Source organism: Pyramidobacter sp. CG50-2, from assembly GCF_003612005.1.
Classification (GTDB): Bacteria; Synergistota; Synergistia; order Synergistales; family Dethiosulfovibrionaceae; genus Pyramidobacter.
Window position 1 is genome coordinate 1 of record NZ_RAWT01000010.1, and the last position, 57,671, is coordinate 57,671.

50 protein-coding genes and 1 tRNA gene (1 of these 51 running past the window's edge) are annotated in these 57,671 nt (G+C 57.5%); 5 read left to right on the forward strand and 46 right to left on the reverse strand.

What is annotated here, in order from left to right; translation table 11 throughout:
* Window positions 1-191: 191 nt before the first annotated feature.
* Window positions 192-503 carry a YerC/YecD family TrpR-related protein gene (locus D7D26_RS03395; protein ID WP_078016545.1) on the reverse strand — a complete coding sequence of 104 codons (312 nt, stop codon included), beginning with the start codon at window positions 501-503 and terminating at the stop codon, window positions 192-194.
* Between the two features lie 232 nt (window positions 504-735).
* On the opposite strand from D7D26_RS03395, the gene D7D26_RS03400 reads away from it, so the two are divergent.
* Window positions 736-821 (forward strand) — tRNA-Leu (locus tag D7D26_RS03400).
* Between the two features lie 72 nt (window positions 822-893).
* Here D7D26_RS03400 and D7D26_RS03405 read toward each other — a convergent pair.
* The 4 genes from D7D26_RS03405 to D7D26_RS03420 all read right to left on the reverse strand — a co-directional run bounded on the left by D7D26_RS03405 (window position 894) and on the right by D7D26_RS03420 (window position 6,564).
* Window positions 894-2,213: a replication-associated recombination protein A gene (locus D7D26_RS03405; RefSeq protein WP_120372031.1), complete on the reverse strand. Its 1,320-nt coding sequence runs from the start codon at window positions 2,211-2,213 to the stop codon at window positions 894-896.
* A gap of 156 nt (window positions 2,214-2,369) precedes the next feature.
* The gene (locus D7D26_RS03410; protein WP_120372032.1) at window positions 2,370-3,074 is read right to left on the reverse strand and encodes an endonuclease III domain-containing protein; all 705 of its coding nucleotides are present in this window, start codon (window positions 3,072-3,074) and stop codon (window positions 2,370-2,372) included.
* Entirely contained in the window at window positions 3,071-5,512 is a 2,442-nt protein-coding gene (locus D7D26_RS03415) for a Lon protease family protein (protein WP_120372033.1), read from the reverse strand. Before D7D26_RS03415 ends, D7D26_RS03410 begins: the two co-directional genes overlap by 4 nt.
* Window positions 5,513-5,526: 14 nt before the next feature.
* On the reverse strand, window positions 5,527-6,564 hold the full coding sequence (locus D7D26_RS03420; protein ID WP_078016549.1) for a tRNA-specific 2-thiouridylase: 1,038 nt from the start codon (window positions 6,562-6,564) through the stop codon (window positions 5,527-5,529).
* A 78-nt stretch (window positions 6,565-6,642) separates the two neighbouring features.
* Between D7D26_RS03420 and hypF the strand changes: the two genes are divergently transcribed.
* Complete coding sequence (hypF, locus tag D7D26_RS03425; RefSeq protein WP_120372034.1) at window positions 6,643-8,904, forward strand: carbamoyltransferase HypF; 2,262 nt, start codon at window positions 6,643-6,645, stop codon at window positions 8,902-8,904.
* On the opposite strand, the gene pfkA is transcribed toward hypF, so the two are convergent.
* The 38 genes from pfkA to nifJ all read right to left on the reverse strand — a co-directional run bounded on the left by pfkA (window position 8,901) and on the right by nifJ (window position 51,007).
* Window positions 8,901-9,863 carry a 6-phosphofructokinase gene (gene pfkA / locus D7D26_RS03430; protein WP_120372035.1) on the reverse strand — a complete coding sequence of 321 codons (963 nt, stop codon included), beginning with the start codon at window positions 9,861-9,863 and terminating at the stop codon, window positions 8,901-8,903. The two genes, hypF and pfkA, sit on opposite strands and share 4 nt — an antisense overlap.
* 120 nt (window positions 9,864-9,983) lie before the next feature.
* Window positions 9,984-10,706 carry a hypothetical protein gene (locus tag D7D26_RS03435; protein WP_233543450.1) on the reverse strand — a complete coding sequence of 241 codons (723 nt, stop codon included), beginning with the start codon at window positions 10,704-10,706 and terminating at the stop codon, window positions 9,984-9,986.
* A gap of 50 nt (window positions 10,707-10,756) precedes the next feature.
* Window positions 10,757-12,199 carry an O-antigen ligase family protein gene (locus D7D26_RS03440; protein ID WP_147413040.1) on the reverse strand — a complete coding sequence of 481 codons (1,443 nt, stop codon included), beginning with the start codon at window positions 12,197-12,199 and terminating at the stop codon, window positions 10,757-10,759.
* A complete protein-coding gene (locus D7D26_RS03445) occupies window positions 12,168-12,941 on the reverse strand; it encodes a glycosyltransferase family 2 protein (protein WP_120372038.1) in 774 nt (257 codons plus the stop codon). The genes D7D26_RS03440 and D7D26_RS03445 overlap by 32 nt, the downstream gene beginning before the upstream one ends.
* Before the next feature lie 65 nt (window positions 12,942-13,006).
* Window positions 13,007-14,074, reverse strand: coding sequence for a glycosyltransferase family 4 protein (locus D7D26_RS03450; protein ID WP_120372039.1), 1,068 nt, complete (start codon window positions 14,072-14,074; stop codon window positions 13,007-13,009).
* Window positions 14,071-15,126, reverse strand: a complete 1,056-nt coding sequence (locus tag D7D26_RS03455; protein WP_120372040.1) for a glycosyltransferase family 4 protein — start codon at window positions 15,124-15,126, stop codon at window positions 14,071-14,073. Before D7D26_RS03455 ends, D7D26_RS03450 begins: the two co-directional genes overlap by 4 nt.
* Entirely contained in the window at window positions 15,123-16,271 is a 1,149-nt protein-coding gene (locus D7D26_RS03460; RefSeq protein WP_120372041.1) for a mitochondrial fission ELM1 family protein, read from the reverse strand. Before D7D26_RS03460 ends, D7D26_RS03455 begins: the two co-directional genes overlap by 4 nt.
* A gap of 2 nt (window positions 16,272-16,273) precedes the next feature.
* Complete coding sequence (locus tag D7D26_RS03465; RefSeq protein WP_120372042.1) at window positions 16,274-17,431, reverse strand: LarC family nickel insertion protein; 1,158 nt, start codon at window positions 17,429-17,431, stop codon at window positions 16,274-16,276.
* Between the two features lie 93 nt (window positions 17,432-17,524).
* Complete coding sequence (kdsB, locus tag D7D26_RS03470; protein ID WP_120372043.1) at window positions 17,525-18,253, reverse strand: 3-deoxy-manno-octulosonate cytidylyltransferase; 729 nt, start codon at window positions 18,251-18,253, stop codon at window positions 17,525-17,527.
* A 1-nt stretch (window position 18,254) separates the two neighbouring features.
* Window positions 18,255-19,454 carry a hypothetical protein gene (locus D7D26_RS03475; RefSeq protein ID WP_078016564.1) on the reverse strand — a complete coding sequence of 400 codons (1,200 nt, stop codon included), beginning with the start codon at window positions 19,452-19,454 and terminating at the stop codon, window positions 18,255-18,257.
* A gap of 22 nt (window positions 19,455-19,476) precedes the next feature.
* Complete coding sequence (locus D7D26_RS03480; protein WP_120372044.1) at window positions 19,477-20,727, reverse strand: 3-deoxy-D-manno-octulosonic acid transferase; 1,251 nt, start codon at window positions 20,725-20,727, stop codon at window positions 19,477-19,479.
* A 2-nt stretch (window positions 20,728-20,729) separates the two neighbouring features.
* Window positions 20,730-21,749: a KpsF/GutQ family sugar-phosphate isomerase gene (locus tag D7D26_RS03485; RefSeq protein ID WP_120372045.1), complete on the reverse strand. Its 1,020-nt coding sequence runs from the start codon at window positions 21,747-21,749 to the stop codon at window positions 20,730-20,732.
* Window positions 21,746-22,597 carry a 3-deoxy-8-phosphooctulonate synthase gene (kdsA, locus tag D7D26_RS03490; protein ID WP_078016567.1) on the reverse strand — a complete coding sequence of 284 codons (852 nt, stop codon included), beginning with the start codon at window positions 22,595-22,597 and terminating at the stop codon, window positions 21,746-21,748. The genes D7D26_RS03485 and kdsA overlap by 4 nt, the downstream gene beginning before the upstream one ends.
* A gap of 30 nt (window positions 22,598-22,627) precedes the next feature.
* A complete protein-coding gene (gene lpxK, locus D7D26_RS03495) occupies window positions 22,628-24,865 on the reverse strand; it encodes a tetraacyldisaccharide 4'-kinase (protein WP_120372046.1) in 2,238 nt (745 codons plus the stop codon).
* Window positions 24,862-26,607: an ABC transporter ATP-binding protein gene (locus tag D7D26_RS03500; RefSeq protein WP_233543451.1), complete on the reverse strand. Its 1,746-nt coding sequence runs from the start codon at window positions 26,605-26,607 to the stop codon at window positions 24,862-24,864. Before D7D26_RS03500 ends, lpxK begins: the two co-directional genes overlap by 4 nt.
* Window positions 26,588-27,697, reverse strand: a complete 1,110-nt coding sequence (locus tag D7D26_RS12570; RefSeq protein ID WP_120372048.1) for a lipid-A-disaccharide synthase — start codon at window positions 27,695-27,697, stop codon at window positions 26,588-26,590. The genes D7D26_RS03500 and D7D26_RS12570 overlap by 20 nt, the downstream gene beginning before the upstream one ends.
* Entirely contained in the window at window positions 27,694-28,800 is a 1,107-nt protein-coding gene (locus D7D26_RS03510) for a lipid-A-disaccharide synthase (RefSeq protein WP_120372049.1), read from the reverse strand. The genes D7D26_RS12570 and D7D26_RS03510 overlap by 4 nt, the downstream gene beginning before the upstream one ends.
* Window positions 28,785-29,609 (reverse strand): LpxI family protein, encoded by an 825-nt coding sequence (locus D7D26_RS03515; RefSeq protein ID WP_078016571.1) that lies wholly within the window; start codon window positions 29,607-29,609, stop codon window positions 28,785-28,787. Before D7D26_RS03515 ends, D7D26_RS03510 begins: the two co-directional genes overlap by 16 nt.
* A complete protein-coding gene (gene lptG, locus D7D26_RS03520) occupies window positions 29,606-30,712 on the reverse strand; it encodes an LPS export ABC transporter permease LptG (protein ID WP_120372050.1) in 1,107 nt (368 codons plus the stop codon). The genes D7D26_RS03515 and lptG overlap by 4 nt, the downstream gene beginning before the upstream one ends.
* Before the next feature lie 3 nt (window positions 30,713-30,715).
* The gene (locus D7D26_RS03525; protein ID WP_342447421.1) at window positions 30,716-31,192 is read right to left on the reverse strand and encodes a KdsC family phosphatase; all 477 of its coding nucleotides are present in this window, start codon (window positions 31,190-31,192) and stop codon (window positions 30,716-30,718) included.
* Window positions 31,189-32,007 (reverse strand): acyl-ACP--UDP-N-acetylglucosamine O-acyltransferase, encoded by an 819-nt coding sequence (lpxA, locus tag D7D26_RS03530; RefSeq protein WP_120372051.1) that lies wholly within the window; start codon window positions 32,005-32,007, stop codon window positions 31,189-31,191. Before lpxA ends, D7D26_RS03525 begins: the two co-directional genes overlap by 4 nt.
* Before the next feature lies 1 nt (window position 32,008).
* Window positions 32,009-32,452, reverse strand: a complete 444-nt coding sequence (gene fabZ, locus D7D26_RS03535; protein ID WP_120372052.1) for a 3-hydroxyacyl-ACP dehydratase FabZ — start codon at window positions 32,450-32,452, stop codon at window positions 32,009-32,011.
* Between the two features lie 97 nt (window positions 32,453-32,549).
* Window positions 32,550-33,380 carry a UDP-3-O-acyl-N-acetylglucosamine deacetylase gene (gene lpxC / locus D7D26_RS03540; protein ID WP_078016576.1) on the reverse strand — a complete coding sequence of 277 codons (831 nt, stop codon included), beginning with the start codon at window positions 33,378-33,380 and terminating at the stop codon, window positions 32,550-32,552.
* Window positions 33,349-34,392: a UDP-3-O-(3-hydroxymyristoyl)glucosamine N-acyltransferase gene (gene lpxD / locus D7D26_RS03545; RefSeq protein WP_120372053.1), complete on the reverse strand. Its 1,044-nt coding sequence runs from the start codon at window positions 34,390-34,392 to the stop codon at window positions 33,349-33,351. The genes lpxC and lpxD overlap by 32 nt, the downstream gene beginning before the upstream one ends.
* 25 nt (window positions 34,393-34,417) lie before the next feature.
* Entirely contained in the window at window positions 34,418-35,695 is a 1,278-nt protein-coding gene (locus D7D26_RS03550) for a hypothetical protein (protein WP_120372054.1), read from the reverse strand.
* A 59-nt stretch (window positions 35,696-35,754) separates the two neighbouring features.
* Window positions 35,755-37,509: a BamA/OMP85 family outer membrane protein gene (locus D7D26_RS03555; protein WP_233543452.1), complete on the reverse strand. Its 1,755-nt coding sequence runs from the start codon at window positions 37,507-37,509 to the stop codon at window positions 35,755-35,757.
* Window positions 37,510-37,564: 55 nt separating this feature from the next.
* Window positions 37,565-38,185 carry a hypothetical protein gene (locus tag D7D26_RS03560; protein WP_078016580.1) on the reverse strand — a complete coding sequence of 207 codons (621 nt, stop codon included), beginning with the start codon at window positions 38,183-38,185 and terminating at the stop codon, window positions 37,565-37,567.
* A gap of 25 nt (window positions 38,186-38,210) precedes the next feature.
* Window positions 38,211-38,801: a sigma-70 family RNA polymerase sigma factor gene (locus D7D26_RS03565; RefSeq protein WP_078016581.1), complete on the reverse strand. Its 591-nt coding sequence runs from the start codon at window positions 38,799-38,801 to the stop codon at window positions 38,211-38,213.
* A gap of 136 nt (window positions 38,802-38,937) precedes the next feature.
* Window positions 38,938-39,591 carry a histidine phosphatase family protein gene (locus D7D26_RS03570; RefSeq protein ID WP_120372056.1) on the reverse strand — a complete coding sequence of 218 codons (654 nt, stop codon included), beginning with the start codon at window positions 39,589-39,591 and terminating at the stop codon, window positions 38,938-38,940.
* A 369-nt stretch (window positions 39,592-39,960) separates the two neighbouring features.
* Window positions 39,961-40,512 carry a 2-oxoacid:acceptor oxidoreductase family protein gene (locus tag D7D26_RS03575; protein ID WP_009164320.1) on the reverse strand — a complete coding sequence of 184 codons (552 nt, stop codon included), beginning with the start codon at window positions 40,510-40,512 and terminating at the stop codon, window positions 39,961-39,963.
* An 11-nt stretch (window positions 40,513-40,523) separates the two neighbouring features.
* Window positions 40,524-41,267 carry a thiamine pyrophosphate-dependent enzyme gene (locus tag D7D26_RS03580; protein WP_009164321.1) on the reverse strand — a complete coding sequence of 248 codons (744 nt, stop codon included), beginning with the start codon at window positions 41,265-41,267 and terminating at the stop codon, window positions 40,524-40,526.
* A gap of 12 nt (window positions 41,268-41,279) precedes the next feature.
* Window positions 41,280-42,332, reverse strand: a complete 1,053-nt coding sequence (gene vorB / locus D7D26_RS03585) for a 3-methyl-2-oxobutanoate dehydrogenase subunit VorB (RefSeq protein ID WP_120372057.1) — start codon at window positions 42,330-42,332, stop codon at window positions 41,280-41,282.
* A gap of 16 nt (window positions 42,333-42,348) precedes the next feature.
* A complete protein-coding gene (locus tag D7D26_RS03590; protein ID WP_040550366.1) occupies window positions 42,349-42,564 on the reverse strand; it encodes a 4Fe-4S dicluster domain-containing protein in 216 nt (71 codons plus the stop codon).
* A gap of 240 nt (window positions 42,565-42,804) precedes the next feature.
* Window positions 42,805-43,638 carry a hypothetical protein gene (locus D7D26_RS03595; RefSeq protein ID WP_120372058.1) on the reverse strand — a complete coding sequence of 278 codons (834 nt, stop codon included), beginning with the start codon at window positions 43,636-43,638 and terminating at the stop codon, window positions 42,805-42,807.
* A 638-nt stretch (window positions 43,639-44,276) separates the two neighbouring features.
* On the reverse strand, window positions 44,277-45,533 hold the full coding sequence (locus D7D26_RS03600) for a 3-isopropylmalate dehydratase large subunit (RefSeq protein ID WP_120372059.1): 1,257 nt from the start codon (window positions 45,531-45,533) through the stop codon (window positions 44,277-44,279).
* A 12-nt stretch (window positions 45,534-45,545) separates the two neighbouring features.
* A complete protein-coding gene (locus D7D26_RS03605) occupies window positions 45,546-46,040 on the reverse strand; it encodes a LeuD/DmdB family oxidoreductase small subunit (protein ID WP_199674678.1) in 495 nt (164 codons plus the stop codon).
* Window positions 46,037-47,179 (reverse strand): aconitase family protein, encoded by a 1,143-nt coding sequence (locus tag D7D26_RS03610; RefSeq protein ID WP_120372060.1) that lies wholly within the window; start codon window positions 47,177-47,179, stop codon window positions 46,037-46,039. Before D7D26_RS03610 ends, D7D26_RS03605 begins: the two co-directional genes overlap by 4 nt.
* A 270-nt stretch (window positions 47,180-47,449) precedes the next feature.
* Window positions 47,450-51,007 carry a pyruvate:ferredoxin (flavodoxin) oxidoreductase gene (gene nifJ, locus D7D26_RS03615; protein WP_120372061.1) on the reverse strand — a complete coding sequence of 1,186 codons (3,558 nt, stop codon included), beginning with the start codon at window positions 51,005-51,007 and terminating at the stop codon, window positions 47,450-47,452.
* Between the two features lie 427 nt (window positions 51,008-51,434).
* Here nifJ and D7D26_RS03620 point away from each other — a divergent pair, with 427 nt between their 5' ends.
* Window positions 51,435-52,442: a LacI family DNA-binding transcriptional regulator gene (locus D7D26_RS03620; RefSeq protein WP_120372062.1), complete on the forward strand. Its 1,008-nt coding sequence runs from the start codon at window positions 51,435-51,437 to the stop codon at window positions 52,440-52,442.
* A gap of 42 nt (window positions 52,443-52,484) precedes the next feature.
* Here D7D26_RS03620 and D7D26_RS03625 read toward each other — a convergent pair whose 3' ends face one another.
* Genes D7D26_RS03625 through D7D26_RS03635 form a run of 3 tightly spaced genes read right to left on the reverse strand, consistent with a single transcriptional unit; the run spans window position 52,485 to window position 55,623 of the window.
* Window positions 52,485-52,880 carry a carboxymuconolactone decarboxylase family protein gene (locus tag D7D26_RS03625; protein WP_120372063.1) on the reverse strand — a complete coding sequence of 132 codons (396 nt, stop codon included), beginning with the start codon at window positions 52,878-52,880 and terminating at the stop codon, window positions 52,485-52,487.
* 14 nt (window positions 52,881-52,894) lie between these two features.
* Window positions 52,895-54,274 carry a pyruvate carboxylase subunit B gene (locus D7D26_RS03630; protein ID WP_120372064.1) on the reverse strand — a complete coding sequence of 460 codons (1,380 nt, stop codon included), beginning with the start codon at window positions 54,272-54,274 and terminating at the stop codon, window positions 52,895-52,897.
* A 29-nt stretch (window positions 54,275-54,303) separates the two neighbouring features.
* Window positions 54,304-55,623: a 2-hydroxycarboxylate transporter family protein gene (locus tag D7D26_RS03635; RefSeq protein ID WP_158606255.1), complete on the reverse strand. Its 1,320-nt coding sequence runs from the start codon at window positions 55,621-55,623 to the stop codon at window positions 54,304-54,306.
* 593 nt (window positions 55,624-56,216) lie between these two features.
* On the opposite strand from D7D26_RS03635, the gene D7D26_RS03640 reads away from it, so the two are divergent.
* Window positions 56,217-57,413, forward strand: coding sequence for a CaiB/BaiF CoA transferase family protein (locus D7D26_RS03640; protein ID WP_120372066.1), 1,197 nt, complete (start codon window positions 56,217-56,219; stop codon window positions 57,411-57,413).
* A gap of 53 nt (window positions 57,414-57,466) precedes the next feature.
* Window positions 57,467-57,671, forward strand: the 5' end (the start) of a protein-coding gene (locus D7D26_RS03645) for a hydroxymethylglutaryl-CoA lyase (RefSeq protein WP_120372067.1). Its footprint extends 731 nt past the window's final position; only the first 205 of its 936 coding nucleotides appear in the window; it begins with the start codon at window positions 57,467-57,469; the stop codon falls past the right edge of the window.

A 57,671-nucleotide genomic window follows, 5' to 3' on the forward strand; every position in this document is an offset into this window, starting at 1 on the left:
AAATCTCACCGCTCAGACCATAAGGAGTATTACCGCAAGACAATGGATTGTTAGGTGCTTTAATTGAGAAATAGTATGAGCGACTGAACTCCCTCGCAGCGCCAAAAAACTATGTTAACGCTTTTTATCAAGAAACAGTATGAACATGCGCCAGGGCCGTCTGGATTACCGACGGCCCTGGCGCATGAAGGTTATTTCTTGTTCGTGACGTTTTTCCCGTTCTCTTCAAGCCTGTTCAGCACCACGCCATAACCGTCGGCGCCATAGTCGAGAAATTTGCGTACGCGGCTGATCGTCGCCGTGCTGGCGCCGGTCAGCTGCGCTATCTGCGGATACGTGTGATTCCGGCGCAGCAGGCGCGCCACTTCCAATCGCTGAGAAAGCGCCTTGATCTCGCCGATGGTCGCCACATCTTCGAGGAAATTATACACTTCTTCCACTGTGTTCAAAGAAAGAAACGCAGAAGCAAGCTGTTCTGTCAGTTCATCCTTCCATTTTTCCATATGGCCGCGCCTCCCGACTGAATATTATTGCAGAGATAACTTTTAAGGCTCCATTTCGGTCCCACTTTAGCACACAAAAGCACAATGCACAATCCAAACCGGGGCCCTCAGACAAACCGTATCGGTCTCCGTACCCCCCGGCGGGATTCGCGCGCGGAAATACGCGGCGCGGGAGCAAAAATATCTTGAGACGTCACTCAACCTATGGTATGATTCGTGAGTAATTGAAAGGGCTCAGATGGTGGAATCGGTAGACACTGGGGACTTAAAATCCCCTGGCATTGCGCCGTGCGGGTTCGAGTCCCGCTCTGAGCACCACCGCCGAGATATCGATCCCGTCGTGCGACGTGTCGAGCGCCGCACGACGGGATTTTCTTTTTTATAAACGCGTCAGCTGCCATGCTTGGCCTTCCAGTCTTTGATGAACTCGAGGCGCGCCTTGTATTTCGCTTCGAGCCCCTGCTCCGTCGGTTCGTAGTAGACCTTTCCCAGCAGCGAATCCGGTAGGCACTGCATGCCCGTCAGTTTTTCCGCGGCGTCGTGGGCGTACTGATAGCCCTTGCCGTAGTCCAGTTCTTTCATCAGTCTGGTCGGGGCGTTGCGGATCACGAGCGGGACGGGCTCGGCCAGTTGAGAGATCGCGTCGCGCCGGGCTGCCTCATAGGCGCGGTAAAGGGCGTTCGACTTGGGCGCCAGCGAGAGGTAGACGGCCGCCTGCGTCAGGTGGACGGAACACTCGGGCATGCCGATGAAATGGCAGGCCTGATACGCCGCCACCGCCAGTTCCAGCGCTCTCGGATCGGCCAGCCCGACGTCCTCACTGGCGAAGCGCACGATCCGGCGCGCCACGTAGAGCGGATCCTCGCCAGCCTCGAGCATCCGCGCCAGCCAGTAAACCGCGGCGTCGGGGTCCGAGTTGCGCATCGATTTGTGCAGCGCCGAGATAAGGTTGTAATGTTCTTCGCCTTTCTTGTCGTAGAGCAGCGATTTCTTGGAGATGCACTGCTCCAGCACTTCCGGCGTGACGACGACCTCGCCGCCGGCGCGATTGCCGTTCAGCACGACCATTTCCAGCGTCGAAAGGGCCGAACGGGCGTCGCCGTTGGCGAAGTTGGCGATCGCTTCCAGCAGTTCGGGGGCGATGCGGATGTTTTGTCCGCCGAAGCCGCGCAGGTCGGCAAGCGCCCGCTGCAGCAAAGAAACCAGCTCCTCCGTTGTGAGCGCCTGTAATACGAAGACCTTGCAGCGCGACAGAAGCGCGCCGTTGACCTCAAAAGAAGGATTTTCCGTCGTCGCGCCGATGAGGATGATGCTCCCCTTCTCGACGAACGGCAGGAAGGCGTCCTGCTGGGCCTTGTTGAAGCGGTGGATCTCGTCGACGAAGACGATGGTCTTGCCGCCGAAGGTGCGGTTGCTCTCGGCCTGCTGCATGACCGTGCGGATCTCTTTGATGCCGCTGGTCACCGCCGAAAAGTTGATGAACTCCGCCTTGGTCTGGTTGGCGATGATGCGGGCCAGCGTGGTCTTGCCGACGCCCGGCGGCCCCCAGAAGATCATCGAGGAAATCGTGTCGTTGACGATCAGGCGGCGCAGGATTTTATCCGGCCCCAGCAGATGCGTCTGCCCGACAAACTCGTCCAGGTTCTGCGGCCTGAGGCGGGCGGCAAGAGGCTGCGTCTGCCCGCTTTCAAACAAGTTGAGTTCTTCCATGATCGTTCCTCCTTTGCGTGAACGATTCCCCGCCGTTCAGTGTCGAGGCGGGAAATATCGACAACTGACTGAAAATATTCTATCACGCCTCAAAGCTTACGCACAGACAGAAAAAAGGAGTTCCCCCCAAAATACCGGGGAACTCCTTTTTTTCCGTCAGGCTTCGCTGGAAGGACAGATGCCCCTGAGGGGACACTCGCCGCACTTCGGCGCTCGGGCCTTGCAGATGTTTTTTCCGTGCTGGATCACGTTCAGGTGCCCGGCGCACTTCATCTCGTCGGGCACAAGCTGTTCGAGGCGGCCCTGGATCTCCGCAGGCGTTTCTTTGGCGTCGGCCCAGCCGAGACGCTTCGAGATGCGCGCCACATGCGTGTCTACGGGAAAGGCCGGAAACCCGAGATCGAAAGCGAGCACGCAGGCGGCCGTTTTCGGGCCGACGCCCTGGATGTGCGTCATAAAATCCCAGGCCGCGGCGGGCGTGCCGCTTTTCAGGCGTTTGAGCGAATATTCGCCGAAGCGCTCTTTCACGGTTTTCAGCACGCGCAGGATCGTCGCCGCCTTGTTGTTGCAGATTCCCGCCGGCTTGATCGCCTCGGCGATCCGCTCCTGCGGCAGCGCGGCGACGCGCTCCCAGCTGCCGTACTGAGATTTCAGGCGTTCGAAGGCCATGTCGCGGTTGCGGTCGTTGGTGTTTTGCGACAGCACCGTCTCGATCAGCCCGTCGAGCGGCTCTTCATAGACGATTTTGGCCGAGTCCGTCCCCTGTTTCCAGAGTTGTTCCAGGATTTCCAGCACGGTCGTGATCGACGGCGGAGCGACCGGGGCGGGCGTCACCGTTTTGCCGACGTCGGCCCGGCTCATTGTTTTCGCTCCCGGGAAACGGCGGAAGGCGCGTTCCCCTTTTGGCCTCTGCTCAGGGCGGCGCTTTTTTCGATCCATCGTTTCAGCTTCGCCATCGCCCGGCCGTGGATCGAATCTTCCGGATACGTCCCGTCGGCCCGGCGCTTTCCGGCCGGGCAGCCGGTCAGGAGCTCAATGCCTTCGTCGATCGTCTTCACGGACCAGATGTGGAACTGCTTGCGGCGGATCGCTTCGACCACGTCGTGGTTCAGCATCAGATGCCGCTCGTTCTGCCAGGGGATCAGCACGCCCTGCGAGCCGGTCAGGCCGCGCGCAAGACAATAGCTGAAAAAGCCCTCGATCTTCTCGTTGACGCCGCCGATCGGCTGGATGTTGCCGAACTGATCGACCGAGCCGGTCACGGCGATGTTCTGCGCGATCGGCACGTCGGCCAGAGAGGAAAGCAGGCAGTACAGTTCGGTGGACGAGGCGCTGTCGCCGTCGATACCGCCGTAATTCTGCTCGAACGACAAACGGGCGGAAAGCGTCAGCGGCATGTCCTGGGCGTAAACGCGCCCGAGGTAGCTGCTCAAAGTCAGCAGGCCCTTGTTGTGGATCGGACCCGCCATTAAAATCTCGCGCTCGATGTTGATAACGCCTTCCTGCCCCATGAACGTATTGGCGGTGATGCGCGCGGGATGCCCGAAGGAGACTTCGGCAAAGCTGACGACGGCCAGCCCGTTGATCTGCCCGACGACGGCGCCGTCCGTGTCGATGCGGATGATGTCTTCGGCGAAGGCGGCGCGGATCTTTTCTTCCGTCTGGCTCGAGCGGTAGCGCTTCTCCTGGATCGCCCGCAGCACGTGCTTGCGGTCCACCGATTTGGCGCCTTCGGACAGAGCCCAGGCGGACGATTCGACGACGTATTCTTTCAGCCTGTTGAACTGGGTCGAGAGTTTGTTCTGATCGTCGGCGAGGCGCGAAGCCCATTCGATCAGTTCGGCCAGCGCTTTTTTGTTGAACGGCAGGCAGCCGTCCTGTTCGGCCGTCGTTTTGACGAAGCGCGCCATATCCCACTCGTTTTCCGGCGTGCGCGGCATTTCGTAGTCGAATTCCGCGACGGTCTTGAAGAATTTGGGGAAATCGGGGTCGTATTCGCGCAGCAGATAATAAATGTAATAACTGCCGACGAGGATCACTTTGGTCTTGATGGGGATCGCTTCCGGGCGCGGCGTCGTGATCGGCATGACGCTGTACTGGTCGCTGAGGTTCTCGACCGTGAGCAGGCCGGAGCGCAGCACGCGTTTCAACAGATCGTAGGACATGAAATTGCGCAGCAGCTCTTCCGCGTCGAGGATCAGATAACCGCCGTTGGCCCGATGCAGCGCGCCGCTCACGATCCTTGTGAAGTCGGTATAATAATATCCCTGACGGCTCTCGTACTCCATCTTGCCGGCGATGTTGTAAAAAGTCGGATTGGTCTCCCACACGGCCGGCGCGCCGCCCTTGGGATCGTTGCCGACGAAGACGTTGATCTTGTACGGCGTGAAATCCACTTCGCCGCTCTCGTCGCGGGCGGCGGCAATGAACAGGGTGTGATTGGCGACGATCTGGCGCTCCAGCGAATCGATCCACTGGGCGAATTTCTTCGTTTGTCCGTATTTCTCCCGGATCTCGTCCAGGTAAGGGCCGATCGCCGTGCGGCAGATCTCGGCTTCCATATCCGAAAGCTTGGCCTTGAGCGCGCGCTCCTTCTCCCGGATCTGCCGCAGGACTTCCAGAGTTTTCGAGGTCAAGGCGTCGGATACGCTCTTGAGGCGCTTCTGCTCTTTCCGCGGCAGGGCTTCGAATTCGTCGGTCTGAAGCTCCTTGAACTCCTTTTTGCCTTTGCCGTTCTTGACGATTTTGAGGGGAATGTTGACAAAACCCTGCGGCGTGCGCTTGACGAGGAAACCGTCCTTCTCGGCCTCTTCGCGGACGTGATTCATCATCTTCGAGATCTGATCCTGAAACGAACTGATCTCCTGCGCCTTGGCGTCTTCGTAGCTGCTTTTCTCGAAAGCGCCGCTGATCACGGACTTCAACTCTTCGATCAGCTTGGTGAAGTCTTCCTCGGCCTTTTTCGCCTGCCCGGCCGGCAGGTCGATGGCCAGAGGCTTTGCCGGCTCGTCGAAATTGTTGACGTAGATCCAGTCGCTGGGCGCCGGCATGCGCGCCGCTTTTTCACGCACGCTTTTGAGCGCGTAGCTTGTGCGCCCGCTGCCCTGCGCCCCGACGATAAAGACGTTGTAGCCGGTGCTCTTGACGGCGAGACCGAAATCGATCGATTTGACAGCCCGTTCCTGTCCTATAAAATGAGTCAGTCCTTCCAGCTCAGCGGAAGAAGAACAGCGCAGCACCTTGGGATCCGTCTTTCTTCGCGCCTGCGCCGCCGTTAATTTTCGGGCCCGTATTTTCATGGCCTTTCCCCCAGTCATTCCATGTATTTTATAAATCCGCCGCCGAGGAGGATGTACTCCGTCCCGTCGTAAAGGGCAAGCGCCTGTCCGATCGAAACGCTCCCGGCGGGTTTCCGCAGTTTGACCGCGCCGCAGCCGTCATGGCAGTCCGTCAGCCGGCCGGGAACCGGCCGGGCGCGATAGCAGTACTGCACGAGACATTCCTGCCCGGCGCGGACTTCCTGCTGCCAGACGGCGTTTTCAAAAGAGATCGTCCCGACCGTGGCTTCCGTCCCATGAGACAGCAGCAGGCGATCGTTCGTAAAATCCCGGCGTTCGACGAACCACGGCCCGCGCGACAGGCCCAGCCCGCGGCGCTGCCCTTCGGTATAGAAGATCAAGCCCCGATGCGGGCCCAAATCTTTGCCGTCATGGTCGACCATGCGTCCGATGTGGCGTTCCTCCGACGCGATGTGATCTTCGAGAAAACGTTCCAGCGAGCCGCCCTCAAGAAAACAGATGCCCTGGCTGTCGCCCTGCGCCAGCCGTCCGCCCAGCCTGGATGCGAGCTCGTTTTTCACGCCCGTTTTATCTCGTTCTGCCGAAAGCGGAAAGCAAAGCCGCGGCAGCCATTCGTACGGCAGCCGGCACAGCATGTAGGTCTGATCTTTCGGCGAGGGCGTCCGGGCGATGGCCCAGCGGTTTCCGCGCTTGAGAACGCGCGCGTAATGTCCCGTGGCGACCTTTTCGATGCCCAGCCGGTCGGCCAGCTCGAGCAACACCCTGAATTTCAGGCTGGCGTTGCAGATCACGCAGGGATTGGGCGTGAGGCCTTTTCTGTATGCGTCGAGAAAAGGCTGCACGACGCGGTCGCCAAATTGTTTTCGACAGTCCAGGCGATGCATCGGCACATGCTGCGCCAGTCGTTCCAGCCGCAGGCGGTCGGTCGGGTCTTCGCCGTCTTTCAGGAGCAGATGCGCCGCCGTCACGTCGTAGCCAAGGTCTCTGAGCCGCAGGGCGGATAAGGCGCTGTCAACGCCGCCGCTGACTCCGACAAGGATTTTTTCGCTCATGCTCTCTCCGCGCCGCTTGTGGGCAGGTCTTCGACCGATTAAAATAATCGGAGCGTTTTCATATTCGAGGTGGAATTCATGCTGATTGAAAAAACATACAGCGTCAGCGGCATCGTCCAGGGCGTCGGCTTCCGCCCGCTGTGCGTAAGGATCGCGCGTCGCACCGGGATCCGCGGCTCCGTGGCGAACACTTCCGACGGCGTCCTGCTCCGTTTGCAGGGGACGGAGGACGCCATCGCCCGATACGTGGCGGAACTGAAACGCGACTGCCCCGACGTGGCGCTGATCGTGGATATCAAGCTGCTCGAACGAAAGGACGTCGAACAGGCCGATGATGATTTTACCATACTCAAAAGCGTGCGTTCGCTTCGGCAGAGAGTCCTGCTTCCGCCCGACATGGCGACGTGCCGGAACTGCCTGGCCGACATCAGGGATCCCGCCGACAGGCGTTACCGTTACGCCTTCACGAACTGCACGAACTGCGGCCCGCGCTTTTCGATCGTCAGAGAACTCCCCTACGACCGGCCCAAGACGACCATGTCGGCCTTTCCGATGTGCCCCGCGTGCCGGCAGGAATACGCCGACGAAACAAACCGCCGCTTTCACGCTCAGCCGAACGCCTGCCCCGTTTGCGGGCCTCGCTTGGCGTATTGCGACGCTCAAGGGCAAGAGATAGCGCGGGATGAAAAAGCCTTCGGGCTGACGATCGCCGCACTTGCGAACGGCCAAATCATCGCCGTCAAGGGGCTGGGGGGCTTCCATCTGGCCTGCGACGCGACCCGGGAAGAGCCAGTCTCCCTGCTGCGCCGCCGCAAGCGCCGTCCGCGCCGTCCCTTTGCGGTCATGGTCAAAAACGTCGCCGTCGCCGAAAAGATCGTGAAGCTGAGCGCCGCCGACACAAAGCTGCTGACGGGCGCACGAGCTCCTATTATACTGCTGGAACGGAACGATTCCAACTTTCTCGCTCCGTCGGTCGCGCCCGGCTTGAATCGTCTGGGCGTGATGCTCCCCTATACCCCGCTTCATCATATGATCATGGAAGAATTCGACGCCCTCGTGATGACGAGCGCCAATCTGAGCGGCGAGCCGCTCGTCTCCGAAAACGAGGAAGCGTATCGGCGCCTCGCCGGGATCTGCGACGGGTTCCTTGTCCACAACCGCCCGATCCACATGAAGATCGACGACTCCGTCCTGCTCCATCACGACAGCGGCCCCGTCCTGATCCGACGGGCGCGCGGCTACGTTCCCAATCCCATTATCGCCGCACGCGAGCTGGCGCCGGTGCTCGCCGCCGGCGCGGAGATGAAAGGGACTTTCGCGTTCAGCCAGGACGCCATGATCTTTTCCAGCCAATACCTGGGCGACATGAAGGAGATGGGAACCGCGCAGTTCTACGAAAAAGCCCTGCGGCACTTTCTCGGCCTCTACAACTTCGCTCCCGAGCGGCTCGTCACCGATCTGCATCCGCTTTACCTCTCCACCGCCGTGGCGAAGAGAATTTTCTCCCGGCTGCCGGCGCTTGCCGTGCAGCATCACTATGCCCACATGATGGCCTGTCTCGCGGAAAACCGCATCGATTCCCCCGCCCTTGGCATCATCATGGATGGCACGGGATATGGCGGCGACGGCTCGATCTGGGGCGGAGAGATCCTCTGCGGCGACGCGGAAAGCTTCGAACGCTGCGGTCATCTCAAGGAATTCCGTCTGCCCGGAGGCGACCGCGCCGTCATGGAACCCTGGCGCTGCGGCCTGAGCCTGTTGGTGGAAAGCTGCGGCGCTCACGAGGCGCTTGAACTGTGCCAGGGCCTCTGGCCCGGACGAACCGCCGCCGCCCGGCAGCTTCTGAATGCCTGGGAGGCGTTTCCGCTCACAAGTTCCTGTGGACGCCTTTTCGACGGTCTGGCCGCGATCGTTCTGAAAAAAGAAACCGTCAGCTATGACGGCGAAGCGGCCATGGAACTGCAGGCTTTTGCGGAGACACATCCCACGCTCGGTACCGGTTTGCCCTTTGACGTTGAAAACAGCGTCATCGACTGGCGCCCTTTCGTCGCCGCTCTGGCGCGGCCCCCGCACAACGTCCTTTTTGCGGCCGGGGCTTTTCACACGCGGCTGGCGCAGGCGCTGGCCCAGTGCGCAGCGAACGTTGCCGGTCAAACGGGTATCCGTCTGGTCGCCCTTTCCGGCGGCTGCTGGCAGAACGGCCTGCTCTTGAAAGAGACGCTGCCTCTGCTCCGCGCTCGGGGGCTGACGCCGCTCACTCACAAACTGCTTTCCCCGAACGACGAGTGCCTCTCCGTCGGTCAGGCCTATATCGGCGGCCTGCGGCGGAACGAAGGTTAGATGCTGAGTTCTTTCACCAGCTCGAGCAGCTCGGGGTTCAGTCGCTTTTTTACCTCCCACGTGTTCGGCAGAGGAACCGGCGTCATGTGCCCGTTGACCAGTCCGGTCATGACGCCGTGCTTTCCCTCCAGCAGACAGTTGACCGCGTAGGCCCCCATGCGGGTGGCGATCGTCGCGTCGTAACTGGATGGCGCGCCGCCGCGCTGGATATGGCCGAGCACCGTTACCGTCGCTTTGTAACCGGGAGCCTGTTCGGCAAGCTTTTTCTGCAGTTCGTAGCCGGACATGACGCCTTCCGCAAGAATGATGAGAGAATAATTTTTCCCGCTGAGGCGTGACGCTTTGAGCTTTTTGCACAGAGCGCCGATGTCGAAGGGGATCTCGGGCAGTACCGCAAATTCCGCGCCGCCGGCCACGGCGGTTTGCAGCGCGATAAAGCCGCAGTGACGCCCCATCACCTCGACGATGAAAAGCTTGTCGTGACTGTGGGCCGTATCGCGCAGCCGCCGCACGGCGTCCAGAGCCGTATTGAGCGCCGTATCGAAGCCGATCGTCATGTCGGTGCCGTTGACGTCGTTGTCGATCGTCGCGGGGATCCCCACAACGGGCAGCCCCATTTTCTGCAGTTCCCAGGCGCCGCGGAACGAACCGTCGCCGCCGATGACGATCAGGCCGTCGATGTTGCGGTCGTCGCACTGCTGGCGCGCTTTTTTTCTGCCTTCCTCCGTCAGGAAACGTTCGCTGCGCGAGGTTCGCAGCACCGTTCCGCCGCGCTGGATGATCGACCCCACGTCCCGCACTTCGATCTTGCGGAAGATGCCGTCGATAAGGCCTTCATATCCCTGCGCCACGCCCAGACATTTTATATCGTGATAGGCCGCGCACCTGACGACGGCCCGGATGGCCGCGTTCATCCCCGGCGCGTCGCCGCCGCTGGTCAACACTGCAATACGTTTCATTTTTTATCCTCCTTGCGCGCTGTTTTTCCAATTATACACTTTTCTCTTCGACCGGAACCACCGAGACAAATAAAGGGGCCCAACTCCGCGCGAGTTGAGTCCCTTTTCGTTTTCCGCCAATTAAATTTCTTTTTGCAGTTCCATCATGCGTTTGTTGAGCTTGCTCAGTTCCTCCTGGATTTCGTTCAGGCGGTCCTGAAGCTCCTTGCCTTCCTTTGTCAGGTTGCCGACGCGTTTGTTCAGACGATCCATTTCCATGCGGGCGCCCGATTTGCCTTGCAGCAGCTTGTTGGGGTCGTCGTCTTTGACGTCCCAGAAGAAATCGATGGTCTTGCCGAGCGTCACGGGCGTGATGGCGCCGTCGATGGTGAACTTGACCGTTTTGACTTTCGGCGTCAGATAGGGCTTTCCCTTGGAATCGTAACGGGGAAAGTAGACGAAGCCTTCACGTTCATCGGTGATTTTGAAGTTGAAGCGTTTGTCGTAATCGACAGGGGAAAGACGATGTTTGCCCACGGTCAGGGTAACCTGACTCTCGAAAGGAGCCATGCGGATCGCCGGCCCGCGGTTCGTGAATCTGATAAACACGGGGATCGTATCATCAAGTTTCAGCTGCTGCAGCAAATTGTAACGGTAATCCTCCGCCTCGTCGGCCGTCCACAGATTTTTCTGCGCCTGATCCTGAGTCGAGCGTTCCACGTATTCCGCCGCATAGTACGTCGCCTGAATCTCGACGCTGGCGCCGAAATCGTCGCGATATTCCTTCTTTTGGCGCCACTCCGCGGAATAAGCGGTCGGAACGAACAGGGCGCACGTCAGCAATGGTAGCAACAGAAATCTCACTTTTGAATTCATTTTTCCTCCTGATTTTATGACGCCGATTCAACAAGGTCCTATTTTTCTCCGTCGCCATTGAAACGCCGCGCATCCCGCGTGTCTTCAGGGTCGGGGAGAACGACCATAATGCCGATAAAACACCATACCATGACCGCAATGTCGCGACGGCCCTGAAAAATGTCCCCGTTCGTACCGTACGTCAATATTTCCACCAGCAGCATGACCGCAGTCACGCCCCATGGGAAGAAAACGTTTTTCTCCGCGCGGGCATATTTTAGCATTTTCTTCATGCATAATCCAATGGGCGCGAGCCACAAAAGCAACGCGGGGATGCCGCCGATACAGCAGAGATAAAAATATGTCGAATGGGGATGATCCATGGATCTTTTTACCGTCAGCCCCAGTTCCTGAGCTTTCGCGCGCACAATAGCCTCGTGGACGTTATAGAACGAGTCTCCCCCGTAACCGAGGAAAGGACGTTTTTTTATCGCATGAAGAGCGACTTTCCAGATCTCGTTTCTTTGGGTCGTCAGTTCGTTCATATCGTGAAGAGATGAAATCTGCTTGCATTCGCCCAAGAGACAACGCCGGAAGTCTCCGGAAACGCCATATAACAATACGGCGGCCGCCAAAAAGCAAGCGACGTATGTCATGAGCGTCCGGCAGGAAATTTTGTGAAAGCGAAACGCATAATACAGAAAGACGAGCCCCCCCAGAAAAGCAGACAGCCACGCTCCGGAAGAAAATGAAAAAAATATGACGCTCAACACGGGGAACAACAAGATTATTTGCTTGAGCTTCCCTCCGTTCACAGACCAAAAAGCAAAGCAGGCAACCGGCGGGAAAAGCAATAGGCCGAGAGCGCCAAGGGTGTTGCCGTTGTTTAGGGCGCGGTTGGGGAAATATTCCAAGAGGCCGGCTATCCGCAGCAAATTTCCCAACAGGATCAGAACGCTGGCGGCAACAAAAACCTTGATGAACGTTTTTCTCGCGCTTTCCGTCCCCAAAAAGATAACCGACATCAAAATGCCAAGCAGCATTTCAAGAGGCACAGTCACGTTCCGTCCATAGGATTTCAGCTCGCGATAGCTAAACAAGCCGGAAATGACCACCCAAAGCAAAAAAAGGGAAAACAGCGCCAAAACAACTCGCGAACGGTGGGAAAGCTCCACTCTATGAATGATATCCTCTTTGTTCACCGCGCAGCAATAAACGAGAGAAATCAAAGTCGCTCCCCATAGGATATAATGAAACACTGGCCCCAAAGGCGACAAAGCTATGGAGAGAGTATAACAATACAAAAAGAATTTCTTGCTTCCGTCTCTCTTTTCTTGGGCATCCGCAACTTGGCGTCGATACAGTCTGTCCATCTTTTTCCCTTCTTTTTGCACTGTAACATCGCAATTTGCCACGTTTGGAGCGCAGTCCATAACATTGCTCTCAGCCCTGCGCCAGGAAGGCGGCGCTTCATTGACTGGAGAGTTTTTCCAGCTGCTCACGCTCGTACCACTTGGCAAATTTCACAAAACGGAAGAAAGCAAGCGTACTGGCGTTGATGAATCCCCAATACCCGTACAGAAAATGACGGTTCAAGAAGTAGGTCCTCAAAAAAGTCAGCGTCGCGGTTCCCAGCATCCGCAACGGGGAATAACGTTTCTGCCCCTTGACAAGCATCTGGATCTGTGTATCGGTCGCTCTGTTTTGCTTGTTGATAACATGCGACAATGTCAAATACGAATGATGACACACAAAGCCGCGCAGCGTGCGGACTCGGACGTCGGGCGCCAGCGGATCGACCGCATCATGATCCAAAATCCCCAGCATCCTCATTTTCTTCCTGTTGTAGAGACGGATCAATTTGTAGTGTTTCGCCCAGCGAATAGGGCGGGGAACGCCGGGATACACATCGCCTATGCGCAGCCTGTACCCGTCGCAGTCTGGATCCTGCTTTATCATCTCTATTTCTTTCGACAGCTCTTCGCTCAGGACCTCGTCGGCGTCGAGACGCAGCACCCAATCGTTCGCGCAATATTCTTCAGCGACGCGAACCTGATCGCCAAAAGAAACCCATTCGTTGTAGTAGAACCTGGCTCCGTATCTCAAGGCGATTTCCCGCGTCTTGTCAGTGCTCCCCGAATCAACGACGATAATCTCGTCAGCGAGCCTGTGCGCCGCTTCCAAAGTTTGCGGAAGCCTTTTTTCTTCGTTATAGGTAATGATGTACAAAGATAAATTTATCATGGTGTCCTCGCAAACGTGAACGCAAATCGGTCCCTCAGATCAGCGGACGGAACTTTCGCACAAATTCAGCGTTTTAATTGCAGCGTCTTGTTGTAGATATCGACGGTTTCTTCGGAGATCCGTCCAACGTTGATATCCGCCGCGCTGCGCTGCGCGTTCAGCGCCATGGACGCGCGAGCTTCCTCGTGATTTGCTCTCAGAATGGCCGCGCTCAAGGTTCGTATATCGGAGGGACTGAACAGTAAACCGTTTACGCCGTCCTTTACGATATCCAAAGTGCCTCCAATATTCGTGGCGATCGGCACGGCCCCCGCCGCCATCGCTTCTATAAGCATCAGGCTGAAACCTTCGGGTTCTTTGGAGCTTTGCACGAAAAGATCGGCCGCCCAAAGCCATGGCCTGACGTCCGCGGCGAAGGGGAAGAAGCGGATGCGGTTCTGGATGCCGAGCTTCGCCGATAAGTTTTTTAATTTCTTTTCTTCATTGCCGCTACCGACAAGCCAAAAATGATATCCGCCTCTTTCTGGAATAAGAGCGATAGCCCGCAGAAAATCATCCCACGCCTTCCAGCCGACCAAGCGCCCCATCCCCAATACCACACATTCGCCGGGCTTTACTCCAAGCGACTGGCGACATTTTTGCCGCGCTGACCAATCCCTCGTATAGTATTTTGAAAGAACCGGGTTGAGGATCGTCGCGATCAATCGGGCGCGCGGCAGTTTCAATTTTTTTATATGAGCCGTCACGGCCGACGAACAGCCGATCAGCACATCGGAATTTTCGTAGTATTTCGCCTTGGGATATTTGTCGAACGTCGAGATGACGGGGATATTCTTTTTCCGCCCCCAATAACCGCCAAGATACGCGGCGGAAGAAAGGCGCGTGTGGATCAGATCCGGCTTCGCCCGATCGACGATTTTCCCAATGCCGGATGTGAAAACGGGCAGCCATTGTGCCGGGGGCGTGTAAGTGAAGACGTCGATTCCCGACTTTGCAAGTTCCTGTGACAGGGTCCCCCCTTCGCGGCACAAAACCGAGTTCTGAACGCCGCGCTTTTCCAATTCCTTCAGAAGCTGGATCCAGGGAGCCATCCACGCCAGCCTGTTTTCATCCACATAATGCAATATTTTCATTCGACGTTCCCCTGATAACTTTCGGAAGAATTTTTGCCTGGAGTTTTCAGAACAGACGCATAGACGTCCGCAACCTGGTCGACCATATGTTCAAGGGTCGGAACGCAATCCCGCGGGAAACGTTCCGGTTCTTTGCGGTGCGCGAGACAATCTTCCAGAACCTGTCGCCAAAAAGTCAGGTCGCCGGGAGGGATCAAACCGGTTCGATTTCCTTTCATTTCGAATACCGGCCGTATGTCGGAGGCCAGAACGGGAATTCCCACTTGTGCAGCCTGAGCCAAGGTCAGCGGCATTCCTTCCGTATAGGAAGGAAAGAGCAGACAGGATGAAGTCGCCATAAAATGTTCGACCTGTTCGCTGTATCCGTGGAACGTTACACGGTCTTCCAAGCGACGCTCTTTGCAGATGTTTTGCCATTCTGCCCTTTGCGGTCCGTCGCCGAGAATGTTCAAGGTCCATCGAACGTCGGCCGGGATCGCTCTCAGCACGTCCTGCAAACCCTTGACAGAACTCAATCTTCCTACAAACAGAAGCTTGTTTTGAGCGGAGTTTTCAGGATCCCAGCGTTCTTTGGGTTCCTTTAACCCGTTAATGATCACGGTCGTATTGTCGTAAAAACAGTCTTTCATGGCTGATTGAACGGCGGCGCTGACACAAATAACGCGATTTGCGCCGCGATACGGGGCATAGATCCACGGAGTTTTTGTCCCAAAATCCACATGAGCCGTTACGACGTAAGGAACACCGCTCTTTTTGCCCGCCCAGTTGGCGATCCACGCCGGTACCCGGGAGTGGGCATGAAGAATCTGCCAGTTTTCATTTTTGACCCAGCGGGCAATTTTCGCCGCGCTGTACAGTCCCGTCAGCGGATTTTTTTTGTGCACGGGAAGATGACGCACCAGCACCTTTGCGTCGAGCTGGCGCTCCATCCGGCCGCCGGCCGAGATCACCATGACCTCGTGGCCCCTTTTGGCCAGCTCGTTCGCCAGATCGATGACATGGCGCTCGACGCCGCCGATCTGAAGTTCGGGGAGGATGTGGACGATTTTCATGGCAGCCACCGGTCGAGGATCCACCGCGCGGCTTTTTCGGCTTCGTTGAAGCCGTTCATCCCGTCAAGCGGCCGTTCGAGGAAATGGCGAAGATCGTCGTTCAGGTTGCGGGGAGTGATCTGGCACAGATAGTTCTGATTTTCGAAATCCTCGATCATGCGGTTGAAACGGGGCACGCCCCACAGACGCTTGGTGGAGAGCAGCCGGGCGTCCACGAGCCACTCCGTCACCTCCTGCAGAAGCCGTTTGACGCCGTGGTGATGGCCGACGGTGACGACCGCCGTCTGCACGCCGGCGGTAACCGCTTCGGAGATCATCGAAACGGAGTCTTCGGTGCAGAAAACGCGCGAGCAGTGGCCGAGAATGCCGGGAACGGGATTGCGGGAATCCTGCGAAGCCAGCAGGAGCATCCGCACCACGCTGGTGTCCCCGCAGAGTTTGGCGATCGCCATTTCCGTCGCGGCCTGCGTGCGGCGCGAGGTCGTGATATACAGGTCGACGTTGGCATCGGCCGCGGCGTCGAGCAGCGTCGGCAGGACTTTGTTCACCCAGAGGGGGGCGATCGAGTAGTTCAAATCGTCGCCGCCGATGAGGATCCCCCAGGCGTCTTTTTGGTGCGGAGGATAATCGCTCAGCAGCTCCCGGCGCTGGCTCTCCAAAAGCTCCGGAGAAATGGAATTGGGAGCGCCCAGCGTGACCAGAACGTTGTCGCCGCGGCGTCCGTCGTGCTTAGGCACGACCGCCATATCAAAGGGGCTCGTGCCTAAAACGGAGGGCGTCATCACCACGCAGCTTTTCCCGTTGAATCTTTTGGCGAGAGCCAAGCAATACGGCGCGGCCGTACTTCCCGCGGAAAGGAAAAGAAGCGGGCGCCGCTCCGGATTCAGCATCGCGATGCGGTCAAGAAGCTCCTTGCCTCCGGCTCTCAAAAGCCAACGCTCCGCGCCCTGCGGCGCTGCCTTGGGAAGGCGTCGGGCAAGCAGTTTGAGAGCCTTGATCCGCGCCGCCCCGCGTAACTGGGGAACGTCGAATTCCGCCGTTTCGAAATCGGCAAGCTCCTGCATGCGGCCGCGTATTCCCCGGCTCTGGACGATATGTCCGCGGGTATTCTCGCTAAGAAGTATCAAAAGTGGTTTCAGATCCATTTTTATAAATCTTCCTTTTGACGGAATTCACTGACGACCAGAGGACGAAGCCGATCCAAAGGACAGCCCGTCTCCTGAGAGATACGCTTTAAATCCTCGTACTCCGCCGTGACGCGGACGATTTCGCCGCCCCAGCATGACAATTTCATCGACACCGGGCCGAACGAACTTTCGAATTTCCGGAGGCGGCGCTCCAGCGTCATGCGGTTGACTTCGCTCCAACGCAGGCCGATCGTCGTGCTGTATCTCAGAATGATCTCGCCCAGCTTTTCTCTGTCGGCGGCGCGGGAAATGCACGTCAACCTCACGGCGGGACGGAGTTTTTTCATCAGTATGGGCGTAAAAAAAACGTCCAGCGCGCCACGCGCGAAGAGGCGCTCTTCCAGGTTCTGATAATCCTGCGGGTTCATGTCGTCGATATTCGTTTCCAGCACGACGATCTTCCCCGTCAAGTACGGGAGAGCCGCTTCGTCATTTTGCTCAAGCATCATGACGTGCAGCGCCTCGGAGCTTGCCTGCGGCGCGGCTCTCCCGCAGCCGCCGGCAAGCAATCTGCCTGCCGGAAGAGGTTCGCTGGATGCGGAGAGGGCTTTGAGCAGCAGGGCGCCGCTTAACGTCGTTCGTTCATGTTCCCCTTCGCGGGCGAAAACGGTCATTCCCCTCAAAAAAAACGAAACCGGCGCGGACACGGCGCTCTGTCCAGGTCCGCCCATACGGCCGCCGACGTTGACCGGCGAGGCATAGACGGCATCGACCTGAAGCGTATCCAGGAGCGCGAGCGCTCCGACAATTTCGAACACGAGGCAGGCGTCAAGGAGAAAGGCCCCGCTTTCGTCGCTGCGGAAAACGCACCCCGCCGTTTTTAAAGCGTTGAAGGCCGAGAACGCGCGTTGCTTCATCTCCGACGAAAGCTTCGACTCGTCGAGAAGCGCCTCTATTTCCGCGAATCCAAAGGTCTTGCAGCCGGAAGGAACCGGTTTCGCCTCGATGCCGCCCCAGCCGTTCGGGCCCGCGCTGACGGTCCACGTGCAGCCATAGCGACGAAGCCATGACATCCGCCGATCGAATTCGTCGGCATTTTCTCCTTTCAAATCAAGCAGAGCCCCGATCAATCTGTTGCCGGAGATGCCCGCTGTGCAGTCGATGTACAGAGTTTTCATTTTTTCTCCTCGAACGGGGATATCGATACGAAAAAAGCCAGTCTGAATAAACGCAGACTGGCTTTTATTATATCCGATTATCGCGGATTTTGTTCAGCTTTTTTCGCTCATCAGCTTTCGCGCCAGCTCCAAATCATGAGGCGTGTTGATTCCCACGCCGCGGCCGGGATACGCGGAAACGGCGACGGCGATGTCGTAGCCATGTTCCAGGGCGCGGAGCTGCTCGAGGCTCTCCGCTTCGGCGAGCGGCGTTTCCGCAAGGCGCAGATAAACGGGCAGAAAATCTTTGCGGTAACCGTAAATGCCGATGTGTTTGGAGACGACGGGCGTTCCGCAGCGCGCGAAGGGAATGACGCTGCGGCTGAAATACAAAGCTCGCCCTTTTTGATCGACGACGACTTTGACGTTGTTCGGGTCGGCCGCCTCCGCCGCGGAGGCAAAGGGAACGGAGAGCGTCGCCATCGGCTCGCCGGCATGGACCAGAACGTCGGCAAGCTGATCGATCACGCGCGGGTCGAGCATCGGCTCGTCGCCCTGAATGTTGATGACGTAGTCGCATTCCACGCGCGCGGCGACTTCGGCGACGCGGCTGGTGCCGTTGGGATGGTCGGGAGCCGTCATCACGGCTTCTCCGCCGAACGCGGCGACGGCGTTCAGGATCCTTTCGTCGTCGGTCGCGACGATCACCCGCGCCAGAGAACGGGCTTTCAGGCACTGCTCGTAGACGTGCCGGATGACGGGCTTGCCGCAGAGATCGGCAAGCGGCTTGCCGGGCAGGCGGCTGGAGCCCCAGCGGGCCGGGATGATTCCGATCGTTTTCATTTTACAGTTTGAACGTCAGGGCTTTCGCTCTGATCTTGGTGACATCCAACGGTTTTACGTTGTCGACGATCCATTCGCGCATGGCTTTGCCCTCGGCAGTCTCCTGCTTGTAGCTCATGAAATCGAGTTCGATGCCGAGCGCGTCGGCGACGCCGACAGCCAGGACCGGCCAGACTTCGCCGATGTCGCCGATCAGCGGGATGCTTCCTTCGTGGCGCGCGAAGGCCGACATTTCCATGCGGAAAGGAATGCCGGAGATCTTCGTTTTCGGCAGGCCCTTGGCGATCGCTTCCTGCATCTGCGCCTGGGAATCGCAGGCCCGGCGCAGATTTTCGTCGAGGTCGAGGCGGATCAGCGTCTTGCCGCGCAGGTTGTAGGTGTGCATGCCGTTCCACCAGGCCCAGATGCCGTGTCCCGTGTACTTCTCGAACGGACCGTCGTGAAGTTCCTGCGAAAGGGCGATGGCCGACTCGATGATGACGTCCGCGTCTTCGAGCATGCGCGCGACGCGCATGCAGCGCTGGCGGATCGGGATACTGTCGCCGATGCACGAACCGATGTTGCCGCCGCCGACCATCTGCGGCAGGCTGACCAGCACGGGAAGATCTTTCGCCGCGCCGACGCCCAGCATCGTGCGGCGGTCGCAGCCCCAGCCCGCGACGACTTCGAACGGAAGCGCGTACGTGCGGGCGATGTCGCAGATCTCGGAGGCGACGTGTTCGTTCCAGTAGCCCATCGGATAGGCCATGTTGCCGGCCGCTTTGATGACCTCGTGCCCGGCGATCCGGTCTTTTTTGGCGAGAAGCGCGTCGTCCAGGACGATCTGCTTTTTCAGCGCCGCCAGCTCGTCGGGCTTCATGCAGGTGAACTCGAAGACGTTGCCGCGCGGCATGTCCTCGGGGTCGAACCCCAGCTCGTCGGAACTGACCATTTTCACGCGGTCGAGAGAACCCGCCATTTCATGCCCGACGACCGCCGAGCTGGTGGTGACGCCGTCGATGATGCCCTTGTCCATCAGTTCCGCGATCAGCGTCGTCACGCCTTCGTGGATGTTGGGACCGCTGCCGCAGGCGACGACGATCTTGCCGCCGTTCTTCTTGACCTCGACCATCTTTTCCGTGGCCTTTTCGATGCCGGCCCGGGTGCGCTCGTCCTGACGCTCAAAAAAAGTTTTCAGCAGTTCTCTGTGAATCGATGCCATAATGCCCCTTCTTCCTTGACGCTTACAGATATTTTTCCGGATGCCCGCTACGAAAATCTTTTATCAAATCCCAGCTTCGCCGGGACGCGCCGCTCAGGGCGGCGAAAAATTCTTGACGCTCCCGGCCGAAATCGGAATTACCGTTTGACAGCACGCCGTCGAAAAAATCTCTCATCTCCCGCGCGTCGCGCACAATGGTGCACAGTCCCGTTTTTTCGAGGGCTTCCGTCGCTTCCGAAAAATCGCGGTAGTCAGGTCCCTGACAGAACGGGACGCCCCAGATCGCCGGCTCCATGATGTTCTGACCGCCTTTGGGAACGAGCGAACCACCGAGAAACGCCGCTCTCGCATATCCGTAAAGAGAGAAAAGCACGCCGATGCGGTCGACGATAAGAACGTTCCAGTCGCCGTACGCTTCCGACATCAGCTCAACTTTGCCGAGCTTTCTTGCCGACGCTTCGTCCAGCAGCGCGCGGCCGCGTTCGGGATGCCGCGGCACGACGACGAGTTTCAGGCCGGGATAGATTTTCAGCAGCTCCGCGTAGGCGTCGAAGACGATCTCTTCTTCCCCTTCGTGGGTGCTTCCGGCAAGGATCAGCGGTTCTTTGCCGGCAAAAATCTCCCCCAGGCCGGCGCCGTCGGCCGCATTTTTGCGGGCGATCAACGCGTCCACTTTGCAGTCTCCGGTCACCTTCACCCGGTCCGGTTCCGCGCCCAAGGCGATAAAACGATCCCGATCCGGCGCGGAACGAGTCATGATCAGAGAATAACGGCGAATGACCCGCTTCCAGAAAAAGCGCAGACGCCGGTATTTTCGAAAGCTCGATTCCGACAGCCGGCCGTTGACGAGAAAAGTCGGGATCCGTCGTTTCCGAAGCTGAAAGAGCATCTCCGGCCAGATCTCCGTCTCGATCGTGATGTAGGCGGCCGGACGCAGAGCCGTCAGCGCTCTTCTGAGAACGCTCGGCGAATCCCACGGATAATAAATATGCCGGACGAGATCGCCCGCCAGCCGCTCCGCCATGGTCCGGCCGGTCTTCGTGATCGTCGAAAGGAGAATGGGCATATCCGGAGTCTGCCGTTTGATCTCCCTGATAAAAGGATAGGCCGACTGCACCTCGCCGACTGAAACCGCATGGATCCACAGAGCGCCCTTGGGCAGATCGTCGGGATAGCGGCCGTACCTCTGTTCGTTGCCTTCGTCGTATTTTCGGTTCAGGAAAGGGCGCGCGGCAAAAAACAAAAGCTCGGAAACACAGCCATAAAACGACATGATCAGGCGACGCCGCTTTGCAGCAGCTCGTGAATGTGCACCATCCCCACGGGGCGGCGGTCCTTGTCGACGACGATCAGAACGGAGATCTCGAGCTTTTCCATGACGTGCACCGCCTCCGCGGCGAGCGCTTCGGGAGCGATGGTCCGCGGCGAGCTGATCATCACGTCTTCGACTTTGCGGTCCAGACAATGGATCCCCTCTTTGGCGATCAGCCGCCTCAGATCGCCGTCGGTGAAGATGCCGACGAGAAAGCCCTCGTCGTCGACGACGCTGGTGGCGCCGTAATTCTTGCTGGTGATCTCGAACAGGGCGTCTTTGACCAGAGTTTCGTGCGAGACGACCGGCAGGGAGCCGCTCGTGTTCATCACGTCGCACACGCGCAGCAGGAGCTTCTTTCCCAGCGAGCCGGCCGGATGGAACAGGGCGAAGTCCTCTTTTTTCAGGCCGCGCAGCAGCGTCACCATCGCTCCCAGCGCATCGCCGATGGCCAGCTGCAGGGTCGTGCTGCTGGTCGGCGCCAGATTGAGCGGATCCGCCTCGCGTTCGATCGAAGAGTTCAAAAAAATATCCGCTCCCAGCGCCAGCGGCGAATCAGCGTCGCCCGAGACGGCAATGACCGGCGCGCCGATGCGGCGGAAAAACGGCAGCAGGGCGACGACTTCCGCCGTCTTGCCGCTGTTGCTGATCAGCAGCGCCACGTCTTCGTGGCGGACCATGCCGAGATCGCCGTGCGCCGCTTCGCTGGCCTGAAGGAAGAACGACGGCGTGCCCAGCGACGAAAGAGTCGCCGCGATCTTGCGCCCGATATGCCCCGCCTTGCCGATGCCGGAAACGACGATCCTCCCCTTGCAGGCTTCCAGCAAGCGGGCGGCCTGTACAAGCTCAAAGCCGAAACGATCGGCCGCGCGGACAAGCTCCTCCGCCTCGTGCCGCAGCACCTGGCAGCCCGCCTTGAGGAGTTCTTCGTCCGACAGCCTTTCCGGCTGTCGGTCCGACGGCAGCGTCATCGCCGGATTCATCGTTCGCACCAATCCAGGGCGACGGGGCCGATGCCGCTTCTGACAAGGCGGTCGATGGCGCAGACCGGTGCGAGGAATTTCTCCAAAAGGGCCAGCGGCACCATGTTCGGCCCGTCGCTCAGCGCTTTTTCCGGTTCGGGATGGACCTCGAGGAACAGCGCGTCCACGCCGACGCCGACGGCCGCGCGCGCCAGCGGCAAAGCGAAGCGCCGGTCGCCGCCGGAACTGTTTCCCATGCCGCCGGGCATCTGCACGCTGTGAGTGGCGTCGAAAACGACCGGCGCGCCCAAAGAGCGCATGATCACGAGGGAACGCATGTCGACGACCAGCTGGTTGTAGCCCATCGTCGTGCCCCGCTCGCACAGCATGACCCGATCGTTGCCGGCTTCCGTCAGCTTGCCCAGCACGGACTTCATGTCCCAGGCGGAAAGGAACTGCGCTTTTTTGACGTTGACCGCCCGTCCGGTTTTGGCGGCGGCCACCAGAAGGTCGGTCTGACGGCACAAGAACGCCGGGATCTGCAGTACGTCGGCGACCTCCGCGACGGGAGCGGCCTGCCACGGCTCGTGGATGTCCGTCAGGATGGGCGCGCCCAGTTCGGTTTTTATCTGCGCCAGCCATTGCAGCCCCTTCTCGATGCCGGGGCCGCGCGGACTGGAGATCGAAGTGCGATTCGCCTTGTCGTACGAGGCTTTGAAAATGTAATTGAGCCCCAGCTTCTTGCATAAAGCCTGAGTTCTTTTGCCGACTTCCAGTCCGAGTTCCAGGCTTTCCAGGGCACAAGGGCCTGCAATCAAGGTGAGCCGGTCGCCTCCGACCGCAAAATCTCCAATTTCTATCTTCTTCAATCGCCCTTCCCTCCCTTGAAGCAAGCGCTGTCATCGATCGAATTTCATCCGCTTGCTCAATTCGTCGTAAACAAAGGCTCTTTTCTTCCAGCCCAACTGCTCCGAAGCATAATTCAAAACGGCGTCAAGCGCTCCCGATTGGCCTAAGCGCAGGCGCCCTTCCGAACTCATATGAGCCAGTCGCTCGGCGTCGGCCAAAAGATCGAGCGCCGCCTCCGCGAGGACGTCCGCATCGGCTTCCACCAAAAGTTCGGAGTCTCCGAGGAGTTTTTTCTGTACCAACTTCCCCTTTTCAATGACCGACAGAACGGGGACTCCCAAACCGGCACAGACCTGATTGGCCGTTCCGGCCAGCCCCAGCAGAAGCTCGGCCCCCCGCGCCGCCTCCGCGACCTCGCCCCGGTAAATAACGATGTCCAGCTTGCCGCGGCAAAGATGAAAGCCGTCGAACTCCCAGCCGACCGCCGTTTTCACCAGTGTGTCGATGTCGATGCTGGGAGCGGGGACCATCACGGCCGCAATCGCGCAGCGTTCGGAAATTTTGCCGAGCGCGCGCAGCAACAGCCCCAGATCCTTGTACGCCCGCTCCCGGCTGCCGGGCAGCACGAGAAGGCGGCGCCCCTCGCCCCACGGAACGGTCCCTTTAGTATTATCACAAGAAAGGTCCATGATTGGATTTCCTTCGAAGACGGCGGCGACGCCGTTTTGGCGCAATTCGACCGCCGTTTCTTCGTCGCGGGTCCAGACCTTCCTGCAGCCTTTTCGGTACAGAAAACTTTCCAGCTTCCAATGGCCGCTGATAAATTTCGTTTTCGCCGTCGCCACCATGAGAGCCTTTTTCCCCTGCCCCCATAAAGTATGACAGAGGAGATACGCATCGCCAACGCAAAGAACCGTACGGCAGCTGCTGCGCAGCTGATTCCACGCAGACAGCTGACGGGAAATCTGCCGAAAAAGCCCGGCCTTGATCTCTTGATAAAGATCACGCAGGTGATATTTTATGATCCCGCCGGTCGGCGATTTCGAAAGGGGCGGCAGGATTCTGACGCCGATCTTCTTGTAAGGGATCCCCGATCCCACAAGCGGAAAAGCGCAGACCTCCGCCTGCGGAAATCTCTGTGCGGCTTTGCGCGCGAGCCTGGCCCCGATAGCGTCTTCGCCGTACCCGTTCGACGCGACGACAATCTGAGGACGAAGCGCCTGAACGACGACGTTCCAGAATCTGCCGGGCTCTTCGACGAGCGCGCTTATTCTCGGCACGTAGAGCGGAACGCGGGGAACGTATCCGCGCGGCAGATTGAATATGTCTTTTTCCGTGCAGCATATGGCCTTGCCGCCCGATTTCCGGGCCGCATCTTCGATCTTCTGCAAATCATTCGCATCATAGTGGTGATGATCCTTGAATTCGAATTCATGGAGAATGGCCGCGCCGCTTTTGAGGACCGTGTTTCGAAAACTGTGCGGATTGCCGATCGCGGAAAAAACTATCAGAGAAAAGGCCGTCATGCTCTTCCCGACGGGAACGAACCGCTCTCCATCCCATCGCTCCCAGAGGGGATCAGCCAGCCGCGAATAAAATATGCGCTCTTGCGGGACCCAATGGGAGATGCGCTCTTTCAGGCGTCGCAAAGCCTCCGACGATGTCTGATCCGACTTGGAAATGACGACGGCATGAGCCCGCGACAAAGAACCGGGGAGCTCGCGCAAAATGCCGTTGGGCAGGGACGTCCCATTGCCGAACGGACAGGTGGCGTCGACGAGAACGATGTCGACGTCGCGGACCATCCTGCGATGCTGAAACGCATCGTCGGCGACGGCGATATCGACGTCGTGGTCCAAAAGCGCCGCCATGTCCGCCATGCGGTCGCTCGAAACCGCTACCGGGACGTCCGTCAGCCGTGACGAGAGCAGAAGCGGCTCGTCCCCGACGACGCTTCTGTCGCCGCGGCCGTTCAAAACGACGACCGGCTCGGACGTTGTGCCGCCGTAGCCTCGGCTGACGATCCCCGGCTTCAGACCCCAGCGGGACAACTGTTCGGCAATGAATTCGACGAAAGGCGTTTTGTTCGTTCCCCCGGTGGTAAGATTTCCGACGCTGATGACGGGCAGCGGCGGTTCTTCCGAAGCGTAAACGCCGTGATCGTAAAACGCCCGCCGGGTTCCGACGATGACTGAGCCCAGCCATCCCAGCGGTTTCAGAATCATCCACGGCGATACGGTCTTTTCTCCGTGGGAATAGGCAAGATAGGACTTCGTGAGAAAGTTCATGGATGCCCGGCCCCGTACTGGAGCGAAAAGAGTTTTTGATAGGCCCCGTTTTTCCGAAGGAGCTCCTCGTGAGTCCCCTCTTCGATGATATGCCCGTTCTCGAGGTAAAGGATGCGGTCCGCGTTGATGATCGTCGAAAGCCGATGAGCGATGATGAACGACGTGCGCCCTTCCATGGCGCGGTCCATCGCCTCCTGGATCTGTCGCTCCACGGCGGCGTCGAGCGACGAGGTGGCCTCGTCGAGGATGATGATGCGGGGATTGCGGACGATCGCCCGCGCGATGGCGATCCTCTGCCGCTGGCCGCCGCTGACGGTGACGCCGCGAATGCCGACTTCCGTGTCGTATTTGTCGGGAAGGGAACCGATGAATCCGGAGATGCCGGCGATAGCGGCCGCTTCTTCGATCTCGCCTTTTTTCGCATCATATCCATAGGCGATGTTGAAGGCGATGGAGCCTTTCATCAGAACCGGATCCTGCGGCACCACGCCGATCTGAGTGCGCAGGCTTTTGAGATCGACGGTCCTGACGTCGTGCCCGTCGATGAAAACCGTTCCCTTTTGAGGATCGTAAAAGCGCTGCACCAGATCGACGAGCGTCGACTTGCCGGCGCCCGTCGACCCGACGACGGCGATCTTCTCGCCGGGGCGGACCGTCAGATTCAGCTCTTTCAAGATCCACTGTTCCGGCTCGTAGCTGAACCACACGTTTTCAAAGCGCACTTCGCCTTGCAGGCGCTTCAAAACGACCGCGCCGGGCGGCGTCACGACCCGGTCGTCGTTGTCGAGAAGGCCGAAGATCCGCTCCGCCGCCGCGAAACCGAACTGGAGCTGGCTGACGGCGCGCGTAAAATTATTGATCGGCGAAGCCAGAAAGCCCAACGAACCGAGAAAAGCGATCAGTTCCCCGGGCGACATGACGTCGCTCAGCACCTGCCGGCCTCCCAGCCAGAGGATCAGAGCGAGCGCCGCAATGAGAAGGACCTCGACGGCGCCGTTCAGAACAGCGTTGACCTTGACGCCTTGGATGATGGCGTCAAAATTCTGCCGATTGCTTTCCTTGAAACGGGCAAGTTCCAGCTCCTCCGTCGCGAAAGCCCGCACGATGCGAATCGCCGAAAGCGCTTCCTCGGCTACCGCGGAGAGATCGGCGACACACTGCTGCATATGGCGCCCAACCCTGCGGAGGATCTCCGAAGCGCTCTTCAGCACGAGGACGACCACCGGCAGGATCAAGAGCGTGTAGAGCATCAGCTTCCAGTTCAGATAGAGGCAGTAGGAAAGCATCGCCGCACACGAGACGCCCTGAATGACAAGATCCACGGCGACGTTCGTGACGGTCATCTGCAGCATGTTGGCGTCGTTGGTGACTCGCGACAGCAGTTCGCCCACGCGTTTGCTGTTGATGAATTTCAGCGACAGCGTCTGCAGATGAGCGTAAGCGGCGACCCGCATGTCCATGACGACTTTTTGCCCGACCCAGCCCATCAGATACTTTTGGCCGTAAGTAAACGCCGCCTTGAAAACAAAGAGCATGACGAGCGAGACGACCAGCACGTTCAGCATCGCGTAATCCTTGCGGATCAGCACGCCGTCGACGACGTTCTTCATCAGCCAGGCGGGGATCGCCGCGCAGAGCCCGGCGCCGACCATACAGACGAAAGCGCATCCCAATTTTGCCCTGTAAGGCAAAAGGAGTGCCGCCAGTCGACGATAGAGAGGCTTACTTCCTTTCTCTTTCATGATCGGCTGCCATCCTTTCGAGAATGTTGCAAATCTTCGCCGGAGCGCCGGGCGCGACCACGGCGGCAAGCTCGTGCAGACGTTTCCTCTGCGTTTCGAGCGATTCCGGATCCCGCAAAATCCTGGCGACCTCGTCGGCAAGCTGCGAAGCGCTGTATTCGCCGATGAACTCGGGGACAAAACTCCCTTTCACGAGCCGGTTGGGCCACGACATCTTCCCGATATGACGGGGGATCGCTTTTCGAATGATCCGCTCCCTCAGCGCGCTGCCGACCCAGGGAATGCGGTCGAGCATGCCGACCAGCCCGGCGATCGGCATCTGCCGCAGGAAAGAAAAAGGGACGGCAACCACGAACGGCTGTCCGCAGTACATCAGTTCCAGGGTGTTCGTCCCGGGCTGCGTCAGGGCGAGATCCGCGCCTTGGATCCCCGCGGGGGTCGTCCCCGTCCAGACCGAAAAGCCGTTCTCGTTCCACGGCCGGGCTTCGCTCTCTTTCGAAAATGGCGACAGGAGGACCCTCAATTCGATCTCGGGATCGATCTTCATCAAATGCGAACGGATCTCTTTCAGGAAAAAAAAGGCTTTGCGCCGGATGTTCGGCCGGCTGCCGGGAAAAATCGCCAGCCGCCTGCCCCGAGGCGCGCGCCAGCCTTCCGGAGTTCCCTGCTCGAGGCTGTCCAGCACCAGGTCCCCGACGATCTCCAATCTCTCGGAACTGAACAGGCCGGGGCGGGACGTCAGCACCTTTTCGCAGCGCTTCATGCCCTTTTTATAGCCGTAAGAATAGCAGGCCAGCGGGACGCGCTGCCTCCACGCCAGAAAGCGGCCGAAAAACAAGTCGCCCCCCAGCTGCAAAACGGCGTCGTATTTTGCAGCCGAAAAAAAACATCGCAGGGCGCCGACGGTCGTCCGGTGCCTCGATATCGTCGCGGGAAGCCGCGAGAGCGCGTTGATTTCCCGCCCCGAAGCGAAGGGACAGGGCAGAAGGTGCACGTCCACCGTCCAATTTCTGCCGGCGGCTTCTTTGATGAGCGGCCGGCACCAGCCCCAGACTTCTCCCGGCCCGTTGGCCAAAAAAGCGACTTTCATGAATTCACCAGCTCGGAAATGGCTTCTGCCCAGCGTTGAATTGCTCCCGGCTCCCCCATCAGGCGCCTGTTCGACACAACCTGTTTATGAACGCCGTCACAATAATCCTTGTCGTGAAGGTACAGATCGACATAGTGCAGGATCCTGTCGGCGCGCGCGTCGTCCTGCAGAAGTTCGGGAAACATTGTCTTTCCCGCCAGCACGTTGGGGATGGAAACGAAGGGCGTATGCGTCAGCATTTTATAAATCCGCCATTCCAGCGCGGTCCCCTTGTAAAGCACGATCATGTAACGATTCAGCAACATCGCCTCGACGGCCGTCGTGCCGCTGGCGCCGATGACGAATTTCGAGGCGTGCATCAGATTGCGCCCGCTGATCTCCGTCGCTTCGACGCCGGCCTCGTTGTCCCTGACCATTGCCTTGCTGGCCTCGTCGAGTCCCGGAGCGATGGAGAACACGGGATGAAGTCCCATCCCTTTCAATCTCAGCGCCGTTTCCTGAAGGACGGGAAGCAGCGCTTTTATTTCGGAACGCCGGCTTCCCGGCAGCAGGGCGACGCGCCTCGCATCGTCCGGCAAAGAAGCTCCGACCGGGACGAAATTGTCGAGATCGTCGATCAGCGGATTCCCGCACCAATAGCTCCGCACATCCCACGCTTGCAGGGCCGTTTCTTCAAAATGAAACAGCGGCAGGCAGAGATCGCAGTAGCGTTTCAGATATTTCGCCCGGCCGCTGCGCCAGGCCCAGATCGTCGGCGGGCACACATAGACGACGGGGCCTTTATAGCCGAGGGAGCGAATCTTGCTGAGCAGCGGGATGTGGAAATCCGGACTGTCGACGACGATGACGGCCCGCGGCGCTCGTTTCACGACGGCCTCCGCCAGATCTTTTCTCAAACGAAACAACGACGGCAGCGACTTGATGATCCGTCCCAGACCGATGATGTGCAGGAGCGCGTTGTCCCATTCCTTGCAGATCCCTTCCGCAAGAGCGCCGCCCATTCCCCAGAGCTGTTCGTGGGGAAGGATTTTATGGAGCGCCGCGCTCAATTTGGCCGCATAGATATCGCCGGAAAGCTCTCCGGTGCTTATAAAAATCGACATGTAGCAACTCCCGTTACGCTGATCCCCAAACGTTCCGCTTCCTGCAGGAAGGCATCTCTTTCCAACAAAAGAACGCTGTGCGCCTCGACAAAAAGCCCCGTCAGACCGGAATCGGCCATGTTTCGCAGCGTCTGCACGCCGACGACCGGCAGATCGTAACGGCGGTCCTGATCGGCGCGCATTCCCTTCAGCAGGATCCCATGAGCGCTTAACGACGCCGCGCGCCGGATGGTCTCGTCCGTGCCTTCCATCGCTTCCACGGCGACAACGGCGCGATTCGAAACGACAAGGGACTGGCCGAACGAAAGCGGCAGCAGGACGCGCAGGATGTTCAGCCCATACTCGCAGTCCTGCAGCTGTTCCGCGTCGGCGAGAGGCCCGGCGATATGTCCCTCGGACGCCAGAAGTTCTGGGATGACTTCCTCGTAGCTCACGACCTGAATGCCGAATTTTTCGATATACTTCACGACCCCGGCCAGCAAGCTGTGATCGTTGCGGTCCTGTACGGCGGAGAGGATGGACTTGGCTCCCCGGTCGAGCTTCTCCGTAGAGTAGATGTTCTTTTTGGGCACGCCGCCGGCCATCATCAAGCGACGGATCCCCATCAGGCGCATTTTGGCGAGGATCATCGCGATCGCCATGGGATTGGTGATTTTTTGCACGGCGATGCCTTCGTTCAAATAGGGGGCGTCGTCCTCCGCCAGCAGGTACACTTTCGGCAGCGGCGCCTTCTTTTGGATCATCGCTTTCAGGATCTCCAGAGGCAGCGCGCCTTCTCCCGCGACAAGAGCCAGATGTTCGACGTTCATCGGTCGGCCCTCCGGGCAAGAAGAAGCGCCCCGGCAAAGAACAGGATATTGGGCAGCCACGCGCCGAGGATGGGAGGAATGTGTCCTGCCTGTCCCAGGGAACGCCCCATCGACATGACGACATAATAGACGAAGACAATCAAAATGCTTTGCCCGAAACCGACGCTGGCGCCGCCCTTTCTCATCGGACGCACGCCGAGCGTCGCGCCGATCAGCGCCAGGATCACGCATGCCCAGGGCACCGCCAGACGCAGATGGAACGCGACCCACAGCGGCTCCAGACTTTTTCCCTGAGCTTTGAGGATTTCGATATATTTGATCAGCTCCAGGCAGCTCATGTCGTCGGGTTTGGCGGTAGAACGCGAGATCTGCTGCGGGGTCAGGCGAATCGGAAGCGCCTGGCGTTTGAAATGCAGCGTCAGCTCGACGGTGTTTCTGCCTTTCACTTCGAACACGTCGCCGTCGTCGAGATACCACACGCCGTCGATCCACGTGCCCTTCCGGGCCGTCGTCAGCCGGACCAGATCGGCGCCCTTGAACTCTTGAACGACCACGTCGTCCATCGTGCCCGAACGGGCATAAAGCTTGTTGATGTAAACGATCCTTCTCAGCCCCTCGGCCGAAGGATCGCTGCTCCGCAAAAACACCTGCTCCTTCAGGAGCGCGGGCTTTTCGCGGGCGACTTCGTAGCGCATCACGTTCTGCGCGGCGATCTTGCCGAGCGGCACGACCGTTTCGTTCAAGGCAAGAGAGAGTATCGAGATGCCAAGAGCGGCGACCAGGACGGGACGGCTGATGCGCGAAAACGAGATCCCGGCCGCTTTCAAGGCGACGATCTCGCTGTTGGCGGACATTTTGCTGAAGCCTAGGAGCGCAGCCAAAAGGCAGGACATCGGCAGCGTCAGAACGACGACGGAAGGAAGCTCGTAGATAAAAAGGCGGCCGGCGACGCCCAGAGAAACGCCTTGTTCGATGATGAGGTCGGCCAGTTTGAACAATAACCCGCCGGCGACCATGATCAACGTAAAGGCCATCACTCCGAAGAGAAATGGCCCCATGAGCTCTTTCATAATAAAACGATCCAACGTGCGAAAAGGCTTCATAGGCTAGCCCTCCCCCGCTTCAGACGCAAGGACCATATCGACGACTTCGCGTATGGCGCCGCTGCCGCCGCTGCGCTGCGTCACATGCGAGGCGGACGCTTTCAGTGCGGGGACGGCGTTCGCCACGGCGACTCCCAGCCCAGCCCAGCGGACGCATTCGCGGTCGTTGACGTCGTCGCCGATAAAAATCACTTCGCCGGCGGTCACGCCTGCTTCGGCAGCGATTTTCCGAAGGACGGACAGCTTCTCTGCGACGCCGTTGGCCAGAAAATCGACGTGCAGTTCCCGAGCTCTCAGCTCCGTCACGGCGGAAAAACGTCCGCTGATCCAGGCAACTTTGCCGCCCGCTTTGCGAAACAGCGCCATGCCCATTCCATCCTGGATGTCGAAGCGCTTGAATTCGTTCCCCGCCGCGTCGATGAAAACGCTGCCGTCCGTCAGCGTGCCGTCGACATCCATGGCCAGAAGTCGAAACATCATTCCCCGGATCTGCCCGCGCTGCCTGCAGGCCAGGGGCAGAAGCCCCTTTTCTTGTCGCCTTCCCTGAAGAAACGGATGATCTCTTCCACATCGGCGGATTTTGCGTCCTGCTTTTCGAGTTCGGCAAGAGCTTCGCGCATGGGCAACCCCGAATGATAAATTTTTCTGTAGGCGCGCTTTATTTCCAGACGGCGCTCGGACGAAAAGTTATTGCGACGCAGGCCGATAACGTTCAGGCTGTATACACGGCACAATTCGGAGCCGTTGACCAGCAGGAACGGCGCCACGTCCTGCGCCACGCGCGAGGCGCCGCCGATCATGCAGAACGAGCCCACACGGACGAATTGATGGAAGCCGGACATGCCGCCGATCACCGTTCCCTGCCCGATTTTTACGTAACCGGCGAGCCCGGATTTGCTCGAAATCGTCACGGAATCGGAAATCTGCACGTTATGCCCCAAATGCACGCCTTCCATGATCAGGCAGTCATCGCCGACCGAGGTCACGTTCCCCTCGCCGGAAGCGCGATGGATCGTCACGTTTTCCCTGATGACCGACCGGTTGCCCACGGAAACCCAGCTGGTTTCACCTTTGAACGCATGGTCCTGCGGTTCGGGGCCGATCACGGCGTCCTCGAAGATCACGGCGTCCTCGCCGATTTTAGTGTAGGGGCAGAGGTGGACAAACGGACGCAGAACCGTATTGCGCCCCACGACGACATTCTCGTCCACAATGGAAAAGGGGCCAATCACGACGCCGTCAGCCAGTTTGGCGTGAGGCGAGACAATCGCAGTCGGATGTATTTGAATCCCCATTTTATTTTTCCCCTTCAGGTTTCTTGGTCAGCATAAACCCCAATTCGGCCTCAGCGACCGTTTTTCCCTCAACTTCCGCGCGGGCTTTGACCTTGCCCATCTTGCCGAAGATGCGTCCCATCTCGGTATAGATCACAAGCTGATCTCCCGGCACGACCGGACGCCGGAACTTCGCTCTGTTGACCGTGGTCAGGAAAGCGATCGTGCCGCGCAGTTCGGGAATATTCAGCACCATCATGGCCCCGGCCTGAGCCATCGCTTCCAGGATCAGGACGCCGGGCATCACGGGCTCGCCGGGAAAATGTCCCTGAAAAAACGGTTCGTTGATCGTGACATTTTTAATGGCCACGACGCTCTTTCCGGGCACCAACTCCTGAATGCGGTCGACGAGAAGAAAGGGATACCGATGAGGCACACACGACATGATTTCTTTAATATCAAGCATAACGCCATCTCCTTACAGTCACTCACCTGTACCATGCTGCGCACATGATTCCCCGACGCGTCGCCGTGAACAGGCAAAACTTTATGATGCGGATTTTTTAAGCCGAGACAAACTCGCGCGCGATACGATCGACCAGTTTCTGATGCATGGCATGCCCGGCCCGTATCCCGACAAAATGGCCGATAACCGGCTTGCCTATCAGCGTCAGATCGCCCATCATATCCAAAATTTTATGTCTGACAAATTCATCCGGGCGTCTCAAACCGCCGGGCGTCAGAACTCTTTGACCATCGACGATCAGGGCCGTTTCCACCGTTCCGCCCAGCCCCAAGCCCAGAGAACGCATGTGCGCCACTTCTTCGTACAGACAAAACGTCCGGCACTGTCCGAGTTCCGCGACAAAGTTGTCTTTTGTCGGCACGACGGTCGCGGCCTGAGTGCCGATGGCGTTGTCGCCGTATTCGATCACATAAGTGAAGCTGAGCCGATCGGACGGCAGGACGGCGCATATTTTCTTCTCGTCCTCGGAAGTCACGCACACCGGGGAAGAAACGCGCAGGTACGACGGCTCCCCGGGAAGCTCTTCAAGCCCCGCTTTCAGGATTTCCTCGCAGAACGGAGCGGCGCTGCCGTCAAGCAGCGGCGTTTCGATCCCCTCGGGGCAAAGGATAACGTCGTCAACGCCGAGGCCGCGCAGCGCGCCGAGCAGGTGCTCTACCGTCATCACCCGATGGGAATCGAACGCGAGAACGGTTCCGCGCCCGTCGCCGGAGTACTTTGCGGATTGGATCGGGAAACGCTTGCCGCCGAAAAGGAACACATATCCCTCGCCGCTGTCGGCCGGCAGCAGCTTCATCGAGACCGGCTTGCCCGAATGAAGCCCGACGCCGCTGAAGTCAATCTCTTTTTTCAGCGTGCGGCGGCTCATGAGCAGCAACCTCTTCCAATTTTTTCAAACGCTTCAGCAGATCGGGAACGCGGCGCAGCGAAGCCTTGAAACGAAAGTCTTCCATGTGATCGGTGGCGGGATGCCCCGAGAGGATCTGCCCCGGCTTGGTGCTCTTCATAACGATCCCCATTCCGGCGATCTGAGTGCCGCGAGCGACTTTAATATGGCCGTTCAAACCGCTGCGCGCTCCCATGACGACGCCGTCTTCGATGGTCGTGCTGCCGGCGACGCCCGATTGACTGGCGATGATGCAGTTTTTCCCGACGTGGCAGTTGTGGCCGATCTGCACTTGATTGTCCATTTTCGTGCCGTTCTGCACAACGGTAGCCGCGATCGTCGCCCGATCGATGCAGGTCCCGGCGCCGATCTCCACGTCGTCGCCGACGACGACCCGGCCGATCTGCGGAACTTTTACGTTCTCGCCGTCAGGACCGCCGGGGATGATGCCGAAGCCGTCGGCTCCCAAGACCGCGCAGCTGTGGATAAGGCACCTCGCGCCGACTTTCGTGCGGCGCTGAAGAACGGCCATCGGTTCGAGCACGCTGTCGTCGCCGATCTCCACGTCCGGGCCGACGTATACGTTGGCGATCAGCCTGACGCCGCTGCCGATACGCGCGCCGGCGCAGACCGTACAGTTCGGCCCGACGTATGCGGAAGGCGCCACGATCGCCTCAGGATCGACGAATGCGCTGCCAGAGATCCCGACAGGCGGCGCATAGCGCGGTTCGAAGATCGCCAGAAGCGCCGCCATTGCCGCGCGGAATGACTTTACCTTCAAGCCGTCGCGTCCGTCGGGAAAATTCTTTTCATCCGCGACGACGGCGACGTTTTCCGGAAGGGCGCGGGCGAGCTTCTGCGACTCTATAAAACTCAAGCGTTCAGGAGCGCAGTCGTTCAACTCGGAAAGGCCCTCGACGATCCGTTCGCCATTTCCGCAAACAGTCGCGCCGATCCGCTCGGACAACTCGCGCAGACGGTACGAATTTTCCATGGCAGCTCTCTCCTTAAATTATCCCTCAAAGGTTGCTGAACGCGCGAAGGCTGACGCGATCGTCCTGCCGGTTATCGTAATACAGTTCGAACGCGACATAACGGTTCAGACGGTAGCCGATGGCCGCTTCCAAATCGTCATCGTCGCTGTATCTCAGCCAGCCATAGAGACCGGGGCGGTCGCGCCCGAGCCACAGGCGATACCAGAGCGGAGACGAATCTTCCGTACTACCTTCCAGTCCCAGCCACATGAATTCCAACGGCGAGAAACGCAGCCCCGCTCTGCCGTCAACATGCCAATGCTCAAGTCCCATGACGATCTCGGCGTAAGCTTCCGCCGGAATTTTCGGGCCCAACGGGAAATACCTGCCCAAATGAAGCCCGGCTTCCAGCCTCGCGGGACCTCCGGCATGCACGGAAAACCAGCCGCGAAACGAATAAGTCGTGCTTTCGATGTGAGTCGTCACTTTCGTGATGGGTTTGACGGCAATGTCGTTCACCGACGAAGCCCGCAGCATTCTCAGCCATTTGTTCTGCAGCTGTTTCTCCCCGAGCCACCGCTCCATCTCCGCGAGGTGGAAACTGATCCAGCCGAGCGGCAGCCCCGTCAGCGGCGAAAGATACTCGAGCGTCTTGTCGCTCATCCGGTCCGTCAGCAACTGCGGAAGCGAAGCCGACAGCGTCTCCGGAGAAAAGGCGAGCAACAAGGGCGGCCGAAGGTAAAGCTTCAGATCGAGCAGAGCCTCCAGATCCTCGGCGTGAACGCGCACCGAGCAGCGCCATCCCGGAATATATTCGTCGATGATTTTATCGATCTGGCTCTGAAAGCTCTCCGCGCTCCAGCGCAGGGCCTCCGGCGGCACGTTCTCCACGATTTCCCGAAGCGGAGGCACGGCGCGTTCGATATCGTTCTTCATCCAGGCGGAACAGGGCTCCGGCAGACGGGCGCTCCCTTCCGACATTTGCAGGGAAAGGCGCCAGTTCCATCTGCGCGGCGGCTCCATCGAGACGAACTTCTGATTGACAAGCGAAACCTTAAAACCCGGAAAGAGGCGGCTCCCCACGAGGGCCAACGCCTCCACCGCCGCCTGACGCGAGAGCCGGCTGCCTTGCAGTTCGCGCCAGACGGCGCTCATGCTTCCCTGGATCGAACTTTTGAGCCATGCCGGAGCATCGCAGCGCAGCGGCAGCGCGGGCATCGCCCGGCTTTGCGCGGGAATGACGCCGAGAAAAAGAGCTGCTGCCGGAAGAATGCGCCAAAAACATTCGGCAACGATCGCGGGAACGTGTTTCCTCTGAAACATTCCTTTCGGCCTCCCTCCTTCTGCAGCAGCTTATTTTCATGTTATTCCGGGCTCGAGTTTTAGAACATCTCGCCAAAGCCGAAGTGGAACTGCGTCTCATCTCCTTTGGCCACGTCGACGCGGATATTGCCGAGCGGCGTCTTCACTCTGACGCCGACGCCGGGAGAATCTTCCAGATCATCAAAGCTAAAGCCTTCGCCTTCCGTTTTGCTCCACGCATTTCCGATGTCGTAGAAAGCGACGATCGAGAAGTTTTCGTCGATGGGGATGCGCAGCTCGACGTTGCCGAGGAACATCTCGTGTCCCTTGAAGTCGCCGCTTTCATAACCGCGCAGGCTGTTGGCGCCGCCCAGCGAGTAGCGCTCGGAAAGCGGGATGGCTCCGTCGGAGAAACCGGCGCGCACGCGCAGGGCGAGGATGATCGGCCGGTCCTCGGTCTGTCCGAGATCGATGTAGTCCTCCAACCCCTTGATAGGCACGTAGGCGACGGCTTCGGCCCAGTATTTGGTGTAATCCCATTCGCCGCCGAGAGCTTCCCAGGCGTGTTCGACGCCGATCGTCTCGCGGTCGCCCTTGGGGTAACTCAGATATTTGTCGACGTTGTTGCGAGTCAGTTCAAGCGTCGTTGAAAAGACCTTGCTGTTGAGCGAGTCCTCGTCGACAACGCGACCGAACCAATAGCGGCTCTGGGCGTCACTCAACCCACCCGCAGTCCCGCTGTAATTGATCTTGCTTTTATGCCAGTCAGCCGTCAAGTACCAACTGAACATCTCGCTGCCGCCAAATTTACGACCGATACCGGCATAGAACCCCGTTCGATCCTCCTCATACTCGAAAGCGTTGAAGCGCTGACGAACACCGCCAATTTTGCCGTTGTAACGATAGGTCAGATCGTCGTCTTCACGCTTGTAGGCGCCGAGCTTCCAAGAAAACGTCTTCTTGTCCATGTAAGGGTCGGACAGCGACAGCCAGTAATTTTTATAGTCGCCCTGATCGAAGCCGATTTCGAAAATCCTGGCCCGGCCGCCGAGATTGCTTTCGCGGTAGGAAGCGCCGCCGCCCAGTCCGCTGCTCGACCCGTAGCTGACCGAGAAGATCAAGCTGGCGCTTCGCTTCTCCTTGACGGTGACAATCACGTCGACGTTGTCGCTGTCTTCGACCGGTTCAAAACCGACGTTGACATCCTCGAAGAAGCCGAGGTTGCGCAGCTTTGTGATGGAATGGCGCAGGAGCGTCGAGTTGAAGAGGTCCCCGTTTTTCAAGGGGATATTGCGGCGGATGACGTAGGTCTTGGTGCGCCGGTTGCCCTGGATGACGATGTCGTTGATGCGCGGCTCGACGATCAGCACGGTGACCACGCCGTCTTCCACCTGCACGTCCTGCACGCGGGTCATGACGTAGCCGTCGGCCTGAAAGCGTTCTCTGAGGCGCTGGATGTCGTTCCTGAAAAAAACGCGGTTGAAGATCATGCCGGGCTGCGTGAAGAGCATTTTCTTCAATTTGTCTTCTTTGTAGATCGTGTTGCCTCGGAAACGAATCTCCTTGATGGTCGGGTTCTCGGTGACTACAAAGGTGAGAACAAGCTCCCCGTTCGCGTCCGCGGCGACTTTCGCGTCGACGTAGGAGAAAAAGCCCTGGTCGTAAATCGCCTGGATATCGTCCATGACCTGCTGCTGATTCAGCTCATCGCCGACCTTGGTCTTCACCGCCCGCAAGATATGAGAAGCGACAACTTCGTTGTTTCCTTCGACCCTCAGGGCAGAAACCGTTTGGGCACAAGCGGCGCTGCCGACGGCGAGCAAAACGAAGCACATTGCGAATAATTTTTTCAAAGAACGAACCAACTGTATTCCCTCCATGACCCTCAAATTAATGGAACTCGAGCACAACTGAGTTATTGCTTTTATACAGCGCTTTCCGGCCAACCTCCACAAGACGGTACATATCGGCGTCGGAAAGCTTTGACGCGGCCGGCCGGGGACGGGCAGCCGTCCTCGCTTCGGCGCCGGACATCCCGGTGTCTGTCAGCGACCTGTTCCCCGCGGCTTGGAGAGAGTTGCCGGTTTGCGCCGGCGGCGCGCTGCTTCGCATGGGCTCCGCAGTCCTTTTTCCCTCTGACGTCGGCCGGCCATTATAACGGCTCATTTCCGTTCTCAGCGATTGCGACACCGAAAAATCTCCCCGCACCCCGCCTGCATCCGCCCGCCGCATTTGCGACACGGCGATCGGCGTTTCGGACTCGGTCACGTGCAGAGGGCGCGCCAGGAACAATATGGCCGCGAAAGCCGCCGGCAAAATCATCACGGAGGTACGGACGGAGCGGCGCGCATTTCCGCTCTGATGGCATAACAAAAGCTCCTGCCGGGCGTCATCCAGCTCAGCACGAGCGCATTCAACATCGAGTATGGCATCGGAAAAATTCCCGTCGGCGCTCATGGTCTGAGCGCGCCGGATCCAACGAATCACTCGGCTGTATTGCTTATCGAGCATTTTTCCTCCTTGTGAGACAACGGAATCATCTTATTATCCCTGCCGCCGCTCCAGAAGTTGCACATTCCCGAGAAAACCATTCTTTCAATTGCGCCAGCGCCTTTTTCTTCAAACGATAGACGTGGCTGACGTCAAGGCTCATTTCTTCCGCCAGCTCGCGGGCGTTTCTGCATTCGACCACCAGCTCGCGCAAAATGTGCGCTTCGCGTTCGGGAAGCTGAAGAAGGCCCTCCCGCAGCATGATGATCTCCTCGACTTCTCGAAATTCCGCCGTTTCATCGCCGTCCTCGCACTCGATGTCGACGGGGATCGGGGCTTTCGCCTCCACTCTCTGGAGAAAATTGAGCATCTGCCCTCTGATTCGGTAGCAGGCATAGGTTGTAAAACGGTGCCCCAAGTTCACGTCGAATTTATCGACGGCGCGTATCAACGCCAGAGTCCCCTCCTGCACAAGGTCGGAAAAGCGCTGCCCGTTTACCCTGAACTTTTTAGCGACCCAATACACCAGCGGACGATAGGCGAGGATGAGCTGCTCTCGCGCCTCCTCGTCTCCGGAGGACATCGCAAGCCAGAGTTTTTTTTCTTTTTCCCAGTGAAGTTCGCTTGCTTCGCCCATTTCGTCCTCCCACAGTTGAATTTTTATCTATTTTACCAGTTCTTGAGGCTTTTTGCTCGTTCATGCCAGTTTTCGGCATAAGAAGCAGGCGGCCCTTTTCAGCGCCGCCGCGGTCTTCTCATTGAAAAAGAACGGATTAAAATGGCACCGGCAGCGATTTCCGTGAAGCTCCCTGCGACGAAACGGCGCTGTGGAGCGTGTCGTTATAAAAACAGAGGACAAATTTTTCTCCCGTGTCCTCAAGCCCGGTCAAAGCGCAATTATTCATGCGGAAGTTTTTCCAGACCGCCTCCAGCGAGAGATTCAGAGCTTCGGACAGAAAAGCCCGCAAAGTTCCGCCGTGCGAGACCACCAAAATACGTTGTCCCCGCGTTTTCCGCAAGGCGGCAAGGACCCTTCTGACACGGATTTTGATCTCGTCGGCCGATTCCGCATGAGGGATTTTCACGGAGAACGGATGCGCCGCCCAACGCGAATAATCGTCGCCGTGTTTCCGCAGCGACGAGACGCTTTGACCTTCCCAATCGCCAAAGCCGATTTCGCGCAGATCATCCATGACATGAAGGGCGCTCCGCTCGCAGTCTGCGGCGATCGCAGCCGTCGCCACAGCCCTTTTTAAAGGGCTGACATAAATTTCCTCGGGAGCCCATTCGGCGATCCGCTCCGCAGCCATTGTCGCCTGCCGTATGCCCAGTTCATTCAAGGGGATGTCCATGCGCCCCTGAAAGCGCATCTGCGCGTTCCAGTCGGTCTGGCCGTGGCGCAGCAGTAGAATTTTTCTCGTCGTCATCACACGCTCTCCTGGATAGTCGACTCATCCGGCGATTGTCCGCCAGAATCCTCACTTCGATTGGCGCTTCACCTTCGTCCGACCTCCGCCGAAAAAGCGAACGGCTTTTTCAGCGCGCGCCTTCAAAAAACCGTCCTGCCCCGGCAGAGGTACAGCGTCCCCGCGCAGCGTCGCAGAAAACGGCAGGACCATAAAATGATACCTCATCTGAACGCGTCGTTTCAAGACGTTTTTTTGGACTTGGGGCGACGCCGGCTTTCGTTCGGATCGTTTCCTGCCGATGGACAAAAAAAGCGCCTCCAGCGAATTTTACAGGCTGGAGGCGCTTTTTTACTCCGAGATGGAGCTGCGATGACCTACCTCATCTTGTCAGGCTTTGTCCGCCTGCTCGAAACCGCACTGCAGAGCCTTGAGATTCATCGGCAAGAACTGCGGCTTTTTCTTGCCAAGCTTTTCTTCCACGACATGTTTCGCAGACTCGCGGCTAATGATCCCGGAGGCGGCGACGGCCGCGCCCAGCAGGACGATATTCGCCGTCTTGGGGCTGCCGCACTCGGCCGCGAGCTTCTCGGCGGGAACGGGAATCACCGTGATATCCTGACGCGGATTTTCGTATTTCACGAGATCGCTGTTATAAACCAGAACGCCTCCCGCTCGGGGCGAGCTCTCGAATTTGGCCAGCGACGGCTGATTGAACACCACGCAGACATCGCACTTGTTGATGATCGGCGAACCCACAGGCTCTTCGCTGACAACGGTGCTGCAATTCGCGGTGCCGCCGCGCATCTCGGGACCGTAGGAAGGGATCCAGGATACGTTGCGCCCCTCGTCCATACCGGCATAGGCGACAAGCTGCCCCAGCATCATGACTCCCTGCCCGCCAAAACCGGCCGCGATCAATTCTTTGTAAAATCCAGCCATTTTCCTTCCTCCTATTCAAAGTCCTTGAACACGCCAAGGGGATAATAGGGGATCATGTTCTTCATCTGCCAGTCGAAGGCGTCAAGAGGCGAAAGCCCCCAGTTCGTAGGACACGTCGAGAGAATCTCCACGAAGCTGAAGCCTTTCCTGTCGATCTGGTTCTGGAAGGCCTTTTTAATCGCTTTCTTGGCTTTGGCGATGTAGGGTTTCGCCAGAGAAACCCGCTCGATATACGCAGGCGTCTCCAGAGACGTCAACAATTCGCACATGCGGATGGGATATCCGGTCAGCTCGGCGTCGCGCCCCTGAGGACACGTGGTGGCCTTCTGCCCGATCAAAGTCGTGGGGGCCATCTGGCCGCCCGTCATACCGTAAATGGCGTTGTTGATAAAGAAGACGCAAATCTTCTCGCCGCGATTGGCGGCGTGGATGATTTCTGCCATACCGATGGAGGCAAGGTCTCCGTCGCCCTGGTAGGTAAAAACGACCTTATCGGGCAGAACTCTCTTGATGCCGGTCGCCGTCGCCGGCGCCCGGCCATGAGCCGCTTCGATGAAGTCGATGTTTATGTAGTCGTACATCATCGCCGCGCAGCCGACGGGCGACATGCTGATCGCATCGCCCTGGATGCCAAGCTCGTCAATGGCTTCGCAGATCATGCGGTGAGCGATGCCATGGCCACAGCCGGGACAATAGTGAGTATGAACGCCTTTCATCCATGTTTCAGGTCTCGAGTAGACTTTGACTTCAGACATTCTGTTTCCCCCCTAGGCAAAAAGCTTTCTGCACGCGTTTTCCACTTCTTCAACGGAAGGAGCGAAACCGCCGCAACGGCCGTAAAACGTCACCGGATAGCGGCATTCCGTGGCAAGTTTCACGTCGTCGATCATCTGTCCACAGTTCATTTCCACATCGAGAATGTGCCTCACCGTGGCCGGCAAATTTTTGAAGTGGTCCGCCGGGAAGGGATAGACCGTGATCGGGCGGATCAGTCCCACTTTTTTGCCCTCGGCACGGAGGTGCATGATCGCCGTTTTGGCGATGCGCGCCGTGGTCCCGAAAGCCGTGATGATCACCTCGGCATCATCGACCATGTAATCCTCGGCCATCGCATCCTGCTTCATCAACTCGTATTTTTTCTGCAGATCTTTGTTGTGCTCTTCAAGAGGCCCCGCGGCGAGATACAGGCTGTGGAACAAGGTGCGCTTGTTTCCGCGCTCTCTGAAACAGCCCACGGCCCATTTCTGCCAGTCGCCGCGTTCTGCGGTGCGTTCCTTGATCTCTACCGGTTCCATCATCTGTCCCATGAAACCGTCCGCCAGGATCATGACAGGATTCATATACTTGAATGCATAATCCCAGGAACGCTGGATCAGATCGACCGCCTCCTGGAGGTTGCTCGGCGCCAGCACGAACAGATGATAATCGCCGTTGCCGCCGCCGCGGGTGGCCTGACTGTAGTCGCACTGCGAGGGCAGAATGCCGCCCAGCCCCGGACCGCCGCGCACCACGTTCATGACGACGCAGGGATATTCATTGGCGGCAATGTAGCTCAGTCCCTCGGACATCAGCGAAATCCCGGGGCTGGATGACGAGGTCATGATCTGCGCTCCCGTGGATGCCGCCCCAAGCACCATGTTGATCGAGGCGACTTCGCTCTCACCCTGAACATAAACGCCGCCCACTTCGGGAAGGTGTGCCGCCATATATTCGGGAACTTCGTTCTGAGGCGTAATAGGATAACCGAAGAAGTACCGGCATCCCCCGCTGATCGCGGCCTGTGCAAGGGCTTCGGCGCCCTTCATAAGAACTTTCGCCATGATAAAACCCCCTTAGTTATGCGTTCTCGCGGAAAACTTCAATGACCGCGTCAGGACATGTCATAGCGCACAACGCGCAACCGATGCAACCTTCTTTGTACTGCTCCACAGGACGGTACCCCTTGACGTTCAGGTGATCCGAGATGCGGAGGACTTTCTTCGGACATGCGTCAACGCATAGCCCGCAGCTCTTGCAGTACTCCTCTGCTACCGTGATTCTCCCCTTTGCCATTTATACAACCCCCTTTAAAATCATTGCTGCCCTGAAAAAAATCGTTCGCGAACCGCGTCATGCTTAGTTTTCGCCACAAAGGCGAGCGTCTTTCGCCTTTTTTATGGCGCCGCCCTCAAAGCCCCGCTTCGCGTCAAAGCGCGTCGAAAACTGCGCAAAATCGTGCGACGCATGTTTTTTTCGGCGCGGGCGCGCGAAGGCGCGGCATTTTCAACGATGACTTTTAATCGAAATTCGGTGTCAGAAATTTTCCGGCGGAATTCCCCTCCCCAAATTCTGAAAGGGAGACTGTCCTTTTTCCCGGAAGATACGGCCGGCATGATGCCGTGCGGGAAAGCCGGTTGCCCAGATCGCGCCGGGTTCCCAGGGAAGAAGCATATATCTGGAAACAGGCCAGACAGGGACACGTTCCCCGGCCAGCGCTTTCACGGTGTCCTCGTAGAGTTCCGGCGACGTTCCCACATACAGCAGGGGCAGTCCCATGCGCCGCGCGGCGTTTTGAACAAGTTGATATCCTTCCGTTACCGTTTCCACCGTCGTTTCGTTCATCAAATGCGAATTGCTGATCAAAGCGCCGACCTTCAGTCCGCAGATTTCCTCCATGCGGCGGCACATCAATTCAATCTTCTCCACGGTGCACGTCTGAGGACGAAAAGCGTTCACGACGAGCACAAGCAGGTACCCCGCCTGAATGATGCGCTTCTGAAACTGCTTCAGCGCCAGCGCCCCCTCGGCGTCCCCGCCGATGTCGATCATCAGCTTGCCGGGAGACGACAAAGCCCAGTCGACCTCCGCGCTGACGACCGGCATATCTGCCCATTTCGCCTGCCCCGGCGCGGTCAAGACCGTAAACCCCTTCTTCTCCAGCGCATTGACGACCTGTCGGATGCAGAAGTATGGATTGATGATGTCAGCGTCGGCAATCGTTACTTTTTCCTCAGTCGTCTTCAAGCCCAGAGCGAGATTGAGGACCCATTCAGTTTTTCCGGATCCCAGAGCGCCCGTGACCGCTATCGCTTTCGGCCACTCGTAACGCTGGATCAGATCCTTGAAAAGCCGCATGTCAACAGGCATTTTTATCCTCCCCTGTGTTTTTGCAAAGAAAAATTTCCTCCGTAACGTGCGTCATGCTGTTTGCTCGGCCATGGGCGCGGTCATCATTTTCAATGAGGAACGATGCGAGATAATAAAAACTATCGTAAGACCAGCGGCATAAAGCACGTGAAGATACGTTACATACCTTTGTCTTGCGTGTCGATCGGTTTTGCGAAACATGACGCAACCCCTCATCCTCCATCCTGACGCCCCTCCGTATCTTTTCTATCTTCATTCTACCTTATTATTTTAATAATTCCAGCCCCGGCAATTTGCCGATAATAATTTATTTTAAGATTTTACCGAGTGAACTTTCCGTTATCATCGCATCTTGCAGGGTGTCGACAATTTATTTTTTAACAATTCTCAATAGTAGAATTTATTTTTTCGCCCTCAAGAGAAGGATATGGCGCGCGCAAAAGACAAAAGGAACAACGAGTTTTTTCCTCGAGCCCGATTCCCAATGACGCTAAAATCGGAATGAAAAGCCAATAGTACGTTTGAAGCCATCCCTCCATCAACAAAAAGCGGACCTTCCCCGCGTGTCAAGGAAGGTCCATCGATCTATCGCAACGTGTTTTCGGCTGATTTTCGCCGCCCTGCGGAGGGCGCCATGGTTACTCGAGCACTTCCCGAGGATCGGTAATCTTCCCGCGCAACGCCGAAGCGGCGACTGTAGCCGGTGAGCCGAGGAAGATCAATGACTTGGCGGAGCCCATGCGGCCAAGGAAATTGCGGTTATGGGAACCAAGTACGACTTCGCCGTCGCTCAGCAAACCGCTGCCACGTCCCTGACAAAGGGAACAAAACGGCTGTGTGACGATCGCACCGGCACGCACCAGCGTCTGGATGTAGCCCAACTTGACCGCCTGCCGATAGATGGCGACGGAGGCTGGCGTAACAATGAATTTAACGCGCGCCGGCACGTGATGTCCCTCGAGGATCTGCGCGGCAACGGCAAGATCCTCGAGGCGTCCGTTCGTGCAGGAGCCAAGAAAGATCTGGTTGACTTCAAGCCCTTCCTTTTCGCTAACCGGATGAACGTTGTCAACGTACTGCGGACAGGAAAGATTCGGCACTAACGTGGCCGCATCGTAATGGAGTCCGCGCTCATACCTGGCATCGTCGTCAAACTGCAGCCACGCGACGCTTTCTTGCTCAACCGAGCTGTATTCGCACGTTTTTGCGTCGGGAGCAAACAAACCGACTTTGCCGCCGCATTCCACCGCCATGTTCGACATGGTCAAACGGGCGTCGACGCTCAACGAATCGACCGTAGTCCCGCAAAACTCCAGGGATTTATAGGTGCCGCCGCTTGCTGTCAGATCACCCAACACTTGCAGAATGATGTCTTTGGAGTAAACTCCCTTGGGAAGCGCGCCGTCGATCTGGATTTTGATCGCCGCAGGCACGCGCACCCACATTTTACCGGTGCCGAGAACAGCGGCCATTTCCGTGTAGCCGATCCCGGTGGCAAAACTCCCCACGGCGCCATAAGTCGTCGTATGCGAATCGGTGACGTAGATCACTGACCCCGGTTTAGCAAAACGCATTTCCGCCATCAGCTGGTGCCCGATGCCCTTGCCGACAAGATGATTCTTCACGCCGAATTCTTCCGCGAATTTGTGCGAGAACGTCAGCGACCATGGATCTTCGCGCAGACTGGTAGGGATCTCGTGGTCTTCAATGATCAGCACGCGATCGGGATCGGCCAGCTTTTTAAAGCCCATTTCCTTGAACTGCTTATAGACAAAGGGGAAATAGATATCGAGAAAAGCGACTTTGTCCGGTCTGGTGATAACGATGTCTCCGGGCTGTACGTTCTCCGCACCGGTATTGCGCATCAGGATCTTTTCAGCCAGCGTATGTCCCACGATGGATTCCTCCTAACGTTCCACGCCGTTCAGTCTTTTCATGCTCTTCACCAGGCCGCCGTCATCCAGAATCTTCATCAGGTCTTCGGGCACTTTGGGAATCGCGTATTCCTTACCCCGGCATGTGACGGCCTTGTTGAGCTCCACCGTGACCTTGTCGCCTTCCTCGCAGTGATCGTAAAGATCGCTCTCGATCAGCAGCATGCCGTTGTTGATGGAATTGCGGAAGAAAATGCGCGCGAAGGACTTCGCGATAATACAGCTGATGCCAAAAGCCTTTAGTACGGCTGCGGCTTGTTCGCGCGAAGAGCCGCAGCCAAAGTTTCTACCTCCTACGAGGATGTCTCCGGGGCGAAGCTGTGCCGCCAGCTCGGGACGGAGTGGCTCGAAAGCGTAGGGTTTCATTTCCTCCACCGTGGGGAACGAAAGGTACTGCGTAGGCATAATGATATCGGTATCAACGTCATCGCGCAGTTTCCAGATACGACCGGAAAATTTACGGATCATGGACGGACCTCCCGTTCTTCGCAGATTTTTCCCGCCAGCGCACAGCGCGCCGCGGTCACGGGAGAACAAACATACACCTTTGAACTCTGGGGGCCTGCCACGCCGCGGCTACAGCGCGACCCGGAAGACACCAGCACTTCGTTTTCGCCAATAAAGCCCTGATGACGCCCCCAGCACACGCTGCATCCCTGCCCCATCATGATTGCTCCGGCATCGAAGAACACATCGATGAGTCCTTCCTCCGCGGCCTGAAGAAAAGCTTCGGAAGTGGCCGGTGCCACCATCAGCCTCACGTGCAGCGGCACCTGTCTGCCGCGCAGCACCTCAGCGGCGGCGCGCAGGTCCTCGATGCGTCCCCCGGAACAGCCGCCGATAAAGACCTCGTTGACAGCGACCTGATCGGCATGAGCCAAAGGCCTCACTCGCGAAACTGTATCAGGACCGGCCACCAAAGGGACCAGCGCATCAGTCTCGAGTCTGAAATCCGCCGAAGCTCTTTCGACATCGAAGAACGCCGCCGTGGCTCCCGTGTCTTTTACCATCTGACAAAGCGTGATGCGGTCATGCCGCGGCATTTTCGCCGCCCCGGCGCCGCAAAATTCGACGGCCTTGTCTTTCAGAGACGTCCCCGCCTTGTCCACAAGCATCAGAGCAAGATCTTTCGCGCCGAGGGGGAACTGCGGCAGGGCCGTGATCTCCACGGAGACCGCCTCAGGCGCGATGAATTCCGTTTCGCCAGAGACCAGAGCATCCGCCATCTGCTCAGGCGACAAGTACAGCCCCAGCGCGTTCGCCGCGCCAAAAATAGGAGCATGAGGAGAACACGATGCGACAACCTGTCCCTCTGCGACAAAACGGTCAAGCATGATCTGGTAGGAGATGCCGGCGCCGTTCATCAATTCGCAGCCTATATTCTCCGCACAGGCGATCAGTTCTTTTTGAAGCGCGGCCGCCTCCACCGAGCCGCAGGGCGTGTCGTGATCGATAAACACTTTGACTCGCTCCGGAAAGCGTACCGTGCGTCCCCTCAGCAATCCAGGCACGGCACTGGCTGCCGCGTCGTTCAGAATGTACCAATCGGGGGTCAGCTTTTTCGTTTCGCCGCTTTTGACACAAAAGAGCTCTTCACACTTGGACATGATTCATTCCTTTCCATCACGCGCGATCGCAAAAAAGGAGCCCGAGTCTCCTTGCGGGGACAGAGACTCCTGCCGTGGAAGTTGCTGCTGCTTCATGCCAATTCCTTACTCAAACGACGAATGTTCTCCAAGCCCTCCGAGGGAGCTCCACGAAGCGAGTTGCGCGAAGCGCGCCGCGGTCGGGCTTGCTCAGAACGACTGGAATCCCTCGGGGGCGGAGTCATCCATTTGCCGTTTCCTGTCGGGAGTCAGTATCAAAATCTCTTGAGCTCAGGCGGTAACGGAAATCTTTCCTGACTCGGCCATCGCCGCATAACGCCGGTACTTCGCGTCCGCCTGGACTTCCGCCATTGCCAGAAGGCGAGCGGCTTCCTCGGGGAACGTTCGGCCAAGCGCCGCATAGCGAACTTCGCCCATGAGGAAATCGCGCAGCGGAATCGTGGGCTTCTTGGAATCCAAAACGAAAGGATTCTCCCCCTTCGCGGCGCGGCGCGGATCGTAACGATACAGGTGCCAATAGCCGGATTGCACGGCCAACTTGCTCTCGGGCATCGCATAACCCATTCCCTTGACGATGCCGTGGTTAATGCAGGGCGCATAGGCGATGATCAGCGACGGTCCGTCATATGACTCCGCCTCTTTCAGGACTTTGATGAAATGAGCGGGATCGGCGCCCATGGCGACTTGAGCGACGTAGACATTGCCATAACTCATAGCCATCAGCCCCAGATCCTTTTTGCCGGTCTTCTTGCCGGAGCTGGCAAACTGTGCGACAGCCGCCACCGGGGTAGCTTTTGAAGACTGGCCTCCCGTATTGGAGTAGACTTCCGTATCCACGACCAGAACGTTTACGTCAGGGCCATTCGCGAGCACATGGTCGAGGCCGCCAAAGCCGATATCATAGGCCCAGCCGTCGCCTCCATACATCCACATGGACTTTTTGACAAGATGTTCGGTGTTGTTCAGCAGGTCGCGCAGTTCCAGACTGTCCTCGCCGCGGGCGCACGCGACTTTGGCGGCCGTTTCCACCGCGTCGCTGTACGCCCTGCTGCCTTCGCCCTCATGGTAATGGTCTTTCCATTCCTGCAGCGCCCGGAGCAGTTCGGGATCGCGGGTCTTACCGCCGAGCAGCTTCTCGGCCGTCATCAGCAGGCGCTCACGCTGCTGCTGGACGGCCAGGCACATGCCAAGGCTGAATTCGGCGTTATTTTCGAACAACGAGTTGGAGAACGCCGGTCCATGGCCGCGATTGTTCTTCGTATACGGCACACAGGGACAGGCTGCGCCCCAGGCCTGAGTGCAGCCTGTGGCATTGGCGATGTACATGCGGTCGCCGAAAAGCTGCGTCATGGCTTTCATATAGGGGGTCTCGCCGCACCCCGCACACGCCCCCGAGAATTCAAGCAGCGGCTGTTCGAACTGGCTGCCTTTGACGGTGAATTTATCCATCGGATTCACTTTCGGCGAGAGGGTCAGCGCATAATCCCAGTTTTTCTGCTGAGGCAGCTGGGTCTCGAGCAGCTTCATCACGAGCGCTTTTTCCTTGGCCGGGCAGACTTCGACGCAGCTGCCGCAGCCGACGCAGTCAAGGGCGCTGAGCTGGATGCGGAACTTCAGGCCCTGAGCGTTTTTCAGACCGCGGGCATCAACCGTTTCAAAGCCGTCCGGCGCGTTCGTCGCCTCTGATTCGTTCAGCAGGAAGGGTCTGATGGCCGCATGCGGACAAACAAAAGAACACATGTTGCATTGAATGCACCTTTCCGGATTCCACTCCGGAACCATCACTGCCGTGCCGCGCTTTTCATACTTGGAGGTCCCCAGCGGCACCGTGCCGTCGGCCGCGTCAACGAAAACGCTGACGGGAATGTCGTCGCCTTTCAGGCTGTTGACGGGGATCAGCACTTTGCGAATATAGTCGGGAAGCAAAGGATCAACGCGTTCCCCCGCCGCCTTATCCTCGGCGTTGGCCCATTCAGCGGGAACTTCGATGCGGATCACGCTGGCGCCGCCGCGGTCGACAGCCTCGTAGTTCATGCGAAGGACCTTGTCGCCCTTCGCGCCGTAAGTATTCTTGATCGCTTCCTTCATGTACTTCACGGCGTCTTCGAAAGGCAGGATGCCCGACAGCTTGAAAAACGCCGACTGCAGCACGGAGTTTGTGCGGTTCCCCATGCCGATTTCCATGGCGATGCGGGTAGCGTCGATGATGTAAAAATTGATATGTTTACGAGCCAGATCCCGTTTGACGGAAGCGGGAAGATGCCGCTCCAGATCTTCCGGTTTCCAGGCGCAGTTCAGCAAGAAGGTGCCGCCGTCTTTCAGCTCGCCTGAGACGTTGTACTTGCCGATGTAGGCTTGCACGTGACAGGCAACGAAATCGGCCTGCGTGACCAGATAGGTGGAACGGATCGGCAGCCGTCCGAAGCGAAGATGCGATCTCGTCACGCTGCCGGATTTCTTCGTGTCGTATTCAAAATAAGCCTGAACGTATTGGTCGGTGTTGTCTCCAATAATCTTGATGGAGTTCTTGTTGGCTCCCACGGTACCATCGGAACCAAGTCCCCAAAACTTGCAGGCCACGGTGCCTTCGCTCTCGGTGACGATGTTGGGCCCGAGCTCCAGCGAATGATAGGTCACGTCGTCCTTGATGCCGATCGTGAAATGGTTCTTGGGCTGGATCGAATCCATATTGTCAAACGCGGCGATCATCTGCGCCGGAGTGACATCTTTGGAAGACAGGCCATAGCGCCCGGCGATGACCATCGGCGCCGTGGAAACATTGGAGAACGTCGAGCAGACGTCTTCGTACAGAGGCTCGCCCGGCGCGCCGGCCTCTTTGGTACGATCGAGCACGGTCACGCAACGCACGCTTTCCGGCAGAGCGGTAAGGAAATGTTCCGCAGAAAACGGTCGATAAAGATGGACTTGCAGAAAACCCACTTTCTGGCCACGTGAGCGCAGCTCGTCGACAACTTCCTGAAGACATCCCGACACTGAGCCCATCGCAATAACGACCCGCTCCGCGTTGGGGTCGCCATAATAGTCGAAAAGGTGGTAACTGCGGCCGGTCAGAGCGTGGATGCGGTCCATATAAGACTGCACAATGTAAGGCATGCGCAGATAGTAACGATTGCAGGCTTCCCGCGCCTGGAAAAGCACGTCGGGATTTTGCACGGTGCTGCGCTGTACCGGCCGGTCGCTGTTGAGAGATCTCTTGCGGAACGCCAGCAGCGCTTCTTTATCCAGCATTTCACCAAAATCGTCGTATGACAGCATCTCGATTTTCTGGATTTCATGAGAAGTGCGGAAGCCGTCGAAAAAATGCACGAAAGGCACGCTGCCGGCAATCGCCGCGAGATGCGGCACAGCCGCCAGGTCGGCCACTTCCTGCACGCTGCCCGAAGACAGCATGGCAAAACCTGTCTGCCGTACGGCCATGACGTCGGAATGATCGCCGAAAATCGAAAATGCGTGAGTTCCGACCGTCCTCGCGCTGACATGCAGCACGCCCGGCATCAACTGGCCGGCAATGCGGTACATTGGCGGAATCATCAGCATCAATCCCTGCGACGCCGTATAGGACGTGGCAAGCGCGCCCGACTCCAATGCTCCGTGCATGGCGGCCGCCGCGCCGAACTCGGCCTGCATCTCCATCAAATGGACACGCTGACCGAACAAGTTCTGCCGACCGCGCGCCGACCATTCGTCCACATGCTCCGCCATCGGTGAAGAAGGCGTGATCGGATAGATCGTCGCCACCTCGGTGAAGGCGTAAGACACGTGCGCTGCCGCTTCGTTGCCATCAATCGTCATGATCTGTTTTGCCATTTCAGTCTCCCCCTTTTAGGTACGGTTCCCTGATCTGCCCTTTGCCGCATCTGTTTTTGGTTTTATTTCCAAGGATCCCATACACTCAAATTATACACTTTTTTTCTGAAACCAATGCATAAAATGAAAAACTAAATATTTATAATTGATCAAAAAATATCGTTCCCCGCCAGTTCATATTTGCGACCTGACTGCCATCGCGAGGGAGTCCGGGCAAATTTCCCGACGATCATGCCGCTTGCTCAACTGGAAAGATTCCGCAGATGTCTTGATGCCAAAGTATTCACAATGCGGCGTGTTTTACTAAAAAACGAATGTTTATCGGACAGAACCCCAGAGGGATGGAACGCTCTTCTCTGATCTTGCTTGACATGTCCCCCCTTTTTGTTATGATTCGTTCAACTAAAACAAGAGGCAGGTCCAATTTATGTCAACAATCAAAGATGTAGCCCATGCGGCAGGCGTTTCGATCTCAACCGTCTCTATCGTGTTGAACGGTCTTGCCGAAGCGCGAAAAATTCCCAAAAGAACGCAGGATAAAGTGCTTGAAGCAGTCCACGCCGTCAACTATCAGCCGAATCTCTCGGCACGGCGGCTCCGTAGTTCCGAAAACCAAGAATATACGATCGCCATTTACTGGGCCAACGATACGCGAATATTCGTGCTCACGCGCATTATTCAGGCTCTTCAGGGAATGATTCTGAGAAGTTCTCCCAAGATCAACCTGGAAATTCGCCCGTTCGTTCCCGGGCATCTGGAGAACGACGTCGCGCTTCGGACGTTGTCGTCTTTCAATGGCGTGATGATCGGCACGCTGAACAAACAGGATCTTGATTATCTTGAATGTCGCCCCCCGCTCATGCCGGTAGTCCTGTACAATCGACGCTCGAAATATTTCTCCAGCGTCTCCATCGATAATTTCGCGGTTGGCAAGCTGGCAGCGGAGCAACTGCTCGACAAAGGCATCCGAGAGATCGGTGCCGTCACGCAGAGATCAAGTTTCATCGCGATGGGAATGCGGCGCAGCGGCTTTATGGAGACATGTCTTGCTCGCGGAGTCGCCGGTCTCGAAAAAAACACGATCGTCGTCGAGGACACGATTGCTGGCGGTTATGCGGCCGGCAAAGAGTTCCTTCGCCGCGGCAAAGTTCCTCGGGGGATATTTTGCGAGGACGACGCTATGGGGCTAGGGCTGCTTAACGCTCTCTGGGAAGCCGGGTATGACGTGCCGGGAGATGTGCGCGTGATCGCTACGGGCATGGGCAGTCCCGATATGAGCCGTTATAGCGTGCCGCCATTGACCGTAGTCGAACTGCCGTTGAGCGAAATGGCACGCGGCGGCGTCGAGCAGTTAGTCAAGCTGATCGAGCGAAAATGCGAGGTACCTCAGGATATCCGCTTCGAGTCGGTCCTTTATGTGCGCCGATCCTGTTGAATGAAGAGCAGCCCGTCCAAACAGCGAGCCGCTCTTTTTTCGTTAGCCCGTTATGCCTTCATCGAAATCGACTTTTTCAAAAAGCTCGGCCGCTGGGATGACCGCCGTCGCTCCGCAAAGGAAAAAGACCAAACGCATAACCTCGCCGAGCTCTTCGATCGTCGCTCCGTTCTCAAAGGCCAAACGGCCGTGAGTGTTGATCGTCGTAGGCACCCCTCGGGCGCAGCCCAGCGCGAAGATGATAAGCTCGCGATACTTGCGCGGAATAACCGTGTTCTTTTTGTTGCAGTTCAGGTATTGCTGCTGGAAAGCGTAAAGCATCGCGGGATCGTTGGCGATTTTTTTATGGAAGTCAAGCACTGAACCGCCACGGAGTTCCTTAAGCTCTGCAATTATTTTTTTCGATTTTTCCAGCTGTGCAGCATTCGTCTGTTTCATTCTCGAGCTTCCTCCTATTGAAGTCCGTATTTCCCTTTGAGAAAATCCCTGGCAACCGCAGGGAACAGGGCATAGGTCAAAACGTCCTCATCACTGCGTGCAAGGTCAGCAATCTCTTCTCTGAGTTTTTCATATTCAGGGGCGATCAGATCTGCAGGACGACAGGTAATAGGCTGTTCATTCCCGAGCACTTGCTTTACCAGATCAGGATTCACTTCGCCGGGAGCTTTGCCGTAACGGCCGCTGAGATAAAGCTTGGTCTCTTTAGGCAGCATTTTGTAACGTTGTCCGGCAAGCACATTGATTGTCGCCTGAGCGCCGACAATCTGCGAAAACGGCGTGCCGAGTGGTGGATAGCCGAGATCCCTGCGTACCACCGCAACTTCGGCAAGCACTTCGTCAATGCGGTTCAGGACGTCCATCTGCTTGAGCTGACTCTCGAGGTTGGAGAGCATGCCACCGGGAATCTGGTGACGCAGTACGCTGATATCGACGCCAGTGAACGTGCTCTCGAACTCTTTATATTTGACGCGCATCTGTTTGAAATAATCGTTAATCTCGGAAATCAGTCCCAGGTCAAGTCCCGTGTCGCGAGGTGTGCCGCGCAGCTCCACCACGAGAGGTTCAATCGCCGGATGGCTGGTACCGAGCGCCAACGCCGACACATCGACGTCAAGGACGTCGACGCCGGCGCGTGCGGCCTCCCAGTAAGCGACCGGAGCCATCCCGCCGGTGCTGTGAGCCTGAAAATGCACAGGAACGTCGACATTTTCCTTAAGCGCACGAATGCATCTATAAACTGAAATCGGGTCAACCATGCCGGCCATATCCTCAAGGTGGATGGCCTGCATTCCCATGGCTTCGTATTCTTTGGCGATTTGCACATACTTTTCAATGCTGTGAACGGGACTGAGCGTATAAAGGATGTTCGCCTCGGCCCGTCTGCCGGTTTTCCTTACAGCCTTCAGCGCCGCTTGTGTGTTGCGAGTGTCGTTCAACCCATCGAAAATCAGAAAAATATCGATTCCGGCGTTCGCCGAAGCAAAAACAAACTTCTCCACGACATCGTCGGCATATTGACGGTACCCCAGAAGATTTTGACCGCGAAGCAACATACGAAGAGGCGTACGGGGGGCCGCTCTTTTGAAGAGACGCACTCGCTCCCAAGGGTCTTCATGCAGAAAACGAATGCAGGAATCAAACGTCGCCCCTCCCCACACTTCCATGCAGTCGTATCCCACTTGATCCATCTTGCCAATGATAGGCAGCATATCCTCCGTTTTCATGCGCGTGGCGATCAGGGACTGCTGCCCGTCGCGGAGTTCCACGCTCGCAAGCTTCATGGGGCCGCCCGGCCATTCCGCTCCAGAAGACTTGCGTTTAAAAAAGCTCATGTTATCCCTTCTTTCAAACAGAATGTCGATTATTTGCCCAGGACTTCAGTGACAGAGCCGAGCAAGGGCAGCAAAAAGCTCCCAAGGATCAAGATCAGGGCGCCGCCGAGCCTCGAAGATACCGCCGCAAAGGGCATCAGAATCATTCGCTTACAGGCCATCAGTGTGGCAATATCGCCGGAACCGCCCATGTTAGCCATGCAAAGCCCTCCGGTAATGGCCGCTTCGATCGGATAAAAGCCGACCAGCCAGCCGATAACCGCCGAGCCAATGATCGCGCCGACGACCACCAAGAGACAAATGAACAGATACGTCGGAGTAAGAGCGGCAATAACTGGCTTCAAACTGATCAGGCCAACGCCAAGCCCCGCCAGCAAGACATTGGCAAAATTTTTCATGAAGAACTGGTACCATAAGGCGCAGCTTTTTTCCACTTCCGCAGGCAGAATGCCGATAATCTTTGAAAGCACCATCAGGAGAATCATCCAGGCGTAAGCGTGGATACTGGGGATAAAACGTTGGATCAGCTGCCCAAGACCAAGGTAAATTCCGGAAACGGCGATTCCTGCCGCAAATACACTCAGATCTCTGACAGGCTCATGAACCGTTTTTTCCTCCGATAAAAGGGAAACATCAGCATCCTTACCGCGGAGGATATTACCGTTGCCCGTCAGACTGGGGATCCCTTTGCCAAGCCGGTCGAGCAGCCCGGCAAATACGATCGCCAACGCGTTGCCCAAAGCAACGGCCGGCGTCATTACGCCAAGCATCTCACCTTGATCAACCTTCAGTACTTCGGCAAACATTTTCGACATAGGAACGGCTCCGGCCGACGTCCCGCCACCCATAATCGGCAGGCCGATATACATGATCGCTTTTGTAAAACCGAATCCCATCAGCTCGCCGGCAAAGCCGGCACCCAACAAAGCGACCGCGGCTCCGCCCAAAATGCAGGGGATGTAACGCAGCGACGACTTGATCAGCAAGTTGCGGTCCATACCGAAAATACTTCCGCAGCACAGTGCCGCGAGGGCAAAATTTATGAAATGCCCATTCATGAATTCTTTGGAAGCTTGGGCAGTATCAGCAGGGATAATCCCGTACATCACCAAAGCGGAACATCCCAGCAACACAACAACGGAGCCCCCGCCAAGATAATCTTTGACGATAGGGATGCGGTTGCCGACAAAGCGAAGCAGTTCGCCGAGAACCAATAAAAATGGAAGCTGGCCGGCAAGACTTTTGGGCAAGAAATTGAATTTGACTGCAGAAACAATCACGAGGCATAACGCAAGAAAATACGGCCATTCCATACCCAACAGTTTAATCTTTTTCTTCTCTTCCAACATATTACAACACATCCCCTCAACTCCAGATTTTTAAATAAAACGTTATACTTAAACGTTTAACTGAACGATACACCCATATAATTAAATTGTCAAGCCGCTATGCCTGAGCCTGCTTCGAAAACTGTACGGAACCGCATGATGCATGGTTTTATGCGGTACAGCCGCGCCAGCGCGCCGCCTCTTCAACGAGGTTTTTCAATCGAAGAGCCGTCCGGTCGAGAAGTCGCGTGACGACGCGCCTCAATATCGGCAAAAGTGAATTATTCATCTGACGTCCTCGCGTTCGTCGTGTCAAAAGGCAACTGTTTCCGTTGAAATAAACTCGAATCCATTTCGACCATAACTATGATTTTATAAAATTTACCTCTCTCCAGTTCGCCAATGGCACGTTTTCCAGGGTCACTGAAGTATTTTGTATAATGTAGGTACACGCAATGACACTTGATTATTTATCTTGAATGTACTAAACTTCACATCGCACAAGAAAATTTTTTGAGGGATTTCTCATAAAATTATTCAAACGAAAAGCAATAAAATGGAGCAATTACACTAAAGTCCGGCGTTTCCGACTCATTCGAAAGGGGCATATTCACATGGGAGCTCTAAGCAACATTCGCGTTCTCGATCTCACTCGGGTTTTGGCGGGGCCATATTGCACGATGATGCTCGCGGACATGGGGGCCGAAGTCATCAAGATCGAGATCCCCGGCAAAGGCGACGACACCCGCAATTTCGGTCCTTACAAGAATAAAAGCAGCATGTACTACGCCAACGTGAACCGCAACAAAAAGGGCGTTTCTCTTAACATGAAGGCTCCAGAGGGGAAACAGCTTTTTCTTGAAATGGTCAAGACGGCTGACATGGTTGTCGAGAATTACCGTCCCGGCGTCATGGATAAGCTCGGCCTCGGTTACGACGTCTTGAAAGAAGTGAACCCCAGAATCATTTACGGCGCCGTTTCCGGTTTCGGCTGCTACGGTCCTTACAGCGAACGCCCAGGGTACGACATCATTGCCCAAGCGATGGGCGGTCTGATGAGCATCACCGGTCCACGCGGCGGCAAACCCTGCCGCTCCGGCAGCGCGATGGGAGACGTGTTGGGCGGCATGAACCTTACCATCGGCCTTCTGGCCGCTCTGAATGCCCGCAGTATCACCGGCAAGGGACAGCGAGTCGACGTGGCGCTCGTCGACTCGGTCGTCTCCAGCCTGGAGACGGGGATCCAAAGATATCTCGTCAACCGCGAGATCCCCGAGAGAATGGGCAATGAATATGCGGCGACTTATCCTTACGACTCCTTCAAAGCCAAGGACAAGGAATTCATTATCGGCTGCGGCAACCAGGGGCTGTTCGAGAAACTGCTCGATCTGATGGGCAGAAAGGATCTTCTCGAGGACAGCCGCTTCGCCACCCTGCTTGAGCGCAATAAGCCCGAAAACCGGATCGCGCTCGGCGAGATCATCAATGACTGGACCAAGAATTACAACGCTGACGAACTTGTCGACAAGATCCTGGGGGTCGGCGTTCCGGCTGCTCCGATCTTCGACCTTCACGACGTCACGACCGACGAACATCTGGTCAAAGCCCGCGAGATGCTTGTGGATCTGCCCCACCCCGTCATCGGTCCCATGCAGGTCAACGGCAACCCTGTCAAACTTATGGGGACGCCGGTGGAGATCACGCGTCATGCGCCGGTTATTCCCGGCGCCGACAACGCAGAAGTTTACGGGGGCATTTTCGGCCTGTCCGGCGAGCGGCTTCGGGAGCTTTCCGAAAAAGGCGTCATTTAAAACGTCCGATCAGCTCTTTCGATCCGTATTGACTTTTAGGAGGAGGTTAACGAATGCATTTTGACGGTCTGCCCAAGAACGCTGTTATTCGCGAGGTCTGCCCACGTGACGGATTTCAGGGGATCTGCGATTTCATTCCCACGGAAAAGAAGGTCGAGTTCATCGGCCAAATGCTTTCGACTGGCATCAAGGAGATGGAAATCACGTCTTTCGTCAGCCCGAAAGCGATTCCTCAACTGTCTGACGCCGCCCAGGTGC

Excerpts from the sequence above, each read along its gene's own strand:
- D7D26_RS03395 (WP_078016545.1), bottom strand. The coding sequence starts at position 503 with ATGGAAAAATGGAAGGATGAACTGACAGAACAGCTTGCTTCTGCGTTT.
- D7D26_RS03405 (WP_120372031.1), bottom strand. The coding sequence starts at position 2,213 with ATGGAAGAACTCAACTTGTTTGAAAGCGGGCAGACGCAGCCTCTTGCC.
- D7D26_RS03410 (WP_120372032.1), bottom strand. The coding sequence starts at position 3,074 with ATGAGCCGGGCCGACGTCGGCAAAACGGTGACGCCCGCCCCGGTCGCT.
- D7D26_RS03415 (WP_120372033.1), bottom strand. The coding sequence starts at position 5,512 with ATGAAAATACGGGCCCGAAAATTAACGGCGGCGCAGGCGCGAAGAAAG.
- D7D26_RS03420 (WP_078016549.1), bottom strand. The coding sequence starts at position 6,564 with ATGAGCGAAAAAATCCTTGTCGGAGTCAGCGGCGGCGTTGACAGCGCC.
- hypF (WP_120372034.1), top strand. The coding sequence starts at position 6,643 with ATGCTGATTGAAAAAACATACAGCGTCAGCGGCATCGTCCAGGGCGTC.
- pfkA (WP_120372035.1), bottom strand. The coding sequence starts at position 9,863 with ATGAAACGTATTGCAGTGTTGACCAGCGGCGGCGACGCGCCGGGGATG.
- D7D26_RS03445 (WP_120372038.1), bottom strand. The coding sequence starts at position 12,941 with ATGATAAATTTATCTTTGTACATCATTACCTATAACGAAGAAAAAAGG.
- D7D26_RS03450 (WP_120372039.1), bottom strand. The coding sequence starts at position 14,074 with ATGAAAATATTGCATTATGTGGATGAAAACAGGCTGGCGTGGATGGCT.
- D7D26_RS03455 (WP_120372040.1), bottom strand. The coding sequence starts at position 15,126 with ATGAAAATCGTCCACATCCTCCCCGAACTTCAGATCGGCGGCGTCGAG.
- D7D26_RS03460 (WP_120372041.1), bottom strand. The coding sequence starts at position 16,271 with ATGGATCTGAAACCACTTTTGATACTTCTTAGCGAGAATACCCGCGGA.
- D7D26_RS03465 (WP_120372042.1), bottom strand. The coding sequence starts at position 17,431 with ATGAAAACTCTGTACATCGACTGCACAGCGGGCATCTCCGGCAACAGA.
- kdsB (WP_120372043.1), bottom strand. The coding sequence starts at position 18,253 with ATGAAAACGATCGGAATCATCCCGGCCCGCTGGGGCTCCAGCCGCCTG.
- D7D26_RS03475 (WP_078016564.1), bottom strand. The coding sequence starts at position 19,454 with ATGGCATCGATTCACAGAGAACTGCTGAAAACTTTTTTTGAGCGTCAG.
- D7D26_RS03480 (WP_120372044.1), bottom strand. The coding sequence starts at position 20,727 with ATGTCGTTTTATGGCTGTGTTTCCGAGCTTTTGTTTTTTGCCGCGCGC.
- D7D26_RS03485 (WP_120372045.1), bottom strand. The coding sequence starts at position 21,749 with ATGAATCCGGCGATGACGCTGCCGTCGGACCGACAGCCGGAAAGGCTG.
- lpxK (WP_120372046.1), bottom strand. The coding sequence starts at position 24,865 with ATGAACTTTCTCACGAAGTCCTATCTTGCCTATTCCCACGGAGAAAAG.
- D7D26_RS03500 (WP_233543451.1), bottom strand. The coding sequence starts at position 26,607 with ATGAAAGAGAAAGGAAGTAAGCCTCTCTATCGTCGACTGGCGGCACTC.
- D7D26_RS12570 (WP_120372048.1), bottom strand. The coding sequence starts at position 27,697 with ATGAAAGTCGCTTTTTTGGCCAACGGGCCGGGAGAAGTCTGGGGCTGG.
- D7D26_RS03510 (WP_120372049.1), bottom strand. The coding sequence starts at position 28,800 with ATGTCGATTTTTATAAGCACCGGAGAGCTTTCCGGCGATATCTATGCG.
- D7D26_RS03515 (WP_078016571.1), bottom strand. The coding sequence starts at position 29,609 with ATGAACGTCGAACATCTGGCTCTTGTCGCGGGAGAAGGCGCGCTGCCT.
- lptG (WP_120372050.1), bottom strand. The coding sequence starts at position 30,712 with ATGAAGCCTTTTCGCACGTTGGATCGTTTTATTATGAAAGAGCTCATG.
- D7D26_RS03525 (WP_342447421.1), bottom strand. The coding sequence starts at position 31,192 with ATGATGTTTCGACTTCTGGCCATGGATGTCGACGGCACGCTGACGGAC.
- lpxA (WP_120372051.1), bottom strand. The coding sequence starts at position 32,007 with ATGGGGATTCAAATACATCCGACTGCGATTGTCTCGCCTCACGCCAAA.
- fabZ (WP_120372052.1), bottom strand. The coding sequence starts at position 32,452 with ATGCTTGATATTAAAGAAATCATGTCGTGTGTGCCTCATCGGTATCCC.
- lpxC (WP_078016576.1), bottom strand. The coding sequence starts at position 33,380 with ATGAGCCGCCGCACGCTGAAAAAAGAGATTGACTTCAGCGGCGTCGGG.
- lpxD (WP_120372053.1), bottom strand. The coding sequence starts at position 34,392 with ATGGAAAATTCGTACCGTCTGCGCGAGTTGTCCGAGCGGATCGGCGCG.
- D7D26_RS03550 (WP_120372054.1), bottom strand. The coding sequence starts at position 35,695 with ATGTTTCAGAGGAAACACGTTCCCGCGATCGTTGCCGAATGTTTTTGG.
- D7D26_RS03555 (WP_233543452.1), bottom strand. The coding sequence starts at position 37,509 with ATGTGCTTCGTTTTGCTCGCCGTCGGCAGCGCCGCTTGTGCCCAAACG.
- D7D26_RS03560 (WP_078016580.1), bottom strand. The coding sequence starts at position 38,185 with ATGCTCGATAAGCAATACAGCCGAGTGATTCGTTGGATCCGGCGCGCT.
- D7D26_RS03565 (WP_078016581.1), bottom strand. The coding sequence starts at position 38,801 with ATGGGCGAAGCAAGCGAACTTCACTGGGAAAAAGAAAAAAAACTCTGG.
- D7D26_RS03570 (WP_120372056.1), bottom strand. The coding sequence starts at position 39,591 with ATGACGACGAGAAAAATTCTACTGCTGCGCCACGGCCAGACCGACTGG.
- D7D26_RS03575 (WP_009164320.1), bottom strand. The coding sequence starts at position 40,512 with ATGGCTGGATTTTACAAAGAATTGATCGCGGCCGGTTTTGGCGGGCAG.
- D7D26_RS03580 (WP_009164321.1), bottom strand. The coding sequence starts at position 41,267 with ATGTCTGAAGTCAAAGTCTACTCGAGACCTGAAACATGGATGAAAGGC.
- vorB (WP_120372057.1), bottom strand. The coding sequence starts at position 42,332 with ATGGCGAAAGTTCTTATGAAGGGCGCCGAAGCCCTTGCACAGGCCGCG.
- D7D26_RS03590 (WP_040550366.1), bottom strand. The coding sequence starts at position 42,564 with ATGGCAAAGGGGAGAATCACGGTAGCAGAGGAGTACTGCAAGAGCTGC.
- D7D26_RS03595 (WP_120372058.1), bottom strand. The coding sequence starts at position 43,638 with ATGCCTGTTGACATGCGGCTTTTCAAGGATCTGATCCAGCGTTACGAG.
- D7D26_RS03605 (WP_199674678.1), bottom strand. The coding sequence starts at position 46,040 with ATGATCCGTAAATTTTCCGGTCGTATCTGGAAACTGCGCGATGACGTT.
- D7D26_RS03610 (WP_120372060.1), bottom strand. The coding sequence starts at position 47,179 with ATGTCCAAGTGTGAAGAGCTCTTTTGTGTCAAAAGCGGCGAAACGAAA.
- nifJ (WP_120372061.1), bottom strand. The coding sequence starts at position 51,007 with ATGGCAAAACAGATCATGACGATTGATGGCAACGAAGCGGCAGCGCAC.
- D7D26_RS03620 (WP_120372062.1), top strand. The coding sequence starts at position 51,435 with ATGTCAACAATCAAAGATGTAGCCCATGCGGCAGGCGTTTCGATCTCA.
- D7D26_RS03625 (WP_120372063.1), bottom strand. The coding sequence starts at position 52,880 with ATGAAACAGACGAATGCTGCACAGCTGGAAAAATCGAAAAAAATAATT.
- D7D26_RS03630 (WP_120372064.1), bottom strand. The coding sequence starts at position 54,274 with ATGAGCTTTTTTAAACGCAAGTCTTCTGGAGCGGAATGGCCGGGCGGC.
- D7D26_RS03635 (WP_158606255.1), bottom strand. The coding sequence starts at position 55,623 with ATGTTGGAAGAGAAGAAAAAGATTAAACTGTTGGGTATGGAATGGCCG.
- D7D26_RS03640 (WP_120372066.1), top strand. The coding sequence starts at position 56,217 with ATGGGAGCTCTAAGCAACATTCGCGTTCTCGATCTCACTCGGGTTTTG.